This is a genomic window from Novosphingobium aeonii, from assembly GCF_052279045.1.
Lineage (GTDB): Bacteria > Pseudomonadota > Alphaproteobacteria > Sphingomonadales > Sphingomonadaceae > Novosphingobium.
Genome location: NZ_CP176833.1, coordinates 1,625,474 through 1,683,144 on the forward strand (window position 1 = coordinate 1,625,474; position 57,671 = coordinate 1,683,144).

The 57,671-nt window shown below is 61.6% G+C and carries 49 protein-coding genes and 1 pseudogene (2 of these 50 running past the window's edge); 24 read left to right on the plus strand and 26 right to left on the minus strand.

Annotated elements, in window-relative coordinates; genetic code table 11:
- Together ACLIMP_RS22530 and ACLIMP_RS22535 are read right to left on the minus strand one after the other, a co-directional pair.
- A protein-coding gene (locus ACLIMP_RS22530) for an IS91 family transposase (RefSeq protein ID WP_185999475.1) crosses the window boundary here: on the minus strand, positions 1-508 show its start. The gene continues 686 nt to the left of window position 1, outside the view; the window shows 508 of its 1,194 coding nt (coding positions 1-508); it begins with the start codon at positions 506-508; the stop codon falls past the left edge of the window.
- Between the two features lie 4 nt (positions 509-512).
- Positions 513-1,418, minus strand: coding sequence for a tyrosine-type recombinase/integrase (locus tag ACLIMP_RS22535; protein WP_221937281.1), 906 nt, complete (start codon positions 1,416-1,418; stop codon positions 513-515).
- A gap of 536 nt (positions 1,419-1,954) precedes the next feature.
- Here ACLIMP_RS22535 and ACLIMP_RS22540 point away from each other — a divergent pair.
- Both ACLIMP_RS22540 and ACLIMP_RS22545 read left to right on the plus strand, forming a co-directional pair.
- Positions 1,955-8,041 (plus strand): HTH domain-containing protein, encoded by a 6,087-nt coding sequence (locus ACLIMP_RS22540; RefSeq protein ID WP_443478400.1) that lies wholly within the window; start codon positions 1,955-1,957, stop codon positions 8,039-8,041.
- A 417-nt stretch (positions 8,042-8,458) separates the two neighbouring features.
- Positions 8,459-8,887: a YobI family P-loop NTPase gene (locus ACLIMP_RS22545; protein WP_443478401.1), complete on the plus strand. Its 429-nt coding sequence runs from the start codon at positions 8,459-8,461 to the stop codon at positions 8,885-8,887.
- Between the two features lie 2 nt (positions 8,888-8,889).
- Here ACLIMP_RS22545 and ACLIMP_RS22550 read toward each other — a convergent pair.
- The 5 genes from ACLIMP_RS22550 to trbF all read right to left on the minus strand — a co-directional run bounded on the left by ACLIMP_RS22550 (position 8,890) and on the right by trbF (position 13,604).
- Positions 8,890-10,253, minus strand: a protein-coding gene (locus ACLIMP_RS22550) for an IS3 family transposase (protein ID WP_159832335.1) whose coding sequence is annotated in 2 segments (ribosomal slippage) — positions 8,890-9,903 and positions 9,906-10,253 — 1,362 coding nt in all. Because the reading frame shifts where the segments join, the coding sequence is not laid out codon by codon here.
- Between the two features lie 390 nt (positions 10,254-10,643).
- On the minus strand, positions 10,644-10,859 hold the full coding sequence (locus tag ACLIMP_RS22555) for a DUF2274 domain-containing protein (protein ID WP_185998974.1): 216 nt from the start codon (positions 10,857-10,859) through the stop codon (positions 10,644-10,646).
- On the minus strand, positions 10,856-12,130 hold the full coding sequence (locus ACLIMP_RS22560) for a TraB/TrbI/VirB10 family type IV secretion system protein (protein WP_185998975.1): 1,275 nt from the start codon (positions 12,128-12,130) through the stop codon (positions 10,856-10,858). The genes ACLIMP_RS22555 and ACLIMP_RS22560 overlap by 4 nt, the downstream gene beginning before the upstream one ends.
- Positions 12,127-12,945, minus strand: coding sequence for a P-type conjugative transfer protein TrbG (gene trbG / locus ACLIMP_RS22565; protein WP_185998976.1), 819 nt, complete (start codon positions 12,943-12,945; stop codon positions 12,127-12,129). The genes ACLIMP_RS22560 and trbG overlap by 4 nt, the downstream gene beginning before the upstream one ends.
- A complete protein-coding gene (gene trbF / locus ACLIMP_RS22570; protein WP_443478402.1) occupies positions 12,942-13,604 on the minus strand; it encodes a conjugal transfer protein TrbF in 663 nt (220 codons plus the stop codon). The genes trbG and trbF overlap by 4 nt, the downstream gene beginning before the upstream one ends.
- A gap of 86 nt (positions 13,605-13,690) precedes the next feature.
- Between trbF and ACLIMP_RS22575 the strand changes: the two genes are divergently transcribed.
- Positions 13,691-14,859 (plus strand): IS3 family transposase gene (locus tag ACLIMP_RS22575; RefSeq protein ID WP_443478072.1). Its coding sequence is split into 2 segments (ribosomal slippage): positions 13,691-13,952 and positions 13,952-14,859, totalling 1,170 coding nucleotides; the frame shifts between segments, so codons are not numbered across the junction.
- A 106-nt stretch (positions 14,860-14,965) separates the two neighbouring features.
- Here ACLIMP_RS22575 and ACLIMP_RS22580 read toward each other — a convergent pair.
- Entirely contained in the window at positions 14,966-15,133 is a 168-nt protein-coding gene (locus ACLIMP_RS22580; protein ID WP_185998990.1) for a DUF1328 domain-containing protein, read from the minus strand.
- Positions 15,134-15,508: 375 nt separating this feature from the next.
- On the opposite strand from ACLIMP_RS22580, the gene ACLIMP_RS22585 reads away from it, so the two are divergent.
- Positions 15,509-16,009 (plus strand): DUF4126 domain-containing protein, encoded by a 501-nt coding sequence (locus ACLIMP_RS22585; RefSeq protein ID WP_221937245.1) that lies wholly within the window; start codon positions 15,509-15,511, stop codon positions 16,007-16,009.
- Between the two features lie 391 nt (positions 16,010-16,400).
- Here ACLIMP_RS22585 and ACLIMP_RS22590 read toward each other — a convergent pair whose 3' ends face one another.
- Both ACLIMP_RS22590 and ACLIMP_RS22595 read right to left on the minus strand, forming a co-directional pair.
- Positions 16,401-16,697 (minus strand): plasmid stabilization protein, encoded by a 297-nt coding sequence (locus ACLIMP_RS22590; RefSeq protein WP_443478403.1) that lies wholly within the window; start codon positions 16,695-16,697, stop codon positions 16,401-16,403.
- Between the two features lie 60 nt (positions 16,698-16,757).
- On the minus strand, positions 16,758-16,952 hold the full coding sequence (locus ACLIMP_RS22595) for a hypothetical protein (protein ID WP_443478404.1): 195 nt from the start codon (positions 16,950-16,952) through the stop codon (positions 16,758-16,760).
- 757 nt (positions 16,953-17,709) lie between these two features.
- Here ACLIMP_RS22595 and xth point away from each other — a divergent pair.
- The 6 genes from xth (at position 17,710) to ACLIMP_RS22625 (ending at position 21,295) form a co-directional block, all read left to right on the plus strand.
- The gene (gene xth, locus ACLIMP_RS22600; RefSeq protein ID WP_185998992.1) at positions 17,710-18,513 is read left to right on the plus strand and encodes an exodeoxyribonuclease III; all 804 of its coding nucleotides are present in this window, start codon (positions 17,710-17,712) and stop codon (positions 18,511-18,513) included.
- Between the two features lie 9 nt (positions 18,514-18,522).
- Positions 18,523-19,206: a hypothetical protein gene (locus ACLIMP_RS22605; RefSeq protein WP_443478405.1), complete on the plus strand. Its 684-nt coding sequence runs from the start codon at positions 18,523-18,525 to the stop codon at positions 19,204-19,206.
- Positions 19,170-19,679: a hemerythrin domain-containing protein gene (locus ACLIMP_RS22610; RefSeq protein ID WP_443478406.1), complete on the plus strand. Its 510-nt coding sequence runs from the start codon at positions 19,170-19,172 to the stop codon at positions 19,677-19,679. Before ACLIMP_RS22605 ends, ACLIMP_RS22610 begins: the two co-directional genes overlap by 37 nt.
- Before the next feature lie 71 nt (positions 19,680-19,750).
- Positions 19,751-19,924, plus strand: a complete 174-nt coding sequence (locus ACLIMP_RS22615; protein ID WP_185998994.1) for a hypothetical protein — start codon at positions 19,751-19,753, stop codon at positions 19,922-19,924.
- Positions 19,925-20,094: 170 nt separating this feature from the next.
- A complete protein-coding gene (locus tag ACLIMP_RS22620) occupies positions 20,095-21,039 on the plus strand; it encodes a TIGR03557 family F420-dependent LLM class oxidoreductase (RefSeq protein WP_185998995.1) in 945 nt (314 codons plus the stop codon).
- A gap of 58 nt (positions 21,040-21,097) precedes the next feature.
- Positions 21,098-21,295 carry a hypothetical protein gene (locus ACLIMP_RS22625; RefSeq protein ID WP_185998996.1) on the plus strand — a complete coding sequence of 66 codons (198 nt, stop codon included), beginning with the start codon at positions 21,098-21,100 and terminating at the stop codon, positions 21,293-21,295.
- A gap of 152 nt (positions 21,296-21,447) precedes the next feature.
- Here ACLIMP_RS22625 and ACLIMP_RS22630 read toward each other — a convergent pair whose 3' ends face one another.
- The 4 genes from ACLIMP_RS22630 to ACLIMP_RS22645 form a co-directional block, all read right to left on the minus strand.
- Positions 21,448-21,711 (minus strand): hypothetical protein, encoded by a 264-nt coding sequence (locus tag ACLIMP_RS22630; protein ID WP_185998997.1) that lies wholly within the window; start codon positions 21,709-21,711, stop codon positions 21,448-21,450.
- Between the two features lies 1 nt (position 21,712).
- Positions 21,713-21,955, minus strand: a complete 243-nt coding sequence (locus ACLIMP_RS22635; RefSeq protein ID WP_221937246.1) for a DUF421 domain-containing protein — start codon at positions 21,953-21,955, stop codon at positions 21,713-21,715.
- 93 nt (positions 21,956-22,048) lie between these two features.
- Positions 22,049-22,660 carry a general stress protein gene (locus ACLIMP_RS22640; RefSeq protein ID WP_185998998.1) on the minus strand — a complete coding sequence of 204 codons (612 nt, stop codon included), beginning with the start codon at positions 22,658-22,660 and terminating at the stop codon, positions 22,049-22,051.
- Between the two features lie 24 nt (positions 22,661-22,684).
- A complete protein-coding gene (locus tag ACLIMP_RS22645; protein ID WP_185998999.1) occupies positions 22,685-22,978 on the minus strand; it encodes a hypothetical protein in 294 nt (97 codons plus the stop codon).
- 301 nt (positions 22,979-23,279) lie between these two features.
- On the opposite strand from ACLIMP_RS22645, the gene ACLIMP_RS22650 reads away from it, so the two are divergent.
- Positions 23,280-24,447, plus strand: a protein-coding gene (locus tag ACLIMP_RS22650; RefSeq protein WP_185999001.1) for an IS3 family transposase whose coding sequence is annotated in 2 segments (ribosomal slippage) — positions 23,280-23,533 and positions 23,532-24,447 — 1,170 coding nt in all. Because the reading frame shifts where the segments join, the coding sequence is not laid out codon by codon here.
- A gap of 98 nt (positions 24,448-24,545) precedes the next feature.
- Here ACLIMP_RS22650 and ACLIMP_RS22655 read toward each other — a convergent pair.
- The 5 genes and pseudogenes from ACLIMP_RS22655 to ACLIMP_RS22675 form a co-directional block, all read right to left on the minus strand.
- Positions 24,546-27,856, minus strand: a pseudogene (locus ACLIMP_RS22655) (error-prone DNA polymerase).
- Between the two features lie 28 nt (positions 27,857-27,884).
- Positions 27,885-28,970 carry a DNA polymerase IV gene (gene dinB, locus ACLIMP_RS22660; protein ID WP_185999003.1) on the minus strand — a complete coding sequence of 362 codons (1,086 nt, stop codon included), beginning with the start codon at positions 28,968-28,970 and terminating at the stop codon, positions 27,885-27,887.
- A gap of 278 nt (positions 28,971-29,248) precedes the next feature.
- Complete coding sequence (locus ACLIMP_RS22665) at positions 29,249-29,842, minus strand: hypothetical protein (protein WP_185999004.1); 594 nt, start codon at positions 29,840-29,842, stop codon at positions 29,249-29,251.
- Between the two features lie 167 nt (positions 29,843-30,009).
- Positions 30,010-31,545, minus strand: coding sequence for a Y-family DNA polymerase (locus ACLIMP_RS22670; RefSeq protein WP_443478407.1), 1,536 nt, complete (start codon positions 31,543-31,545; stop codon positions 30,010-30,012).
- Positions 31,460-32,221, minus strand: a complete 762-nt coding sequence (locus tag ACLIMP_RS22675; RefSeq protein WP_185999006.1) for an ImuA family protein — start codon at positions 32,219-32,221, stop codon at positions 31,460-31,462. The genes ACLIMP_RS22670 and ACLIMP_RS22675 overlap by 86 nt, the downstream gene beginning before the upstream one ends.
- Before the next feature lie 339 nt (positions 32,222-32,560).
- Here ACLIMP_RS22675 and ACLIMP_RS22680 point away from each other — a divergent pair, with 339 nt between their 5' ends.
- From ACLIMP_RS22680 to ACLIMP_RS22690, 3 genes are all read left to right on the plus strand, one after another.
- Positions 32,561-33,214 carry an SOS response-associated peptidase gene (locus ACLIMP_RS22680; protein WP_443478918.1) on the plus strand — a complete coding sequence of 218 codons (654 nt, stop codon included), beginning with the start codon at positions 32,561-32,563 and terminating at the stop codon, positions 33,212-33,214.
- Positions 33,118-34,229 (plus strand): IS3 family transposase gene (locus ACLIMP_RS22685; protein ID WP_443478919.1). Its coding sequence is split into 2 segments (ribosomal slippage): positions 33,118-33,319 and positions 33,319-34,229, totalling 1,113 coding nucleotides; the frame shifts between segments, so codons are not numbered across the junction. Before ACLIMP_RS22680 ends, ACLIMP_RS22685 begins: the two co-directional genes overlap by 97 nt.
- 42 nt (positions 34,230-34,271) lie before the next feature.
- On the plus strand, positions 34,272-35,048 hold the full coding sequence (locus tag ACLIMP_RS22690; protein ID WP_443478920.1) for a carboxylesterase family protein: 777 nt from the start codon (positions 34,272-34,274) through the stop codon (positions 35,046-35,048).
- A 52-nt stretch (positions 35,049-35,100) separates the two neighbouring features.
- Here ACLIMP_RS22690 and ACLIMP_RS22695 read toward each other — a convergent pair whose 3' ends face one another.
- The 4 genes from ACLIMP_RS22695 to ACLIMP_RS22710 form a co-directional block, all read right to left on the minus strand.
- Positions 35,101-36,309 (minus strand): alpha-amylase family glycosyl hydrolase, encoded by a 1,209-nt coding sequence (locus ACLIMP_RS22695; RefSeq protein WP_443478408.1) that lies wholly within the window; start codon positions 36,307-36,309, stop codon positions 35,101-35,103.
- 5 nt (positions 36,310-36,314) lie between these two features.
- A complete protein-coding gene (gene glgX, locus ACLIMP_RS22700; RefSeq protein ID WP_443478409.1) occupies positions 36,315-38,426 on the minus strand; it encodes a glycogen debranching protein GlgX in 2,112 nt (703 codons plus the stop codon).
- 4 nt (positions 38,427-38,430) lie between these two features.
- Positions 38,431-39,627 carry a sugar phosphate nucleotidyltransferase gene (locus ACLIMP_RS22705; RefSeq protein ID WP_443478410.1) on the minus strand — a complete coding sequence of 399 codons (1,197 nt, stop codon included), beginning with the start codon at positions 39,625-39,627 and terminating at the stop codon, positions 38,431-38,433.
- Positions 39,628-40,031: 404 nt separating this feature from the next.
- Positions 40,032-41,185, minus strand: a protein-coding gene (locus ACLIMP_RS22710) for an IS3 family transposase (protein ID WP_443478411.1) whose coding sequence is annotated in 2 segments (ribosomal slippage) — positions 40,032-40,927 and positions 40,927-41,185 — 1,155 coding nt in all. Because the reading frame shifts where the segments join, the coding sequence is not laid out codon by codon here.
- Positions 41,186-41,860: 675 nt separating this feature from the next.
- Between ACLIMP_RS22710 and ACLIMP_RS22715 the strand changes: the two genes are divergently transcribed.
- The 4 genes from ACLIMP_RS22715 (at position 41,861) to ACLIMP_RS22730 (ending at position 45,477) form a co-directional block, all read left to right on the plus strand.
- On the plus strand, positions 41,861-42,139 hold the full coding sequence (locus tag ACLIMP_RS22715) for a hypothetical protein (RefSeq protein WP_185999016.1): 279 nt from the start codon (positions 41,861-41,863) through the stop codon (positions 42,137-42,139).
- 61 nt (positions 42,140-42,200) lie between these two features.
- Positions 42,201-43,139 carry an iron-containing redox enzyme family protein gene (locus ACLIMP_RS22720; protein ID WP_443478412.1) on the plus strand — a complete coding sequence of 313 codons (939 nt, stop codon included), beginning with the start codon at positions 42,201-42,203 and terminating at the stop codon, positions 43,137-43,139.
- Positions 43,136-43,555 (plus strand): hypothetical protein, encoded by a 420-nt coding sequence (locus ACLIMP_RS22725; RefSeq protein WP_443478413.1) that lies wholly within the window; start codon positions 43,136-43,138, stop codon positions 43,553-43,555. The genes ACLIMP_RS22720 and ACLIMP_RS22725 overlap by 4 nt, the downstream gene beginning before the upstream one ends.
- Positions 43,540-45,477, plus strand: a complete 1,938-nt coding sequence (locus tag ACLIMP_RS22730) for a hypothetical protein (RefSeq protein WP_443478414.1) — start codon at positions 43,540-43,542, stop codon at positions 45,475-45,477. The genes ACLIMP_RS22725 and ACLIMP_RS22730 overlap by 16 nt, the downstream gene beginning before the upstream one ends.
- A gap of 712 nt (positions 45,478-46,189) precedes the next feature.
- Here ACLIMP_RS22730 and ACLIMP_RS22735 read toward each other — a convergent pair.
- The 3 genes from ACLIMP_RS22735 to katE all read right to left on the minus strand — a co-directional run bounded on the left by ACLIMP_RS22735 (position 46,190) and on the right by katE (position 49,678).
- Positions 46,190-46,819, minus strand: a complete 630-nt coding sequence (locus ACLIMP_RS22735) for an alpha-ketoglutarate-dependent dioxygenase AlkB (protein WP_185999018.1) — start codon at positions 46,817-46,819, stop codon at positions 46,190-46,192.
- Positions 46,816-47,079, minus strand: a complete 264-nt coding sequence (locus ACLIMP_RS22740; RefSeq protein ID WP_185999019.1) for a DksA/TraR family C4-type zinc finger protein — start codon at positions 47,077-47,079, stop codon at positions 46,816-46,818. The genes ACLIMP_RS22735 and ACLIMP_RS22740 overlap by 4 nt, the downstream gene beginning before the upstream one ends.
- A gap of 361 nt (positions 47,080-47,440) precedes the next feature.
- Positions 47,441-49,678 carry a catalase gene (katE, locus tag ACLIMP_RS22745; RefSeq protein WP_185999020.1) on the minus strand — a complete coding sequence of 746 codons (2,238 nt, stop codon included), beginning with the start codon at positions 49,676-49,678 and terminating at the stop codon, positions 47,441-47,443.
- A gap of 239 nt (positions 49,679-49,917) precedes the next feature.
- Between katE and ACLIMP_RS22750 the strand changes: the two genes are divergently transcribed.
- The 6 genes from ACLIMP_RS22750 to ACLIMP_RS22775 all read left to right on the plus strand — a co-directional run.
- On the plus strand, positions 49,918-50,658 hold the full coding sequence (locus tag ACLIMP_RS22750) for a Crp/Fnr family transcriptional regulator (RefSeq protein WP_185999021.1): 741 nt from the start codon (positions 49,918-49,920) through the stop codon (positions 50,656-50,658).
- Positions 50,659-51,289: 631 nt separating this feature from the next.
- Entirely contained in the window at positions 51,290-51,523 is a 234-nt protein-coding gene (locus tag ACLIMP_RS22755; protein WP_185999022.1) for a hypothetical protein, read from the plus strand.
- Between the two features lie 284 nt (positions 51,524-51,807).
- On the plus strand, positions 51,808-52,947 hold the full coding sequence (locus ACLIMP_RS22760; RefSeq protein WP_185999023.1) for a glycoside hydrolase family 130 protein: 1,140 nt from the start codon (positions 51,808-51,810) through the stop codon (positions 52,945-52,947).
- 191 nt (positions 52,948-53,138) lie between these two features.
- On the plus strand, positions 53,139-53,735 hold the full coding sequence (locus ACLIMP_RS22765; protein ID WP_443478415.1) for a PRC-barrel domain-containing protein: 597 nt from the start codon (positions 53,139-53,141) through the stop codon (positions 53,733-53,735).
- Positions 53,732-56,851 (plus strand): DEAD/DEAH box helicase, encoded by a 3,120-nt coding sequence (locus ACLIMP_RS22770; protein WP_186000028.1) that lies wholly within the window; start codon positions 53,732-53,734, stop codon positions 56,849-56,851. Before ACLIMP_RS22765 ends, ACLIMP_RS22770 begins: the two co-directional genes overlap by 4 nt.
- Before the next feature lie 12 nt (positions 56,852-56,863).
- Positions 56,864-57,671, plus strand: the 5' portion of a protein-coding gene (locus ACLIMP_RS22775) for an NAD(P)/FAD-dependent oxidoreductase (RefSeq protein WP_185999024.1). It continues 119 nt past the right edge of the window; 808 of the gene's 927 nt are visible here — the first part of the coding sequence; its start codon is at positions 56,864-56,866; its stop codon lies off the right edge, out of view.

The window sequence follows — 57,671 nt, forward strand, 5'->3', positions numbered from 1 at the left end:
TGCCGCCACCGGGCACGATCATGTGCACGTGCGGGTGGTGGGTCAGCGCCGATCCCCAAGTATGCAGCACGGCAGTGATGCCGACCCGTGCGCCGAGGTGTTTAGCATCGGCGGCGATGGTCAGCAGCGTGTCCGCAGCCGCGCGGAACAGCAGGTCATAGATCACCGCCTTGTTCTGCCACGCGATGGCGGCGATCTCGGCGGGTACAGTGAACACGACATGGAAGTAGCCGACCGGCAACAGATCGGCTTCGCGCGCCGCCAGCCAGGTGCGCGCCGCGGCGCCCTGGCACTTGGGACAATGCCGGTTGCGGCACGAGTTGTAGGCGACCCGCCAGTGCCCGCAGTCGTCGCAGGCCTCGATGTGACCGCCCAGCGCGGCGGTGCGACAGTTCTCGATGGCCGTCATGACCTTGAGCTGGCCGAGACTGAGATGCCCGGCATGGGCTGCGCGATACGCGGACCCGGCACAACGGAAGATATCGGCGACCTCGAGCGAGATGCGCACCGGCTTAACCGGGAGGTGCTCTACCTTCCATCAAGGCCACAATCTGGTCGAGCGGGCTGGCCACCGCCCGCATGGTCTTGCTCGAAACCTTGGTATAGATGGCGGTGGTGTCGATGTTTGTGTGGCCTAGCAGCACCTGGATGACGCGGATATCCACACCTTGCTCAAGCAGGTGAGTGGCAAACGAGTGGCGCAATGTGTGCGGGCTCACTCGCTTGTGGATCCCGGCGAACTCCGCCGCCTCATGCACGGCGCGGTTCAACTGGCGCGCCGAGATCGGATCCGTGCAATTGCGACCCGGGAACAGCCATCCATGGGGCAACATCACTCCGCGGCGCTTGCCTTCGCGCCACCATTGCCGGAGCAGATCCAGCAGATGCGGTGAGAGCATGGCGTTACGGTCCTTGCGTCCCTTGCCCTGTTCGACACGGATGATCATGCGCTCGCTGTCGACGTCTCCAACCTTGAGGTGGGTGACTTCGGACACGCGCAAACCTGCGCCGTAAGCCACGCTGAAGGCGGCCTTGTACTTGATGCCTGGGGCTGCCTCGATCAGTCGTGCGGCCTCCTCGACGCTCAGGACATCTCGAAGCTTGGGTTCACACCGTATGACGGAAAGACCCAGCGCAATCTCCGGCCGCTTGAGCGTCATGGTGAAGAGGAAGCGCAGAGCCGATACTGCGGCGTTGATGGTCGCCGGTCCAACGGCGCGCCGATGCTGGTCGAGTTGAAATCGCCGGAGGTCTTCTGCGTTGGCGGTGTCGGGAGGGCGGCCCAGAAACGCGGCGAAGGATCGTACGTGGCGAATGTAGTCCTGCTGCGTATGCACCCCGAGTCCTCGAAGCTTCATATCCTGTAGCATCCGCTGGCGCAGCGAACCGGTGGGGGCCGACATAATCGTAGTGTCCATGGTGAGTTCCTTTGCGTTGAAGGAACCTCACAATCTCATGGCGACTCCGCCCCAACCAACGTCTGGCAATTACGGCGCGACCTCACCCCAAACACCCCTCCCGCGGAGCGGGTTCGTCCTTGTCCCAGGCCCCGCCCATCACAGCCGACCCTTATGAGACGCTCAAAGCCAGAATTCGGCGGCCTGAGTGCAGACCGTCCGGTTTTCCGGCAGCTCGCGACCAATAAACGTCTTTCCGACGCGGTGGTGGGAGTATCAGCTTACCGCGCATCGGCCGTCCGGTGGAGGATATGGACCCCGAGTATCGGGAAAAACTCGTCGACTTTGGCTACAGGGGTTATTGCCGCCCTCTATCGCCTCGATGGCGATCTCCACCAAGGATCAGTCCGCTTCTCGGTACGCAATCCTGTGTCGCGGACCTGCCGGTCCTGGGCGGCGGTTGATTGTCCGTGGGTCATGGCTTGAAGCAAGGAATACCTGTGCAAAGCTAGTCGGAAATGCTTGCATCATTGGTCACGGGATTGCCATCTGATTGCATGGCACAGGCGCCTCGCACCCCACGACTTTCCACGAGCCCGGACAGCGATCACGCATTCTATGAAATCGGTTCGCGGCGTTTTGAGCACTTGGCCCGAGCGTTGCATGAAGCGCAGCCCGGTATCTTCGGAGCAAACCTCTACGCGCCAGATGGACAAGAACAGTTCGGTATAGATCATGTCGCTTTTCATCGAAGCGAAAGCGGTATGCATCTCGAGGTCGGGCAGGCGAAGGCGGAGCGACGGTTCGGAGCTGACGCCATTCGAAAGGCTGCCGACAAGTTTCTGGGCAACTGGGATACTCGGTGGCGTGACAAGAACGTTCGCCGCTTCATTCTCTTCGTAGGCTGCGCGATCAAGAGCGGCAAGGCGAGCGACGAGATCATTGCCCAGACCGGCCGCTTTGCCGCGCTGGGCGTAGAGTTCGTGGTGTGGGACTCCTCGGCAATCTATGATCGATTGCCCGGCGCCCCCGCTGCAGTGCGGACCTATCTTGGGCAGGATTGGTACGAGAAGATCTTTGGCAAGCCGGCCGGCCCTCTCAGCGAGCTTGTGCGAGATCTTGAAACGGGCTGGGACCTCAGCGTTTTGCGTGTGCAGGCGATGGTCACGCGACTTAACCAGGCCGAGACCGCAGAGATCGCGGAGCTGAAGCGCCGGGCAGGCAGAGGGGAAGGCGCGCGGGTCGTCTCCGAGCTCGAGAGTGCGTTGAAATCGGAAACCGCATCAGTGCTTGCGGCTCCGGTCAAGGCGGCCAAGCTGCGGCTGCTCGCCGCGCTGACCATGGGACCTGGGAATTATGTCCGGATCCGCCGGCTCCTCGATGAGGCCGACGAGCTCGATGGCGACTCTGCCCGCCTGCGCGCCATTCTCCTCATGGAAGCTGTGGGCAGCGCTGAAGTGCTCGAACACATTGCCGACGATGCGCCTGCTGAGCTTGCTGAAGTGCGCGCTGTAGCACTACTGCGCGAAGGTCGCGCCCATGAAGCGTTCAGCGCTATGGCCCGGTTCGTCGATGATGCTGAGCCGCGCGCCGAGACACTCCGGCTGGGGGCGCTTGCAAGTCTGGTTCTGGGAGAGTGTGCCGGCGCAGTGGCCCTGGCCGAACGCGCAGTGCAGCGGGATCCCGATTCGCGGGCATGCCAGCAGACATTGGCGACCTGCGTCTTTCACCGAGCCCTCTCGCCGATGGTGAGGCCGGAGATCGGCGAATGGCCGCAACCGATCGACCAGCCTCTCGTGATGGCATCGGATGGGGCCCGTGAAGACCTCGAGTACGCAGAGCGCTTGTTCCGGTCGCTGATGGCCTCCCCGGATCTCGAACATCACGAGATGATGGTGATGTGGCATTTTGGAGTGCTTGCTTGCATGCCATGGCGGCACGCGGACACGCTCGCCCGACTTGAGGAACTTCAGAGTACCGACGCACTGCCTATCCCGATTATCGCATGGGCAATATCGCGTGCGTTGCCGTTTGATCGGGTGGCAGCTGCCGTCAAGTGTGACAGCAAGCTGGCGGCTGATCCCGGCGATTTCGAGACGTTGCTGATCCGCGTCGCGCTCGCCAATGCCGATGGAAAGCCGAAGCAGGCTCGAGACCTGCTTGAAAGCCACCGGGAGGCCCTACTGACAGCGGGCCATGAGGGCCTTCACTCCTATTGGTCCGCAGCTCTCGATCTCGAGATGCGCAAATCTCCTGCCGACGCCGCGCTCGCGGCCCATCCCTGGCTGCGACTGCGTCGTGCAGTGAACATCAGTTCCAAAAAACCGCGCATCAGGGCGATCGCCACAGTCCTGAAAGGCGAGCTTGCCGCAGATGGCGACGCACGAGTTATACTCGCAGCCACGCAGCTGTTGCTGGATGCAGGATCGCCTAAAAGTGCTGTCAGGGCCGCATCGTTCCTGATTGAGCGGGTCGCCACCGCCGAGGCCATCACTGCCGCTGCAACAGCCTACTACCGTTGCGCCCGTTCGAAGGAGGTGCTGGCGGCCCTCACCTGTCGTGATGCATTTCCAGCCGGAGAGCTTCCTGTCGAACTCGAGCGGCTCCGAGCCGAATGCCTTGCTGCCACCGGATCACTGCTGAGCGCGCGGGACGCGAGCCTTGCGGTAGCGCGCATTACCGGGCAGCCGAGCGATCTGTGGCGGTCTATCGAACTCCAGCTGGCCATCGGGGCGGCACCCAAGGCCCTGGCTATCTACGAAGAGCATGCAGCGAGCCTGGCCGATCCCTCGCCGGGCCATATCACGCTTGCAAGGGCCGTCCTACAATCTCATCCCGAGATCGCACGCCGGATTACCAGGCAGATCGCGGCGGGAGCCCCGGACGACTTTGTGACAGCTGCGTTCGAGCTGGCGAACAAATTGCGGATGGGCGCCGAGCAGAGGGCGCTCATGCCCCGTATCCAGGCGTTGGCAGATGCCGGAAAAGGCGGCGTCGAGTTCGTGACGCTCGATGACGTTGTCAGAATGGCGAGGGAACGCCGCGAGCAAGGTGAACGGGCATTCGAGCTCTACGCGAATGGCCACAGCCCGGTCTATTTTCTCTCCGGGCTGCAGCCAGCGTTCCTGTCGAACCTCTATCTCGAGCCTCTCATCAAGGTGCCGGCGATCGGAGCTGCAAGAATGCCCCTCTACGCCCGCTACGGGCGGCGCCTTGAGGAGGATCTCTGGCCGGCCGAACGGGGCGATGTGCGGCTGATCATTGACGTCACGGCCTTGCTGACTGCCCATGGTCTGGGGATTCTCGACACGGTCGAGCGTGCTTTCCGCCCCATTCGTATCGCCCCCGAAGCGATTCCTGCGTTGCTGCAGGTTCGTTCGGATGTCGAGGTTGCTCAACCAGAGAGGGTGGAGGCAGCGCGCCGGGTGATGCAACGGTGCCGCGCAGGGGCGATCGGCACCGTCTCGCAGCCGGACGGGGCCCCAATCCAGGCCCCGGTCGAGGTTGGTGCCATGAAGGTCGTCTGGAAAGGGGAGGACGTCCTTGGCCCTGATCACCTTTCTCTGGCCCGGCTCATCGAGACCCTTGAGCAGACCCTTGATGCGACAGTCATCCAGGATGCCTGCGGCGAGCTTGGCGAGCTTGCTACCGGTCCCGGTGTCGGCATGCACCCGGCCGCCGGCAGCACGCTCGTGCTTGAAGCGGGGCTTGCGGTCTCGCTTGAGATGGCCGGGCTGATGTCGCCCCTGATCGCTCAGTTTGGCATTTGCCTCGATCCTCTCGAAGCGGACCGGCTCGCAAGCGAGATACTGAGCGCCGATGCATGCCAGCGACAGGTCGATTCATTGTCCCGCCTGCTTCAGCGTCTCCATGACGGGCTGGAAGATGGCCATTACCAGACTGTGGGGTATGGCGCCGAGACCGGCCTCGATCCGCTCCGCCGGGCTTTCATGCAATGCCTCAAGGCTCTTCAAGAGGATGGCGGGATTGCCTGGGTCGATGATCGTTACACCTCGTCGATCGACAACGCCCAATTCCAGATCGCGACGACCATCGAGGTTCTCGACGCGCTGGTACGGCATGACCGGCTGACCGATCGAGAATGCGACGCTTTGCGCCAGCGTCTTCGCGCCGCCGGATGGCTGTTCATGCCGCAGCGGGGCGACGAGATCGTACGCCATCTACGTGCAGCCACGCGCAAGGGCGAAGTGACCGAGACACCGGACCTGGAATTGTTACGACGTGCCATCGGTGAACTGTTCATCCACCGGCGCCGCTTGCAGTGGCCGGATCCGGCGGCTGTAGCCAAGGGCATACGCGGCGAGGTTCCCTTACTTCTCGATACCGGCCATGCCGTGACGCAGGCGCTGGCCGCTATCTGGCGCGACAATGAATGGTCGCTGGACGACGCCGAGGCGGCATCGGAATGGATCATAGACGTTCTGGAAATCGGCCTGTTCCCGATGCAGGGTCTGGCGGCCGGTGATCCGCGAAGCGACGAGTTGCTCGGCGTTCATCTTGGCAGCCTTGTTCTTGTCGCGCTGCAGTTCTTCAGCGGCAAGGATACCTCACGCCAGGCGGCCTATCTCGACTGGTTCTGGCGGCACTACCTCGGCAATTTTCTTCGTATCCGTCCGGAGATCCGGCCATCGCTTGAAGCGATGATTGCAAAGCACCTTGAGGATGATGGTGAAAGCGGGCCTGAGAAGAAGCTTTGGCGAGGGTATCTGGCCCAGGTCCTCAATGCCGTTCCCCTCCCACTTCGTGCGTCGCTGCTCGCGCGGGAGGATGTGCGCCAGGCATTCGAACTTCCCGGCCATGGACAGATTTCTGTCGGTGGCGAGGACTATGATGAGGTCGAGTTCTTCCGGGCGGTCATCGACGCATCAATGCAGACACCTGTTCGTCTCGTTTCCATCACTGGAAATGACACGCAGGTCGACCTCGTCGCGGTGGACGGCGGCGAACTTGTTCGTTTCAAGGTCGGCAGCAGGCAAATGCGTGTCGATGACTGGCCGAGGCGGGTGTCGAGCGATGATCCGGATGTTCGCAAGGCGGCGATCGAGGAGCGTGATGTCGTACTCGACCTCTCTGCTTCCGAACGCGCCGATCTGAATGCAGGAATCGGTGAAATTCCCGACAGGATTGCACGTGTTCGCGCAGTCCTGTCGCGCACTCATGAGACCGCCCAGCACGACTACAGCGATCTCGAGCAGAAGGTGAACGAGCGCGAAGCGGTAGGTCTGTGGGATTTCACGCCGCGCGATGTTCACAAGATCGTCCGACACCTCCGCCTCGAGACCAGCATTGAGGAAGCGACCGAACGACTTCTGGGCGAGCGCGGTTTGGGCCTGGCGATACGTCGTATCAGCGCCTTGCCGATCATCGCGCCTCAAGCGCTGCATGAGCTGGCCGGTGCCCTTGACCCAGCCGGGCTAGCGGCGCTCCTCGACGCAGCGCAGATCGAGACGGCAACGCCCTGGGCACAGCTGTTCACGGCCGAGCTGCTTTTGTCCGCGACATCGGATAAAATTCTCACCGATCGGGCTCGTAAGTTGATAGAGCAAGCCTTGGGACCGCAAAGCGCGTCGCTATGGCAACTTTATATCGCCTTTGCCCAGTTCACCGCCAGTGAAGGCCCGAGCGACCCAAAATGGAATAGCCTCACCGCGTCCCAGCAATTGGCGGCCTGTTGGTCCCATTCCAGTTCGCTGATCGAAATCCTCGTCGCCGGCGGCGTGATCGTCCCCTCGCTGATGGAAGTTCTGCAGTCCGCCAGACTTGTTTCACCGCGAAGCCTCGTGGCACAGATACACAAATTTCAGCACGATGTGGCAGATCCGCAGCGCATGACACCCGACAGGCTACGTATTCATAGTGCAGCGCCCGCGCTGCTTCGGCTACGTTCGCTTGCCAGACATCGGGAGTGGGCCGAGGCGATGTTGCGCGCGCTGATGCTCGAGCCTTCGGAGGACGGGCTGCCTCAACCCCGACTGGAAATCTCCCGCGGCGCGCTTGCCCCGGACGATGCGCTGAACAGTTTCTTCACAGCGCCGCTGGGTGAAGCGCTCAAGGAGCTGCATCCAGGCATAGCCGGGCTGTTCCGCGATTATCTGCCAGATATGTTGAACGAATTGCTCGGATCGCAATCCGGCACCGATGAGCGCTGCGCAGCATGGCGTCTGTTACGGATCGCTGGCGGGGACGCCCCCCTTCCAGAAGCCTTGTCGCAGAAGTGCCGTGAGGCGGCAATCGATCAGGATGGCCGTGTTGGGGTCGTTGGGCGCCAGGACGATGACCTTCGGGGCAGTCGTTTTGCATTGTTGGAATTTTCTGCGCTCGCAGCCGTTAACGGCTGGACGGAAATGGCCGAATGGATCGATGCAGAAGCCCAACGCCTTGGTCCCCGAGAGGATGAGGACGAGGTCATGGTGATGTTCGAAGTGGCGGTGTGGAGGGCGCGGCTCGCGGCGTCGCCCGCTGAGCGGACACGCGCCTTTGCAGGAAGCCTGCTGGACTTGGGCACACGTCCGCGCCTTGCAAGACAGGCTGAACTTGCTTGCCGGCATTTTGCCCGCAATCTTTCTGGCACGGAGACCGAGCCATTCGTGGACACCCTGGGCGCGCTCTACTTTCGCCGATGACAGAAAACGTCCGCCAGCAGGACCTTTGCCTCCTGTCAAACGGCGCGGGGAAGTTGGCCGGGGGCGACACGTAAAACTGTGTCCCCTTTTCATGCTTAAATCGCAATGGAATCAAGCGGCGGAGTGTAAAATTGTCGGTCAATTGGCCTTCCAGCACACGTGCTGCAAGGTCACTCAACGGATACGGCCTCAAGGCGCTCGATGAGACCTGCCCTACGCTCGGCGGGAAGCTTGGCAAGGTTCTGCTGCCTCCACCTTACGGCGGGCAGATCGGCGGCTCCGGGCAGACCAAGCAGATCCCAATCCGGCTCACAGAGGCGTTGAACAAGAATGACTACGGCCGGTAATGCATCTTTGGTCACGGGAGAAGTCGTGGTAGCCAAAGCCCGGGTAGCTAAGTCACGGAGTTCTTGATACTTGTTCGACTACCGAACGAAACTGGCTGGCTGGCTGGCGACGGCTGCGAAATACGTCGCTCGCAAGCCCGAGGAGACCGACGAAGGCGTCCTGCTCAACGACCTTGCCCCGAATGAGGACGCCGATCCAACGGGCGTGTACTCGGCAGCGCTGAAAAGCGCGACCAGTAGTGATCGTGTGATGAACATCGCGCTCACAGGGCCTTACGGATCGGGCAAGAGCAGCATCATCAGGACCTTCCTGAAAGGATATGGGCGCCCTTCTCTCCAGATATCCCTAGCCGCGTTTCTGCCCGAAGCGCAGCCGGTCGGCGACGGTGACAGTGGCAAGGAAAAGGCAACCCAGCCCACTGATCCTTGTCCGTCGTCGAGACATTTGGCACAGATCGGGGCGTGGATTAGCGGAGAGCGAGCCTCGTCTGGGGGTTGATGTTAGGCGGCGAGCTTGCGGTGAAGCAAGCGGCGATATTCGATGGTTTTTTGCTTGATGGTTTCGCGACGCTTGATGATAGCGGGAGCCCTGCCGAAGTAGGCGTCAGCGGGCGTCACGTTGTTCAGGCTCTCGTGGTAGCGCTGGTGATTGTAGTGCTCCACGAACGCTTCGATCTGGGCTTCGAGGTCGCCGGGCAGGAAGTAATGTTCCAACAGGATGCGATTCTTCAAGGTCTGGTGCCAGCGCTCGATCTTGCCCTGCGTTTGCGGATGCAACGGGGCGCCACGGACGTGACTCATCTGCTGGGCCTCGATGTACTCGGCGAGTTCGCCCGCGATGTAACTGGGGCCGTTGTCGGATAGTAGCCGGGGCTTGTGCAGGACCGTGGCGCTGTCGCAGCCCGATGCCTTGAGGGCCAAGTCCAGCGTGTCAGTGACGTCCTCGGCGCGCATGTTGGTGCACAGTTTCCAGGCAATGATGTAGCGCGAGTAGTCGTCGAGCACGGTCGACAGGTACATCCAGCCCCACCCGATGATCTTGAAGTAGGTGAAGTCGGTTTGCCACATCTCATTCGGCCGGGTGGTCTTCGTGTGGAACTGGTCAGCGGCCTTGATCACGGTATAGGCTGGACTGGTGATCAGGTCATGGGCCTTCAACAGGCGGTAAACCGTGGCTTCCGACACGAAATAGCGCTTCTCGTCGGTGAAGCGCACCGCCAGTTCGCGAGGGGAAAGCTCGGTCGCCTCGAGCGCCATCTCGACGATCTGCGCGCGGATATCCTCGGTGATGCGGTTCCACACCCGGCTCGGCGCCGAGGGGCGATCCTCCAGGGCTTCAGGACCGCCCTCAAGGAAGCGGTCATACCAGCGGTAGAACGTCCGGCGAGGAATACCCAGCTTGTCCAGAGTGTGCTTGGCCGGCAGGTGCGACTGCTCGACGATCCTGATAATCTCCAGCTTTTCTGCGGCGGGGTACCTCATTCGTCGTCGCCCCCATCCGCGATCATGCTTTTTTTGAGCAGGCGGTTTTCCAACGTCAGGTCAGCAACGCATTCCTTCAGGGCACGGGCTTCACGGCGCAGATCCTGCACCTCGCCCGTGGTCGCAGAACGGGCGGTATCGCCCGCGAGCCGGCGTTTGCCGGCCTCCATGAACTCTTTCGACCAGGTGTAGTAGAGGCTCTGGGCGATGCCTTCACGCCGACACAGCTCGGCGATGCTGTCCTCGCCGCGCAATCCGTCGAGCACGATGCGGATCTTGTCCTCGGCCGAGAAATGCCGCCGCGTCTGTCGGCGAATGTCTTTCACCACGGCTTCGGCAGAGGCCTTTGCTGGCGATTTTCGCAAGGAGGGTTTGGGCTTCATCTTCGTTCCTTCGTCACTACGACGAAGCCCAAACCCTCCTTAAATCTCAACCCCTAATCTGTGCCATGGGCGCTGACGCCGGACAAGCACAGGAACGGCAGCTTTCTCGGATGGGCCGCTCCAAAGCTGACTGTCGCGAATGTCCAACTTAGCAGTTATCAGCATGGTGCGGCGCACGTGGTATCCGCCTTGACGTGATAAGATCACGTAGGCTTGAAGCGATGACAACGGTCGATCGACCGACCTTAGCCACTTCCAGATCGCCACAGGAAATCATTTGGTAGATTCGTGTTCGGCTCAGTCCGGTCAACCTTACGGCGTCGGAAATTCGCACGCTGATCGGCTCCATCCCACCGGAAGGCGCGCGGACATCAAATTCATGATCCATTGTCACTTCCCCTTCCGCTGCTGCTGAAATCCACGATCTCCTTCCAGAAATGCGCTCAGGATCGCAGGGACCAATTCCGGTACCGGCACCTCAATTCCATAGGTGACTGCATAGGCAGCCGCGTAGTCCTGCAAGCTCAGATGGAGGTCCGGTGTAACTGTTATCGCTAGCTTCACCGGCGTCTTGTCCGGAAGCTTCCCCAGCTTGATCGTGCTCATCGTCCGCTCTCTCCTTTCCAGGGCGCCAGCACCAAATCCTGCCGTACCACAAGGCGCACCGCCGCGCCCGGCCGGATGTCGATAGTGGGCTGGATATCAAGATTGCGCTGGGTGATCTGATCCCCGGCACGCGACACACTGGTCTGCGCGGACTCCCGGATCGCCTGCACCAGATCGCTCTCGCCAGTAATCGAGAGCTCGGTGCCTACGCCCAGAAGCGTTGCAATCGCGACGCCCTTGAGCAGCCGTCCAGTATGGTAGTTCACCCGGTCCGAGAGGCCCGAGTAGCCAGATGGATCAGCCGCCGGCATGTTATCGAGCCGAACCGACCTGCCATCGGGCATTACCAGGCGCTGCCAGATGACCAGTGCCCGGCTCTGCCCATAGGCCACGACGCTGTCGTACTTGCCAATCAGCCTTGCACCCTGTGGAATGAGCAAGGTCTGACCGGATGCGCTGTCGAAAACGTTCTGCGTGACCTGCGCAATCACCATCCCTGGCACATCGGAATTCACGCCCGTGACGAGGCTGGCCGCAATGACGCTGCCGGCCATCAGTATATAGGGCGAGGCAGGCGTTGCCAGACCGTGCGGATTGACATCGCCGCGCTCGTCGAGCTTCTCGGCGAACTGCGTTTTGCGGTCGGCGGTCGCCGAACTCGATGCATCGGCAGCCGCACTCTGTCCCGAACCAATCGAAGGTTCAGGCGCAGTCGCAGCGGCGACGGCCGGTGTGCCCGTTTCCGTACGTGCGCCCTGAATTAGCAGCGACGACTGCCTCGCTGCCTTGAGCTCAGCAGCCTGTCGTTGCCGTGCTTCGTCAACGTGAGAGGTGGCGGGCGCCGCCATACCAGCGCCCGCCAATTGGCGCTGCTGCGCCTTCAGGATCGGTCGTCCAAGATCTCCGGGCAGCGGCGGGCCTAGCTTCGGCACATCCCCATAGCTCTTGGGGAGCCCGGCCAGCGCATCGTCTGAAGGCTTCCGATCCGGCTGGGACATCATGCTGTCTACCGCGACGTGCCCCATGATCCTCGGCTTCAGCGCAATCCACGCCACGCCGACAATGGCGATCGCAGCCAGAACACTCCCGCCGATAATCACTTCCTTGCGGAAGCGGGTAACACGCGGCGTGCGGGCGCGTATTGCCAGCGTCTCGGGATCAAGCTTCGGCGCCGACGTCGGTGCCTCCCCCGGCTCGGCCTGCACCTCCTGCGAGATCGCTACGGGGCGCGGAACCTGTACGGCATCGCCTGCTTCCAGCTCCTCGCTCATCGCCGCACCCTCCCCTCGCCGCCTCGGGCGATGCGGACGACCTGCTGCTTCTTCGTCCCAAGCCGAAGCTCCGCGACGGCAAAGATGCGATCCACCACATAGAAGCGGCCCTTCATGCGGTAGTTGACCAGTTCTGCCGCCCCATCGGCGCCGATCAAGAAGAGCGGTGGAGCTTCATCGACACCAATCGATGCCGGAAACTCAATGAACGCCTGCCTCCCGTCATCGAAAGCCCGCACCGGCCTCCAGGTCGGCGTATCGCCGGTAATCACGTAGCCGAAGTAGAGCTGCTCGACGCCCATCCCTGCTGCGACCGGCTTCGCCGCCTCGGCTGCGGCTTGCGCGGTTTTCACCGCGACGAGTTCATCGAGCGGATAATTCCAAGACAGTGCGGACATGCCCGCGCTTGGCCGGCTCGTCAGCAGCAGATGATAGGTACGCCGATCGGTAGTGATGACGAGATTGGTCGCGAGCCCTGCGCTAAACGGTTTCACCAGCACGTGCGTCCGCTTGTCCTCTCCGCTCCCGCTCGAGGTATCACCGATCACCCAGCGCGCGGTGTCGCCGGCGGCTACGGCAATCAGTCCCTCGCCCGCCTGCAACGCGATATCGGTGATCATCCCGGGCTGGGTATAGGCGTGGTACACCGTGCCATCCGACCAGAGGTAGACCTGGCGGGCATTGACCCAGGCATTCGGAGACGGCTCAACGCTGGATCGGCTCATGCCGCTGGGGGGCAGCTTCGCACGCGCCGGCAAGTCCGCTGGATGGGCGCCCACGACAAAAGCAACCGCGGCCAGTAGCGAAGTCTTCATGGCAGAACCTCCTTGGCTTGTTCGGGATCGAGGAGTGCGGGCGCCTCTGACGCGGCCTGGTTGGCCGCTGGACTTGCTGGTAGAACTGCAGCGGCCGGTGCGGACGTTTCGAGTTCGCGGCTCCAGTCGATGGCGTCGACATAGATGCCCAGTGGGTTCTTGCGCAGCGTCTCACTATCGCGCGGCGCCTGCTGAACGATGGTCAGTATCGCGGTCCAGTGGCTGGTGCCGGCCGCGCTGCCGCGCTCGAACGCGTTCTCGATCCATTTGACCTGGAAGCTCTTGTCCGAGGCCCGAACCACGCTGGTCACCTGGACCGAGACCGTCCGCTCCCCAAGCCCCGTCAGCGCACCTGAGCCTCTCGCGTATTCGCTGAGAAAACGGCTGCCGCGCTGGGTCGAGAAGTCGTAGGCCTCGAGCCAGCCATCGCGCATGACGACAGGGTCGAGCGAGTGCCCGCGGATATGCCCGATGAACTTGGATAGAGCCCAGGCAATCTGCGGATCGGTCGGCTGATAACCGGCCTCGGCTTCACTGACCGCGCGGGGCTCGCCAAGCCTGTCGACCGCAACGACATAGGGCACCACCCGGCTCTGCAGCGACTGCCAGATGAGTCCAGCCGCCATGGCGCAGGACAGGCCGAGGCAACCGAAGGCCATGATCCGCCAGTTCCGGGCCTGGATGATCTGCCCCCTTCTGAGTGGCCCAAAATCTGTTTTAGATTTGGCCACGAAGGAGGACTTGAATGGCGAGGAAGCACAAGCCGGAAGAGATCATCGGCAAGCTGCGTGAAGCGGAGATCGTGCTGGCGCAGGGCGGAACGGTGGCGGATGCGTGTCGCCGGATCGGCGTCACCGAGCAGAGCTACTACCGCTGGCGCAAGGAGTATGGCGGCCTGAAGATGGACCAGGCTCGGCGCATGAAAGAGCTTGAGAAGGAAAACGCTCGGTTGCGGCGGGCGGTGTCAGATCTGACGCTGGACAAGTTGATCCTACAGGAGGCCTCGCGGGGAAACTTCTGAGCCCCGCGCGCCGCAGGCGCTGTATCGATCATATCCGGGGCATGATGCCGGTGTCCGAGCGGCGGGTCTGCCGCGTGCTCGGGCAACATCGATCGACGCAGCGCAAAACGCCGCGTGGGGCGGATGACGAAGCAGCCCTGACCGAGGATATCATCGCGCTTGCCCGGCAGTATGGCCGCTATGGCTATCGCCGGGTGACGGCCTTGCTGCGCGATGCCGGTTGGCATGTGAACCGCAAACGGGTGGAGCGCATCTGGCGCCGTGAAGGGCTCAAGGTGCCGCAGAAGCAACCGAAGCGTGGAAGGCTCTGGCTCAACGACGGATCATGTATCCGCCTGCGACCGGAATATCCGGGCCATGTGTGGTCTTACGACTTCGTCGAGGGACGCACACATGATGGCCGCAAGTTCCGCATCCTGTCGATCATCGACGAGGCCAGCCGCGAGTGCCTCGCCTTACCCATCGCGCGACGGCTGCGCAGCGAGGACGTGCTGGCGACTCTCGCCGAGTTGTTCGTCACACGGGGGCCGCCGGCGCACATACGGTCAGACAATGGCCCTGAATTTATCGCCAATGCCGTGCAGCAATGGCTGGCGAAGATCGGCGTGAAAACGCTCTACATTACACCCGGCAGCCCATGGGAAAATGGCTACTGTGAGTCCTTCAACGGCTCGATGCGTGATGAGCTCTTGAACGGGGAGATCTTCTACACCTTGGCCGAGGCGAAGATCCTGATCGAGGCCTGGCGGCGGCACTACAACACCGTCAGGCCTCATAGTTCGCTGGGGTATCGACCGCCGGCCCCGGAGACGGCGACGGCGCCATGGCTGCCCTCCGGTTCCGCTACGCTGCACCTACGGCCAGCCATGGCGCCGGAGGCAATCTTACACTAACAAACAACCCGGACCACTCGGTGGGGGCCGGTCACGCCGCAGAATTCGAAAGTTCAAGCTATGGCGTGCGGTTCAACGCTTGCGCGTCGGCTCCGTCCTATGCGCTTTACGGCATCCTTCGGCCTCGACCGAAAAAGAAGCCAAGGACCAGGATCACGACTGCAACAAGCAGGAAGACCTTGGCAAGGCTGGCGGAAAGACCTGCTACACCGCCAAATCCCAGAAGCGCTGCAATGAGTGCAACAACGGCAAAAATGATGGCCCAGCGAAACATGAGGCCTCTCCCTAGATAAAAACGCTGCATCGACCTTTTCGAGCAGCCCTGTTCTAAAACATGCGACCTTTCCCGATGTTCCGCGATAAGCTGGAACGGCCGGCTACGAGGCACTTGAACCTGTAGGCTTTCTGGCTTCGTTGGGCGCCATACCAAACCCGTCATGCTCGGCGCGCAACTCTCACAAGGCAGTCGGTGCCGACTCTGCGGCCGATCTACGCTTCTGATTATTTGATTGTCCTGAGGAACGAAGCATAGGAAGCCTAACAGCCTGGCGCAGCGATCCAACACATTGACACGGCAACCGCGCATGACGGGATCAAATCTTCGGCAGCGCGCATTTCATGCATTCACGACTCAGCATGAAAGCCGATCATGATCCGTTCAATCCTCATCGGTCTTGTGGCCGGACAGCGTGGAATATCGCCGCTAGCCTCGATCGCTCTTGCAACGCGCCGCGGTGCTATTCCGTCGGCCCTTCCCCTGCAGGCGCTTCTAAAAAATCCTATTGTTGCAGCAGGAGCAGCGGCCTTGGCTGCTGCAGAGATGGCCGGCGACAAGATGAAATCAGCGCCGGATCGCATCGTGCCGATAGGATTGGCCGTGCGTTCAGTGACTTCCGCATATGCCGGGGCTGCGCTTGCCCCCCGCGGAAGCCGCACGGCAGGTGCGATCGTAGCGTCGGCGACCGCACTGGTGTCTTCGTACATTGGCTGGCGCCTGCGGTGCGCGGCAATGCGGCGCTATGGCCAGACGTCCACCGGATTTGTCGAAGATGCCATGGTCCTTGGTTCCGGCATTCTCGTGGCGAACCCCGATCTGATCGCGGGATCGGAGACCGGCGGCTTCCAGACTCCACGGGTTCGAAATGCCTGAACCTAACCTTTGCGATTAATGCCAGAGGATCATCCGAGATTTATTTCAGGAGAGGAATAATGAGCCCAGACAACGAAAGAATAGAGGTTCCAAAAGAGGATGTCCGTGCTGGAACTACCCCCGGTGTCGTCCGGTATGTGCTACTTATCAGCTTGATCCTGGTAGTCGCTTCATTGTCAGTAATCTGGATCGTACGCGCCGTTCAAGCGCCCAAGGATACAGGCGGTGTCAGCGATACCCGCCAAGCGATAGAACAGGGTTACGCGGCGCCGCAAGATCAACCCGGGATGCAAAGCCCAGCGCCGCCGGCACGCTGAACCGATCTGCGATTTTGCCCGAGAGCCAGACGGTTTCGTCGCTTTGAGACGGCGATCGAAACCCTTATATCGTATCAGCCTCCGGACCGCTTGCGTCGCGTCTCCCAACCTTTCTTGGCTGCCGCGGATCGATCGGCATGGCTCTGCGATTTTCCGCCAATGCGACCTCCCTTCTTGGACGCCGCGTGGTTTTCCGTCTTTCCCCGGCCCGATCCGGATTTTTTACCGCCGCCGGACTCCTTATTGACCGTTGCCCAAGCCCGTCGTTCGGCCTCTTTATGGCCGACACCACGGTCTTCGTAGCCTTCTTCGATATGTTCGGCTTTGCGCTTTTGCTTATCCGTGTAGCTGGATTTGTCACCTCGCGGCACAGTCTCTCTCCTTTCACAAACCTTCTTATACGACCTCGAGTTGGCGGCCGCGATTTCGCCTCAAGCGGCTTCGTCAGCAGCTTCGACACACCGAACTGCCAAAACGGCAAAGCGTCGGGCCTGTACCCGCAGCTGAGCGCCCAGGTGGAACCGGATCAGGATGTTGCCTTCCACCAAACCCGGCCGAATTCCCTTCTCACCGCCATCATCTTTTTCGGCCGACTTCCCGAATATTTCCCGGCGGAGCCGATCCATCCTTGGCTCTACGCGCGTTCTCGTCCTTTTTGTTCGGTGCCGTCGCTGGTGCCGGCGGATCACCCTCGACGGCCGGAGTTCGGATCATCTCGTTCTCGACCTCATGGTTCTTGGGCCACGATCGGCTTTCGCTCATGATGCATCTCCTTCAAAGCGTGACGCTCGGCACCTGCATGTTTGTCCTAAACAAGGGTCGGCCGTTTATCGTTCCTCGCCGAAACAGCTCTGCATTCTCCGGTGACACAATTGCTGTGTCCTGCGGAACGGGAAATGCTTCGCGTCAGTTGTAGCGATACGAGGGTAAGCGAGGAGACCGTCATGGCAGATACAAAAAGCACCTATCCTCCGATCCGCGACACGTCTGGTCATGACCATGAACGCGCCGCGCCCGGCCAGGATACCCAAGGTACCGGCGGCGTCGGAGCCCGGCCGACCGATAACCACGGCGGCAGAGCGGCGAAGGATATTCCACTCAACACCCGAACCGGTGTTCAAGCGGGAAGCCCCCGCGGCAAACCCAGCCAATAGGGATAGTTTTCAGGAAATCGGTGGGCGACGGCCGCGCGAGAGTCGCTGCCTCCGGAAAAATGGCCGGAACGCCGGCATACGCAGGTGGTTGCGCCAATCAGCCGGACGGAAATGAGAACAATCGGCAAGGTCTCGGTTTCTCGACCGTCGATGCTATCGGCTTATTGGACCCAGCATTGTCAATAATATCGGTCGGATTTTCCGCCGCAGATCAGGAGAGGCCAGTCCTGTGAAAATCGCGACCTACAACGTCAATGGCATCAACGGACGGCTTCCGGTGCTTTTGCGCTGGCTTGAACTCGCCGAACCGGACATCGTTTGCCTGCAGGAATTGAAGGCGCCGCAGGACAAGTTTCCCGAGGCCGCGATTGGGGCAGCGGGCTACCAAGCCATCTGGCATGGACAGAGCCGTTGGAACGGAGTGGCAATCCTCAGCAAAGTCGGCGAAATCCACGAGACCCGCCGCGGGCTTCCTGGCGATCCTGAGGATACGCAGAGCCGCTACATCGAAGCGGCGATCAACGGCATGCTCATTGCTGGGCTATACCTCCCCAATGGCAATCCGAGGCCGAGCGCCAAGTTTGAATTCAAACTGAAATGGTTTGAGCGATTACGGGATCGTCTTGCCGAACTTGTCGCGCTGGAAGCTCCGGTGATCGTTGCGGGCGACTTCAACGTCATGCCAACGGATCGCGACGTCCATGCGCCCGAGCGCTGGCGCGACGATGCGCTTTTCGCGCCGGAGGTGAAGGCGGCTTACGCCGGCCTTCTCCAGCAAGGATGGACCGATGCGTTGCGGCATCTCCATCCGCACGAGACCGTTTACACGTTCTGGAAATACTGGCGCGGCGCCTTCGAGCGCGATGCCGGCCTCAGGATCGATCACGTCCTTCTCAACCCGGTGGCATCCAGGCTCCTGGTGGCTGCCGAGGTCGACCGGCGCGCCCGCGGCTGGGAAAAGACTAGCGATCATGCGCCTGTCTGGGTCGAGCTTAGCAATGAACCGGTTCGCAAGTCTCGGCGCAAAGCATAGGAGCATGGTATGATCCCGGAGAAATTCCTGCTCGATGCAAATGACTGGGTGCCCAACAATCAACGCCTGCCGGTGCTCATTTATCGAAACGTAGAAAGCGGCGAGGCGGAGCAGATTGCCGAAGCCTTCGAGAAACGCTTCGCAGAGCATGGCTGGCCGCCAAAATGGCGCGATACGATATTCGATTATCATCACTATCACTCTACCGCTCATGAGGCATTGGGCGTCTCGCGCGGCCGCGCCTCGCTGATGCTGGGTGGGAGCGGCGCCCTGATCGTGAGCGTCAAAGCGGGCGATGCACTCGTGCTACCGGTCGGCACCGGCCATTGCCTCATTGAGGCCAGCGAAGATTTCCTCGTGGTGGGCGCCTACCCCCGAGGGGCAGGTTTGGGACATTTGCCAGGATTCGCCATCCAAGGAGGCATTCGAGCGTATCCAGACCATGACGGCAGCCAAGCAAGATCCCGTTTCTGGGCGATGATCGCGAAGCGGCGCGAACAGGATTCGTCCGGCTTCACGCTTCGACCTCCACTCGTCCCAAAAAGCAAAAGCTCCGTGGCCTTTCGTATTCGGACAGCAGTTGAGGAAGGAATATTCGGGGAACGAACCCGTCAACGGCGCACTTACTATGGCAAGCCCCGAAAACGGAGGATTCCATGGCAGAAGAGTTCACCGACGCAATCGCGCTGTTGAAGTCCGACCACCGGAAGGTCGAAGACCTGTTCCAAAAGTTCGGAGCCGCGCGCACGTCTTCCCAGAAGAAATCGCTTGCGCACGAGATTTGTGTCGAGCTCAAGATCCATACGGCCATCGAAGAAGAGATCTTTTACCCGAGCTTTCGAGGAAAAATCGAGGACGACACACTCGACGAAGCCTATGTCGAACACGACGGCGCCAAGATTCTAATCAACGACATCGAGGCAGCCTCGCCGGAGGACAATTTCTTCGCAGCAAAGGTCAAAGTGCTGTCCGAAGAAATAAAGCATCACGTCCACGAGGAGGAAATGCCCTCTGAGGGGATGTTCGCGCAGTGCCGTAAGGCAGACGTAGATCTCGTCGAGCTGCGCGACCGGATGCTGGCTCGCAAGAAAGAACTGGTTGCCGCAGCGAGTGGCGGTAGGCTGCCCGCAGCAAAGCCGACAGCGGTCAATCTTATCGCTGCCTAAGAAGGCGGGCGGCCAGCCGATCGTCGGTCCGGACAGACGCGAGGATTATCTCTTAAAGGCATCGCAAATCGATGAGCACTTCAGACAAACCAAGCGTCCGAAGACTGGGCCGTGCCGGCATCTTTGTCGTCGTGGTTATTCTCGGGGTTATCGTGCTGGTATTCGCCGGACGAAATGTTTGGCATGCTGAAAAGCTGGATCAAGAGCAGGAAACCGGGGTCAAAGAGCAGAGCGGCCTCAATTAATCCCAGTAGGCTTCCGGCATTGCCCATGTCTGAGGCGAGAGTGAGCGGCGTACTGGAAGCTACCTCGCCGGATGGCCGCCGCGCGGCTGGTTGTCCATCTGTTGGATGAGAGCCTGCGAACCCATCCCGCGGCCCGGGTGCTCGAAACGCGAACGATGAGGAGAGATAAGATGGCGCGCTTCGGCTACAAGCTAATGAGCGAAGAACACGGACCGAAGGGCTTGATCGAGAATGCCATAGCGGCCGAACGCGCGGGCTTCGACTTTGTCTCGATCTCCGACCATTACCATCCATGGCTCTTCGCTCAGGGTCATTCCTCCTTCGCCTGGAGCGTGCTTGGAGCAATCGCACACGCAACCTCGAAGATCGACATAACGACAGGCTTGACCTGCCCGATCATCCGCTATCACCCGGCAATCATCGCGCAAGCCGCCGCGACGATTGCGGTCATGAGCGACAACCGCTTCTCACTGGCAGTCGGTGCCGGCGAACGGCTCAACGAGCATGTGACGGGAAATCTGTGGCCCTCCATCCCGGAGCGCCATGCCATGCTGGAAGAGGCCATCGATATTTTTCGGCTGCTGTGGTCAGATGGGGCTCACAGCTTTCAGGGCGCATTTTTCACGCTGGATCATGCCCAGATCTTCGACCTTCCGAGCGAGCCGATCCCTGTTATCCTGGGAGTGAGCGGCCCGGCGTCGCTCGAACTGGCAAGATCCAAGGCGGACGGCATCATGACAACCGATCCTAAGGCGGCAATTGCCAATAGCTCTCCCGAGGGTCCGAGATACGTCGAAGTCGCTCTCGCTTATGCGCACAGTGAGGAAGAGGGCCGCAAGATTGCACACGAGCGCTTTCGCTTTTCGGCGTTCGACTGGTCGGTCAACAGCGAGATCCCGACGGTGGAGGGCTTCGAAGCAGCGACGAAATTCGTGCGCCCCGACGACCTTGCCGACAAGATCACTGCCGGCCCCGACGCCGACAAGCATCTTGAAACTATAAGCAAGGCCATCGATGCTGGCTTCGATCACATCGTGCTGACCGGAATTGGGCCGGACCAGGCTGGCTTCCAGCGCTTTTTCGAGGAAAGTCTGCGTCCCCGGCTGGGTGGATAAGCGGTTCCGCACCAGCGGCGATTGCAGCGTAAGCAGCGGCGGAGGTTGCAGTTAGAGGATGAACGACATGACGGATAAAAAGGAAAAAGAACTCGCGCAGGGGCTCGGCTCAATCGTCAAGGGCTACGCCAAGAGACTCGCAGGAGAAATCGCTCCGCGCCCCGACCTTGTGGTGGAAGGCGAAAAGGAACAGACCGAGGGCCTGCGCCATATCCGCGAGGCGAAACAGAAAACACAGGAGCGGAAGGCGGATTGAAATTAGGAGGCCAGGACGCAATGTCCATTTCCTCCTCGATATGTCACCCACCGGGCCCGGGGAAATGCTGCAAATGCGCGGCGCTCTTGATCATCGAGGCCTACCGGCAACTTGGCGCTTTGGCCTTAGGTGCCAAGTAACTTGGCGGATGATCAGGCTCCGGTTCGTGCGCCAACGATGAGGTATCGCCATACGCCAACCGCGTTGATTGCGAGCAGGACCAGGTTCTGCCAGCCAATGCCCTCGCTGTCCGGATTTAGGAAGCCCCAGGCGATAAGGGCAAGTGAACTGGAGACAAAGATGACCATTGCCCGCCCGGTCCACAGCCTGCCCAGATTGAGCGATACAAGCAGCGATGCGACTACGGCAGCGCCCGCGCCGTAGTATTGAAGCGCATCTCTCAACCAATCGGGCATCTCAAGCCTTTCCACGCGGAACGAGGCTGATCTTGCCGCCGCGCTCTGATGTGGCGAGTCCCACGTTTTCGACATGCGCGACCTGTTCCATCCGCGGGCCTCCCATCAGATCGGCTGTGCTGACGCCATGGCGTTTCATGACTTCGGCGTCGAACGGCCTTTGACAAAGCTCGCCAATTCCACGGGTTCCCCTAAGAGCCTCCCTTTCAAGGCGCAGGGGATGCACCGCCTCAGCCTTGAGCACGGCGCACATCGCCCCCCCAAGCGGCGTGACAGCTCGCCCCTTGAGGAGCGAACTGTCACAGGCGGTATCAAATTCTCCGCTTGGGTGAGTCAATCAATAGCGAGGCGAGAGCCCGTATCGCACCCTCTCCTGTTCGACCTCCTCAGGCGTGTAAGCTGGCGCATTCTCGTCGAATCGAGTCCAACCATTGTCCCGGTAGCTGGCTCCGCGCGCAGCGATATCGACGGAACCGACAGTATCGACTGCAGCATTGGCGCGATCGACTTCGGCATCGTCAACCTTTGCACTGAGCAGCACTCCGCCCCGGCGCACGCCTTCGGAATAGACCTGCGCCTCCTCGTCGGTGTGTCCGGCGTGCGTGAGTGCACCGACGATTCCTCCAGCTGCTGCGCCGCCGACTGCGCCAACGCCTGCACCGACCGCAGCAGCGGCCAGCCATCCGGCAGCAACGATCGGACCGAGGCCAGGAATGGCCAACATCCCCAATCCAGCAAGAACGCCGCCAGCACCACCCAGCACGGCGCCGGCGGAGGTGCCTGCAGCGACTGCGCCGCCCTCGCTCACACCCTCACGGATATGTTCTCCATGAGCATTGTTGGCGATAACGCTGATGTCGTCGCGGGGCACGCCAATGCTTTCAAGCTCGCGAATTGCCTCTGCGGCATCCGCATAATTGTCAAAGAGACGAGTGATTGTCTTTGTCATGATCTTTCTCCGCGCTGGGGGGGGTCAGTGGACGGTGACATTGCCCTTGTAATCGAGTGCAACCGTCACGGGCTTGCCGTGCCGCATGGCCTTCCCCTGCCAGACGCCATTCTCGTTTTGTGTAAGCGTGCCGATGTTCGTGTAGCCGGCCTTGGCAATCCGGCCTCGTGCCTGATCCTCTGTGAAGGAGTTGTGCCCCTTCGCAGCGTTTCGCGTGGTGGCTACAGTGGGGTCCTTAACCGCCGGGTTGTGCGACTGCGCGTAGGCAGCAGAAGACCCCAGCGCGGCAGCAAGTGCCGCGCCAATTACAATTTTCATGATGTTTCTCCTCTCTGCTGACCTAACGAATCCGCGCGTTGTTGGTTGCCCGGAGAGGTCGCTGCGGAGAAACGTTTGCCGTTTCATCGGTTTTTCCTGCAGAGGTTCAGACCATTGGCAAGGACCGACTATGAATCAGTTATTTACAAGGATCGCAACGGCGATCGCGGGCGCGGCCGGGAAGCCGATCACGTTTGCCTTGGCCTTGTTGCTGATAGTCGTTTGGGGGGTCTCCGGCTGATCTGCCCCCTTCTGAGTGGCCCAAAATCTGTTTTAGATTTGGCCACGAAGGAGGACTTGAATGGCGAGGAAGCACAAGCCGGAAGAGATCATCGGCAAGCTGCGTGAAGCGGAGATCGTGCTGGCGCAGGGCGGAACGGTGGCGGATGCGTGTCGCCGGATCGGCGTCACCGAGCAGAGCTACTACCGCTGGCGCAAGGAGTATGGCGGCCTGAAGATGGACCAGGCTCGGCGCATGAAAGAGCTTGAGAAGGAAAACGCCCGGTTGCGGCGGGCGGTGTCAGATCTGACGCTGGACAAGTTGATCCTACGGAGGCCTCGCGGGGAAACTTCTGAGCCCCGCGCGCCGCAGGCGCTGTATCGATCATATCCGGGGCATGATGCCGGTGTCCGAGCGGCGGGTCTGCCGCGTGCTCGGTCAACATCGATCGACGCAGCGCAAAACGCCGCGTGGGGCGGATGACGAAGCAGCCCTGACCGAGGATATCATCGCGCTTGCCCGGCAGTATGGCCGCTATGGCTATCGCCGGGTGACGGCCTTGCTGCGCGATGCCGGTTGGCATGTGAACCGCAAACGGGTGGAGCGCATCTGGCGCCGTGAAGGGCTCAAGGTGCCGCAGAAGCAACCGAAGCGTGGAAGGCTCTGGCTGAACGACGGATCATGTATCCGCCTGCGGCCGGAATATCCGGGCCATGTGTGGTCTTACGACTTCGTCGAGGGACGCACACATGATGGCCGCAAGTTCCGCATCCTGTCGATCATCGACGAGGCCAGCCGCGAGTGCCTCGCCTTACCCATCGCGCGACGGCTGCGCAGCGAGGACGTGCTGGCGGCTCTCGCCGAGTTGTTCGTCACACGGGGGCCGCCGGCGCACATACGGTCAGACAATGGCCCTGAATTTATCGCCAATGCCGTGCAGCAATGGCTGGCGAAGATCGGCGTGAAGACGCTCTACATTACACCCGGCAGCCCATGGGAAAATGGCTACTGTGAGTCCTTCAACGGCTCGATGCGTGATGAGCTCTTGAACGGGGAGATCTTCTACACCTTGGCCGAGGCGAAGATCCTGATCGAGGCCTGGCGGCGGCACTACAACACCGTCAGGCCTCATAGTTCGCTGGGGTATCGACCGCCGGCCCCGGAGACGGCGACGGCGCCATGGCTGCCCTCCGGTTCCGCTACGCTGCACCTACGGCCAGCCATGGCGCCGGAGGCAATCTTACACTAACAAACAACCCGGACCACTCGGTGGGGGCCGGTCAGTCTCTCCTGTGCCGTTCCGGCAGGAGAAAGACGCGCGACTATGCCGAATGGTTGGCTACGAGATCAGCGGAAATCCCGCGATTTTTGCAGAGGGTTCGGCATAACCTCGGGCTCGGCATAAATCCCTTTATGCCGAACTCGGCATAAAGGATCCAGAATGTTGCGGGCGGCAGGATGCTTCTCGACCGGATCGCGCGGATCGGGCCCGCCGCCATTCTTCGCCCCATCGCCGCGCCCGAGAGGCAGCGGGAACGCGTCGTGAGTGCCGCCGCGCTCGCGCCCCACGGCAGATAGCAGCGGTGTCAGATCGACCAGCGTCTTAGCGATGACGTGGATCACGTCTCCCTCTCGCTGAACCACGCCCTCGACGCCCAGCATCCTCGCACCCATGACGATCCGGCGGTTCTCCTCGAACATGCGCGGCCAGACGATGAGGTTGGCGATGCCCGTCTCGTCCTCGATAGTGATGAAGAGCACGCCCTTGGCAGAGCCTGGCCGCTGGCGCACCAGTACGAGACCTGCAAGCGAGATACGGCGCCCATCGCGAATGCTCTCGAGCGAGCGGCAGGGCGCGATCTTCCTGGCGTCGAGGTCCTCTCGGAGAAACGCCACTGGATGGCGCCTGAGCGTCAGGCCAACGTGGCCGTAGTCCTCGACCACCTCCCTGCCCTCGGTCATCGCACGCAGCAGAACCGGCTGCTCGACGATCTCATGGATGAAACCGTCGCCGCGCGCCTCCGCGGCAGCGAAGAGCGGCAATTGCTCATCGCGCAGCGCCTTGATCGCCCACAGCGCTTCGCGCCTAGCGAGCCGAAGCGATGGGCGAAAGGCATCAGCCTCGGCGAGTTTGCCGAGAGCGGCCGCTGGAACATCGGCCCGGCGCCACAGCTCTTCGACGCTGATGTAAGGCTGATCCGCTCGCGCGGCGACAATCCTTGCCACATCTGCCTCTGCGAGCCCACGCACCATCCGCATGCCGAGGCGCATGGCGAAGCGATCGTCCTCGCCGCTGCTCGCGGTGGGTTCGAGCGTGCAATCCCAACGCGAGGCATTGATGCAGACCGGCCGCACTTCGACCCCGTGCGCCTTGGCATCCGCCACGATCTGCGCCGGAGCATAGAAGCCCATAGGCTGGGCATTGAGCAGGCTGGCGCAGAAGACATCGGGATGCCAGCACTTGAGCCAACAGGATGCATAGGCAATCAGCGCGAAGCTCGCGGCATGGCTCTCGGGAAAGCCATAGCTGCCGAAGCCCTCAAGCTGGCCAAAGGTCTTCTCGGCGAACTCGGCGGTGTAGCCGCGCTCGGTCATGCCGGTGACGAGCTTCTCCTTGAATTTCGAGACGCCGCCGGTGAACTTGAATGTCGCCATGGCGCGCCGCAGCTGGTCAGCCTCGGTCGGGGTAAAGCCCGCGCACTCGATCGCGACCCGCATGGCCTGCTCCTGGAACAGCGGGACGCCCAAAGTCTTGCCGAGGACCTTTTCGAGTTCGGGCTTGGGGTAATGGATCGGTTCCTTGCCGGCACGCCGGCGCAGATAGGGATGGACCATGTCGCCCTGGATCGGCCCGGGCCGGACGATCGCGACCTCGATGACGAGATCGTAGAACGTGCGCGGCTTGATGTGCGGCAGCATCGCCATCTGCGCGCGGCTTTCGATCTGGAAGGCGCCGAGCGTATCGGCTGCGCGGATCATGGCGTGCGTGGGTCCTCGGGCGGGATGGTGCTGAGATCCATCTCGATGCCCTTGTGCTGGCTGAGGAAATTGAACCCACGCTTCATGGCGGTCAGCATGCCGAGGGCCAGGCAATCGACCTTCATGAACTTCAGGATGTCGATATCGTCCTTGTCCCATTCGATGACCTGACGGTCCGGCATGGCCGCCGGCTCAATCGGAACCAGTTCGTCGAGCCGGTCATGGGTAAGCACGAAGCCGCCCGGATGCTGCGACAGGTGCCGGGGCGTCCCGATCAGCTCGCGCGCAAGGTCGATGGCAAGCCGCAGCCGCCGATCACCGAGATTGAGGTTCAATTCCTTGACGTGGCGGTCCTCGACGCCGTCTTCGCTCCAGCCCCACATCTGACCGGACAGCGACTTGATGAGGTCTTCGGAGAGGCCGAGCGCCTTCCCGACATCGCGGATGGCGCCCTTGGCGCGGTAGCGGATGACCGTGGAGCAAAGCGCTGCGTGATTACGCCCATAAGTCTCGAAAACCCACTGCATGACGATTTCGCGCCGCTCGTGCTCGAAGTCGACGTCGATGTCGGGCGGCTCCTTGCGCTCCTGGCTGATGAAGCGCTCGAATAGCAGATCGGAGCGCGCAGGATCGATCGAGGTAATGCCAAGCACATAGCAGACCGCGCTGTTGGCCGCCGAACCTCTGCCCTGGCACAGGATTTCACGGCTGCGCGCGAAGCGGACGATCGAATTGACCGTCAGGAAGTACGGGGCATAACCAAGCTCGCCGATGAGCGAGAGTTCGTGCCGTAGCAGCCGCGCCACCTCGTCCGGGAGGCCTTCGGGATAGCGCTCTGCGGCCGCTTCCCAGGTCAGCTTTTCGAGGACTTGCTGCGAGGTCAGGCCGGGGATCGCGGTTTCCTCGGGGTATTGGTAGCGCAGTTCGCCCAGCGAGAAGCGGCAGCGCTCGGCGATCTCGATGGTGCGCGCCAGTGCCGCTTCATAGCGGCCATGGAGCCGGTACATCTCGGCAGGCGGCATGAGGAAACGGTCGGCATTGGTTTCGCGCCGCGCGCCGAGTTCGTCGATCGTGCAGCGATGGCGAATGCAGGTCATAACCTCCTGCAGTACGCGGCGATGGGGATGATGGTAGAGGACATCGTCGGTGACGACGGTCGCCACTTGGTGCCGTGCGGCCAGGTTGGACAGGGCGTGAAGCCGCATCTGGTCGCCGGGCCGGCGATGCAGCGTCAGGGCGAGATAGCACCGGCCCGAGAAGATCCGTTCGAAGCGGCCAATGACACCCTCGGCGTCCTGAACTTCGCCCGGCAGCAGGATCGCCAGCAGCCCTTCGGCATGGTCCGCCACATCGTCCCAGCCGATCAGGCACTTGCCCTTCCCGCCCCGCTGCTTGCCCCGGCTGAGGAGGCGGCAAAGGCGGGCATAGCCAGCCCGGCCCATGGGATAGACGAGGAGTGAGTGCCCTTCGGTGAGGTCGAGCCGGCAACCGACGATGAGGCGGACGCCCGTCGATCGCGCGGCATCGTAGGCGCGCACGATCCCGGCGAGGCTGTTGCGGTCGGTGATGGCGAGCGCCTCAAGCCCGTGCGCCGCTGCCGTGGCAAACAGTTCCTCGCAACTCGAAGCCCCGCGCAGGAACGAGAAATGCGAGGCGCATTGGAGTTCGGCATAGCGCATGGCTGTTTAGCCCTTCAGCAAGGCTTTCTCAGGCGAGCCCATCCGCAAACAGGGGCAGCGCGGCGCCCGCTTCCTGTTGCTCGAAGCCCGATACCGTCACGCCGACAAGGCGTACGCCCTTTTCGGTCGGCAGCACCTGGCGAACGAGTGCGAGGCTTGCTTCGCGCAGCTGCGCATGACTGCGCACGGTCGCCGGAAAAGTCTTGCTGCGCGTGATCTGCTGGAAGTCGGCGTATTTGACCTTCACGGTCACCGTCCGACCGAAGGACTGCGCCCGTTCGCACCAGGTCCAGACATCGTCGGCCTGGCCCAGCACGCCGGCCTCGATCTCCGTATCTGCGACCAGATCACGCTCGAACGTCGTCTCGCTGCCTGACGACTTGCGTTCCCGATCCGGATTGACCGGTCGCTCATCGATGCCGCGCGCAATCTGGTAGTACCATTCGGCCGAGCTACCGAAATGCTCTTGCAGGAAGGCGAGCGTCTTGGCGCGCAGATCGGCGCCGGTCTCAATGCCAAGCGCCTCCATCTTGCGCGCGGTGACGGGGCCCACGCCGTAGAAGCGCTTCACCGGCAGGCTCTCTACCCAGGCGCCGCCCATATCGGGCGTTACGGCGAACTGGCCGTTGGGTTTCTTCTGATCGGAGGCAAGTTTGGCGAGGAACTTGTTGTAGGAAATGCCGGCAGACGCCGTGAGGCCCGTTTCCTCCAGGATCCGCGCACGGATTTCCTTGGCGGTCAGCCAGGCGGTGGCAATCGCCTGACGATTGGGGGTCACATCGAGATAGGCCTCGTCGAGCGAGAGCGGCTGAATGAGATCGGTGTAATCGGCGAAGATCGCATGGATCTGCCGCGAGACCTCCTTATACACATTGAAGCGCGGCGGCACGAAGATGAGGTCAGGGCAGCGCCTCTTCGCCGTGACTGAAGGCAGAGCCGAGCGCACACCGAAGACACGAGCCTCATAGCTTGCCGCCGCTACCACACCGCGTGCGGCCGGATAGCCGACAGCCACCGGCTTGCCCCTCAGCGCCGGATCGTCGCGTTGCTCGACCGACGCAAAGAAGGCGTCCATGTCGACGTGGATGATCTTTCTGGGCGGAGACTCGGCCATTCCTCGCTGTTAGCACGAATGGAACATTTAGGGAACATTCCCGATATTCGCGCCGTGCCGCACCCAAGCACTGCGTCTTATGCCGATTTTATAAAACGCAATCAGATTGGGCAACACTGGTTGCACTCCTTGCATTTGATCGGAAGATCGTTCGCCCACATATGGCGGGGGCCTTTCAGGCATCCTCTCCCAAAGACTTTCCAAGCCGGCCCTCGTGGCCGGCTTTTTTTCGTCCTGTACGCTTTGCTGCCCCAATATTCTGCCCGCAAACAGCCGGATCAGGCAGCCTCGGATTGCTTTCGTTTTGGAATGCCGACAACGCCGTTTACGAGCCACGCGGCCAGTCGCCAGAACACTTCGAGTCCGGCTATAACGGCTAAAGCGGCACCGAGCGTATCCAGAATCCGCTCCCGCCAGATAACATATGCCTGCTTCTCTGCGATCACGGCAGCCTGTCGATCGACGTCGGAGGTTGGATCGAAACCGGCTGCCATTCCTTGGGCATACCGCGTGGCCTCGTCCTTGGGCCAGCCGGTCCACCCGCTCCCCTCCTCGCTGACCGGGATCAGCATTTCGCCTTGATCGGACACACGCGCTTTCAGACAGAGCCGCCCAAGAATGGGGACGCCGCCGGCAATTCGGTGAATGTCATCAAATTCATTTGTTCCGGGATGCTTACTGCTAAGTGAGGCGGGGTCGGCCTCGCAGTTCAAATGGTCGTCGATTTGCCAAGGGCTGTTCGGGCCATCGATCGCGAAGCCGACAACCACGTCGGGCTGGAAGTTGACGAGAACCGTCGCTGCAACACCCGCCGCGCCAAATTGCAGCAAACGTACGACACGAGAACCCCACTTGTACCACCTAGCTTGCATGTTTCCCCCGAAAAACGCCTGATCCGCCGCGCCCGATTGTCGTACGCGGTACAACATACGACCTAAAACAAAACGAAAAACTGCTGTTATCTCAATGCAATCCCCCCATCGAGGATGGCTTACTGCAGGCCATTAGTCGCTTGATATCGGCATTTCCCCCGCGTTTCTCAGGCAAAGATTCCATGCAGGAACCAGTCCTGCCTGCCGGTGGCGGCATCCATCCCGTCGCCCTGCCGGAAGACCCAGTAGCGTGCGCCTGTCTCGTCCTCGACGAGGAAATAGTCGCGCACGCTTAGCCATTCCGCTTCGCTCAAATGCCATTCGCCATAAATGCGCTCGGGCCCGTCGGCTCGCTTCACACGCCGACGCACGCCGCGCCACACAAAATGAACCGGCGGATGGTCGGGTAGAAGCGCCATTGTCTCGATCGCCTCGGGTCTTGCAAACAAGCGCACCGGACGCGGCCAGCGCTCAGGCCAGCGCAGCAACGTCGGATCCGCCATCGGCGCAATGCGCATCACCGAACGCTCGGGAATATGGCTCTCGCGCGCGGCGACACGGAACAACCGCTCCTCGCCAACCCGATTGCCGAGGATATCGACGAGCGCGGATACGTCGGGAACGGGTTTGTCGCCGAGACTCGACATGGTCCGCAGGCCCAGCGGCTCGATCACCGGCGCAGCCAGGACCATGCGCTCGATGCCATAGCCGGGATCGACGGTTTCAATCCTATCGCACAGCAGCCGGGCTAGCTGCTTCTTCTCGCGGCTCGCCTTGGCAAGGCCGGCGCGGATGGCCTGGACGGCATTGTCGACGCGGTGAAAGCGAAGATCGAGCCGGCGCGCGCCTAACCCCGCCTCCTCCAGCACCTGGCAGAGCGCCTCGACCAGTTTGCGGGTGTAACGCGCGATCGTCTCCGGGGCCCCGATCGGTTCAGCAAAGCGGCGCTCGACCTCGATCTGTTTCGGCGCCTCGACCGGCTCGAAAGGTTCGGACAGCCTCCCATAAATCTGGTCGAGCCGCCGGCCGGGATCGGAACCGAACCGCAAGGCGAGCGAGGCACGCGGCATTGCCTCCAGTTCGGCGATTGCCTCAATGCCCAGCGCGGCGAGGATTTCGATGGCCTTGGCCTCCAGGCGAAGGGCCGCAAGCGGCAGGCGCGCAACTGCTTCGACAAGGTCTGCGGGATCGACGACGGCAAGTCCTTCGGGGCGCAACATCTCGCCCCCGAACCGGACAAGTGCATGCGCAGCCCCGTAGGTCGGCGCGCAGACGGCGCGCGCGGCGGTCTCCACTTCCGCGAGCCGGCGCAGCATGTCGGCAAGCAGTCCCTCGGTCCGGCCGTAGCTATGGGTTGCCCCGGTCACGTCGAGCATCAACCCATCAGGCGCATCGAGCGCAATGAGCGGCGAGTATTTGCGCAGCGACCAGACCGCGAGGCGCTCCAGCGCCTCTTCATCGGCTGGAGGGTCGGCATCCATGAGCAGCAAATCGGACACCAGCGCCTGCGCCTGGGTCACCGCCATGCCTACGTGCAGGCCAAGCGCGCGCGCAGGCATGCTTGCTGCTGTCAGCACGCGGCGCCGCCCTTCCATGCCTGCCAAGACCAGCGGCGCGTCAGGCGGCGGTGCTTGCCGCCCAAGCCTGCGCCGCAGCCGGTCGATCGGCCAGGTCGGCAGGAAGAGCGAGACGACCTGTCTCATCACAGGATTCCAGAAGAAAATCGGCGCTCTCGCCAGCCCGGCACCGGATGAGCTCGACGAACCAGCGCGACCGCCCGACGCCGGGCACCGGCAAGATTTCCGACGGGACCGCCGTCACTCGCCAGCGCGTCGCCGCCGCCGTCGGCTGCCCGAAATCGGCCGCATCCTCGTGCCTCCGCCAACGGCGCAGCGCGATCCCGATCGCGCCGCTGGTTTCCGCGGCCAGCAGCAGGCGGCGAGATACCGGCATCGAGAGCCGTGACACCTCGGCAACCACACCGCCGAGCCCACCATGGCGCAGCCCCTCCTCGAAGCAGGCGAGCACCGAAGTCTCATCCTGCGCTTCAAGATAGATGACACGATCAGGATCGAGCCCAGCCTGGGCGATGGCCGGCGCGAAGAGATCGGCCTTGGTCATGCACCAGAGAATCTTGCCTTCGGCGCGCGCCATGATCCCGGCGGCGAACAAGGCTGCAGCCGCGCCGTCGGTCACGCCCTGGGCGCCGCCGGCCACTTCATGGAGCGAACCCAGCGCAAGCCCTCCGCCGGGTAGCTTGGCATCGATCGCGTCGAGTCCAAACGGCAGGACATCGCGCGCGCGCCTGTCTCCACCCTCGATCTCGGCGATCCGGGCGCGCAAGGCGTCAATGCGAGATGGCGACCCTCGCTCCGTCATGAAGGGCCTCCTTGTGGCTCTGCGATGGAATTTGTGTTCTTCTTTTGTTCCATTCAGACTAAGAGTCAACGCCGCGCCTGGAACGTGGCAATCTGCGGGCACGAAAGCGCCCGAAATTCAGGCGATAAGGAGGAAAGATTTTACGCCGCGCAGATGCCTGACGCTTCCAGTTCCGGGCAGAGCCACATGCACTGGGACTTTGAGATGAGCGAATCGGAATGCACGAAGCACCGGCAGCGAACGCTCACTCTTTGCCGAGCTTCCCCGCAGGCGTAGGATTGGTTTTGAAAGGATGCTCCCATCTGCAACCTCTATCGCCTGACGACCCCGGCCAGCGCGATCGCCGCGCTTTTCGACACCGAGCCGTCGAGCGGGGCCAATTATCTCGAGGTGGTGGCACCGACAGGCCCCGGCTTGGTAATTTCCCAAAGCCAAGTCCGGGCGATGGCCTGGGGCTTCCCGCGTACCGATCCAAGCAAAGTGACCGGCGAGATGCTGAAGCCTCACCCCATCTACAATGCGCGTGCAGACAAGATCGGTTCGAAGTTCTGGCGCGGGAGCTTTGCGCGGCGTCGCTGCCTCGTTCCAATAACCGCCTGGGCCGAACCGGAAGGTAAAAAAGGAAAGATGACCCGGACCTGGTTCTCGCTACCCGGCGAGGAGATTTTCGCAGTCGCCGGCATCTGGCGGCGTAGCGACGAATGGGGACACGTTTTCTCGATGATGACGGTTCCCGCGCACGAGGCCATGCTGGATCTCAACGACCGCATGCCAGTTGATCTGCCCCCTTCTGAGTGGCCCAAAATCTGTTTTAGATTTGGCCACGAAGGAGGACTTGAATGGCGAGGAAGCACAAGCCGGAAGAGATCATCGGCAAGCTGCGTGAAGCGGAGATCGTGCTGGCGCAGGGCGGAACGGTGGCGGATGCGTGTCGCCGGATCGGCGTCACCGAGCAGAGCTACTACCGCTGGCGCAAGGAGTATGGCGGCCTGAAGATGGACCAGGCTCGGCGCATGAAAGAGCTTGAGAAGGAAAACGCTCGGTTGCGGCGGGCGGTGTCAGATCTGACGCTGGACAAGTTGATCCTACAGGAGGCCTCGCGGGGAAACTTCTGAGCCCCGCGCGCCGCAGGCGCTGTATCGATCATATCCGGGGCATGATGCCGGTGTCCGAGCGGCGGGTCTGCCGCGTGCTCGGGCAACATCGATCGACGCAGCGCAAAACGCCGCGTGGGGCGGATGACGAAGCAGCCCTGACCGAGGATATCATCGCGCTTGCCCGGCAGTATGGCCGCTATGGCTATCGCCGGGTGACGGCCTTGCTGCGCGATGCCGGTTGGCATGTGAACCGCAAACGGGTGGAGCGCATCTGGCGCCGTGAAGGGCTCAAGGTGCCGCAGAAGCAACCGAAGCGTGGAAGGCTCTGGCTCAACGACGGATCATGTATCCGCCTGCGACCGGAATATCCGGGCCATGTGTGGTCTTACGACTTCGTCGAGGGACGCACACATGATGGCCGCAAGTTCCGCATCCTGTCGATCATCGACGAGGCCAGCCGCGAGTGCCTCGCCTTACCCATCGCGCGACGGCTGCGCAGCGAGGACGTGCTGGCGACTCTCGCCGAGTTGTTCGTCACACGGGGGCCGCCGGCGCACATACGGTCAGACAATGGCCCTGAATTTATCGCCAATGCCGTGCAGCAATGGCTGGCGAAGATCGGCGTGAAAACGCTCTACATTACACCCGGCAGCCCATGGGAAAATGGCTACTGTGAGTCCTTCAACGGCTCGATGCGTGATGAGCTCTTGAACGGGGAGATCTTCTACACCTTGGCCGAGGCGAAGATCCTGATCGAGGCCTGGCGGCGGCACTACAACACCGTCAGGCCTCATAGTTCGCTGGGGTATCGACCGCCGGCCCCGGAGACGGCGACGGCGCCATGGCTGCCCTCCGGTTCCGCTACGCTGCACCTACGGCCAGCCATGGCGCCGGAGGCAATCTTACACTAACAAACAACCCGGACCACTCGGTGGGGGCCGGTCACGGCGAGGATTACCGTCGTGGGCGAGAGCGCGGGAGGATCCTCCGCGCAGAACCTACCCGTATCGCCAGAGACGAAGGGGCTTCTCGCCGGTGCGGTGATAATGTCTGGTGGCGACGGCAGATCACTCCTCGAACCCGATGCCTCTGCAGCTGAAAAGGCGGCAGTGGCTTTCGGCGAAGCTAAAGGCATCGCCGCGAATGACGCCAGTGCCCTGGCAAAGTTGCGCGCACTGCCCGCCGAACAAGTTGTGGACGGACTCAATCTTATGCATAGGGGCCCCACCTACGCGGGACCTTTCGCAGATGGGCGCATCGCAGTAAACCCGATAGCCGCATTCGAATCCGGGCGATTCAATCACGTGCCTGTGATGGTTGGTGCGACGAGCGCGGATATAGGCGGGCCAACCGGACCGATGATCGCGGGCGCACGGCGGGTGGCCACTACCCTCACTCGCGCGGGGGTGCCTGTTTATGCTTACCGATTTTCGTATGTGGCAGAATCGCTTAATCGGTTCGGCGCGGGTCACGCCAGCGATATACCATTCTTCCTAGATACTCAGGCAATTAAATACCGGGAAAACACGACGCCTAGCGACAACGGCATGGGCACAACCATCAGTTCCTATCTGGTTAATTTCGTGAAGACAGGCGATCCGAATGGTGCCGCCTTGAAGCGTTGGTACCGATACAATCCGGACAAAGACGAAATCATGAATTTCACGACTAGCGGAAGCGCAAGTTTTGAACAAGATCTCCAACCCAATTCGAACCCTCCAAGACGATAGCTGGTGGAAGTCAGTGCCATACTTGGCCCAATAAAATTAGATCGCAGGGGAGTTATGGAGCCTCAATGATGATCTCCTGAAGCTCCCCAATTATTATCCTGCAAATTTTGTTAACATCGCTCACCTTGGTCGGCGGAGCGTCTGCAGAAGGTTCCCCACGCAATGTATCCGTGGCCGGGCGGGGCTGCCCCTGCTCCACGTAACCGTCGCACAGGGCGGTTTCGATGTCGGCCAGGGGGTCGGCGGCGAACGGGGCGTAATAGCTTTCTTCCTCACCCGTCAGCAGGCAATGGACGGCGTGGTGCCAATCGTCGTTCCATGTGGCATCGAAGGGGGCGCCCTTGCCGAAATAACGCGTCAGATTACGCTCGTCCTCGGTAATGAGGTGGATCGGACGGCCCCAATCAACTGCCCGAACGCGCTGGCCCAGTTCGTCCAGGAAATGGACCGGCGAACGATCCTCTATTGCATGCACCGCATCCAGCCGTAGCCCGTCGAGCCGATAGTCGGCCAGCCAGTACAGCGCATTCTCGATGAAGAAATCCCGCACGGCTGCCGTCTCGTAAGCGATGCCCTGACCCCACGGCGAGCGGCGATCGGGATGGAAGAAGGATGGGCACCAAGCCGCCAGATAGTTGCCGGAAGGGCCAAGATGATTGTGGACCACATCCAGCAAAACCCCCATTCCCAAGCCGTGCGCGGCGTCGACAAAGCGACGCAAATCGTCAGGCGAGCCATAGGCGCTATGAGTGGCATAAGGCAAAACGCCATCGTATCCCCAGCCATACCGGCCGTCGAACTGGGCAACTGGCATCAGTTCAATCAGCGTGACGCCCAAATCGCGCAGGCGGCAAAGCCACGCTGTGGCGGCCGCGAAAGTACCGTCCCCCGTGAATGTGCCAAGATGCATTTCGTAGATAACCGCTTGGGTCCACGGCAGCCCCGCCCATTGGTTACGCCATGCAAAGCCCTCGGGATCGACCAATAGAGAGGGGCCGTGGACATCTCCCTGCTGCGTGCGTGCGGCGGGATCGGGATAAGCGAAGCCATCGACGACGAAACGATAGCTGTCACCCGCCTGGGCGTCGGTTTCGACGCTCCACCAGCCCTCGCCCTGCCGCTCGAGATCGTTGCTGCCGGTTGGTAGCTCGACCGCGACCGCCTTCGCGTCCGGCGCCCAGAGACGAAAGCGCCAACGGCCGTCGACCAGCGGTGAAGCACCCCAGGACTTTGTTGTGCGGACCGATGTCTTGACCGGCATCCGCCTCACGCCGGTGCGAAGACGCTGACGCTGGCGGCGGGGATGATCGCCGTACCGTTCTCCACCGCCTCGGCTTCGAAGGCCTCGTTGCGGGAGCTATCCACCACGCGGTGCCAGTTCGCGATGCCGTTGTGGCCCGGCAGCGTAAAGGTCACCTCGTCACCGGCGTTGAGCACGATGAACAGCGGCCGCTCGCCCTCGACAAAGGCCTCCTGCGCGGAATAAGTCAGGAAGAGGCCCAGCACGCGCAGTTCGGTCTGGGCCCATAATTCGGCGTCCATCTCCCGCCCGTCGGGCTGGTGCCAGGCAATTTCGACCCGGCCATCCTCGACGGGGTCACCATTCAGGAAGTTGTCCTGCGAGAGCACCGGGTGGTCGCGCCGAAAGCCCACCATGCGGGCGCTGAACGCCAGCAACGCGTCGTCCTTGTCCGCCCAATCCACCCAGGCGATCTCATTGTCCTGGCAGTAGACGTTGTTGTTGCCGTGCTGGCTGTTGCCGAATTCGTCGCCGGCAAGGATCATCGGCACGCCCTGGCTGAGCAGCAGCGTCGCCAGCATGGCGCGGCGGCGGCGGGCCCGGGCCTCGTTGATGCCGGCGTCTTCGGTCGGCCCTTCCACGCCCATGTCATGGGAGAGGTTGTTGTCGTGCCCGTCCGCGCCGCCCTCTCCGTTCGCATCATTGCGGCGTTCGTTGTAGGAGACGGTGTCGAGCAGCGTGAAACCGTCGTGGGCCGCAAGGAAGTTGACCGAAGAGGTCGCACCCCGATCGGAGTGGTTGAACTGTTCGGGCGATCCGATCAGATGATTGGCAAGGTCTCCCACCAGTGCCGGATCGCCGCGCCAGAAACCGCGCGCGGTATCGCGGAACTTGTCGTTCCATTCGCGGAAGGGATAGGGAAAGCCGCCGACTTGATAGCCGCCACTGCCCACGTCCCACGGCTCGGCGATCAGCTTTATACCGGAGAGGATCGGATCCTGCCGGATCGCATCGAAGAAGCCGCCTTCGCGGTCGAAGCCCATCGCTTCACGGCCGAGAGTGGAAGCAAGGTCGAAGCGAAACCCGTCCACATGCATCACTTGCACCCAGTAGCGCAGAGAATCGAGCACCATGCGCATGACCATCGGATGCGCCACGCTAAGGGTATTACCCGTGCCGGTCTGGTCGAAGCTGTAGCGGGGGTTTTCGGGCGAAAGGACGTAGTAACTGGCGTTATCCAGCCCCCGAAAGCTGAGCGTCGGCCCGCGCTCGGACCCTTCGGCGGTGTGATTGTAGACTACGTCCATGATCACTTCGATGCCGGCTTGGTGGAACCGCTTCACCATGTCCTTGAACTGGCGGATCGCCCCGGAGCCTCCGTGTCCTCCCCTGCGACCGGGCCCCAGATAACGCGGCTCCGGCGCGAAGTAGCCCAGCGTCTGATACCCCCAGTAGTTCGATAGCCCCTTGTCCAGCAGCATGCGGTCATCGAGGAAGAATTGGCAGGGCAACAGTTCGATCGCCGAAACGCCCAGCTTGCGCAGGTGATCCAGGATCGGTTCGCTGACCATGCCCGCATACGTGCCGCGCAGTTCCTCCGGCACATCGGGGTGGAGCATGGTGAGCCCGCGAACGTGCGCCTCGTAAACCAGCGTTTCACCCCAGGGCCGACGGATGGAGTTGTCTCCCTCCCAATCGAACGCCGGGTCCTGCACCACGCCCTTGATCATGAAGGGCGCGGAATCGCGAACGTCGAACGTCAGATCGTCGCCGCCCGAAAGATCATAGCCCCACAGAGCGTCGTCCCATTGCAGGCTGCCGGCAATTTCGCGCGCATAAGGATCGAGCAGAAGCTTGTTGGCATTGAAGCGATGGCCGCGATTGGGCTCGTAGGCTCCATGGGCGCGATAGCCGTAAAGCTGGCCGGGTAACGCGCCGGGCACATAGCCGGAGAAGATCGAGCCTTCGCGGCTCGGCATTTCCAGCCGGGCGACTTCCTCTTCGCCGTCCTCGGAAAACAGGCACAGTTCCATGGCCTCGGCATTTTCAGAGAAGATCGCGAAGTGCGTGCCCTCCCCCGTGAACTCCGCACCCAGTTCGTGATATTGCCGGTCCGGCTTGGAGAAAGCGAACGTCATCGCGTCAGGCCGCCGGGATGACGGGGATGATTGCAGGAGCCGGGATTTCTCCGATGCCCCTGATCGACGGCCTTTCCGGAAGGATCCTGCGCTTGTGCCGCAGGACAGCGAGATGCCGCAGTGCCCTTGCAGAAACCAGACGGATGCCACCGGGGGAAACGATGCACCAGTCGCCGAACTCGGCTATGGTCTCATCAAGGTTGAAGCCATCGGGAACTAGCGCATCGGCTGTCACGATCGCGTTGGACATGGATACCCACCGCCCGATGCGCGCGCCCGGCAGAACCGCGACGTTTCGCAGGAGTGAGCCTCCGCCCGCCCCGATTGGACGATCATCCGCTCGACCGGCCACGGGCCATGCGGGATCGAGGACCAGCCCGCCTGCCGCCAGCCTCATCTGCACCGCGTGGTAGGCATCGAGGGTGCCCAGATCCTGCCATAGCGGTTCCTCCCCGCCCCTTCCGGGCAAGGCGTAGGCAAAGGCGGTTCCCGCCGCGACCAGGTGGGGGACGATGTGCTTTCCGAAATCCAGATCGGGCACTGTCGTCACCATCGCCTGCAACAGTGCGCGCAGCACGTCCCACTTGAACACGTAGATGCCCATCGACGCCAGCGCATGGCCCGGCCGATCCCTGACTGCGGGCGCGATCCGGGGTTTCTCGACGAAGGCAGTGATGCGGTCGGATGTGTTGACGGCCAAAATGCCGAACTCGCTCGCCTGCGATACCGGTACATGAACGACACCGACCGTTACCGATGCGGCCTGATCGACATGCCGCTGCACCAAAGGCCGATAGTCCATCTGGTAGAGGTGATCGCCGGCCAGCACCACCACGTGTTCGGGCGGCTCGCGGTCGATCCGATCCATCACGCTGGCCACCGCGTGGGCCGTTCCGGCGAATGGCCCGTGGTCCGATCCATCGAGCACCGTGAACGTGCATGAGGCATGGTTGGACTGCCACGATCGCTCCAGATGATCGTGCAGCGTGGCAGGCGCATGCTGGGTCAGCACCATCGCCTTCCGCAATCCGGAATTGACGACATTTGCCAGAGTGAAATCGATCAGCCGGAGATTGGGGCCAATCGGAATTGCCGGCTTCGCTTCGCAGTCCGTCAGATCGTGGAGACGGCTTCCTTTGCCGCCGGCCAGAACGATGGAAAGTACTCCACTGGGCGACGGAACGACTTTCGTGAATTCCATGTATCCCCTCGGTCGGATCTTGGGTTCTGCGGCACAATTCGCCAACCGAGCGAGGGGTTCCGTCCTGTTAACTTATATCAAGACGATTTTTTTGCCGGAGGCAGCTTCGATCTCGCCATCGCTATCTCAGCCGAAAGAACACGGCAGCACCCGGTTACCCACCAGAACAATCTCCGATCCTCACCCACTAGCGAGGCTTGCGACCGACGTCACCGCCACCGCCGTGAATACCTGGATGGCGACGCTCGGAAATCATGTCGCTGCGCTCGTTCGGATCATTGCTTGGAGGTTCGCCTCCTTCCTGCGATGAAGAGCCTTCACAGTCGCCCTGCTTTTCGGGCGATGACTCGATCGCTGGAGCTTTGCGGGACTTTCCCTGGATCTGCCCCCCGGCGGTCCCTCGATCATAACGAGAGCCTTGCGGTTGAATATTCCGGCGCGCTCGCCTGCACAAGCGCGTTGGGCGTAATGCTATCGTCCTGCACGAACGTCCGACGCGCTTGTGCAGGCGTTCGATTTCCTAACGATGAGTGGGGCCTAACATGGTTATAGTCGTAGCGCCAGATGCTCAGCTTCCGACGGGCATCGGCCAGGCTGTCGAACAGTTCCTCGTTGAGCAGCTCATCGCGCAATGAGCCGTTGAAGCTTTCGATGAAGCCGTTCTGCTGGGGTTTTCCGGGGTCGATGTAATGCCACTCGACCTTGTTCTTGCTGGCCCACTGCAGGATCGCCCGGCTCGTAAATTCAGTGCCGTTGTCACTGACAATGCAAGCCGGTTTCCCGTGTAGGCGAACCAGAGCATCCAGTTCGCGCGCCACTCGAGCTCCCGAGATGCTGGTGTCCGCGACCAAGCACAGGTTCTCCCGGCAGCAATCATCGTTGATCGCCAAAATCCTGAACTTGCGCGACGCGCCAAACGTATCGGCGACAAAGTCCATCGACCAGCGGTCACCGGGGCGAAGTGCCCCGGGCACTGGCGTACGACTGCCCCGGGCACGCTTGCGGCCACGCCGTCGGCGCACGGACAAACCTTCCTCTCGATATAGTCGGTAGAGCTTCTTGTGGTTCATGCTCATGCCCTTGCGCTCCAGCATGACGCCGATCCGACGATAGCCGAACCGACGGCGCTGCCCTGCGATTTCTCGCATGGCTTCGCGGATGGCTCCGTGGTCCGGCGGGCGTTCGCGCCTGACCGTCTTGGGGGCGACGCCAATCAGCACGCAGGCCCGACGCTGCGAGACTTGGTCGTCCCGCATCACACCGAGCGCCACGTCGCGCCGCTGGCCCGGCGTCGTCAGCCTTTTCCCAGCAGGTCTTTCAGGATCGCGTTGTCTAGCATGCTGTCGGCCAGGAGCCGCTTCAGCTTGCCGTTCTCGTCCTCCAATTGCCGCAACCGATGGGCGGCTGATACCTCCATGCCGCCGTACTTCGCCTTCAGCTTGTAGAAGGTCGCCGTGCTCAGCCCGTGCTTCCGGCAAACCTCCACCGTTGGAAGTCCAGCCTCCTGCTCCTTGATCATCCCGATAATCTGCGCATCGGTGAAACGGCTTTTCCTCATGCGTCTGCTCCTTCTCGTGGGCAGACTCTACATCAGAATGAGGGACCTTTCGGGGGGCAGGTCACCCCCTTTAGACCCCGGACTTCGAGTTCACTTGTTTTCTGCGCGTCCACTCCTTCTACGACTTCGCTGTTTTGAGTTTCGACATTCGCACCATCGCCCGACGAGATGGCTGGCCCGATGGATGTTTGACCGTTCATGAGCGTTCTCCTTTGCGGAGGAAAGGCCAGCACTGCGACAAAGTTCCCCAGCCACCAGCGCATCGCCTGGTACGCCATCGTGCTACGCTTCGATCTGCTGCGCAGACCCGGTGCTTCGGCGCGAAGAACCCGTCGATGTCGACCCGATTTTCCGTCCTTGTAAGTATTTCGGCTTTGGCAAGCTAAAGCAGTGCCATCGGCCAGTTAGCTAGGACCCCTTCCACTCCAGATCACTTTCAGACAGCTTGCAAATCGGCCGACTGGGTTCCCTATCTTAAGTACGTTCTGAATGCGTGGCGTTATGAAGCACCGCGTCAAATTCAGCTGCCGGCCGAACGGTTGCTTAACTCAGATCAAGCCTATTTTGTCTCACCCTCGGGAGCCAAATCGGATTCCACCGCATTGTCTTTGCATGGCACGAGATACAATAGGGACGCCGGTGGCACTAGTACTTGCTGGCTCGCATGAGATGGCAATGGACAGCATCCGCGATCTTGACCACCGCGGCTTCGCCGTGCGGTATTTTGATGCCGCATGGGACGCCCTTGCTCTTTTTGGTGAGGAGATGCCGAACGTCGCGTACATAGGTTTGATACCTTGGAGTTCCCAGCTGGAGCTCCTGTTCGCCGACCTCGACCGCTACGGCGTGCCGGTTGAGCCGCTACCGCGATCAGGCACTGTTTCGGATCTGAATACGACCTCTTCGCCCTTTAATTGCCAAATGCCTACCGACACACAGCGCTTCGAGCGCTGATTTTAACCGGCAGGCTCCCCCTCCTCCTCCATTGGCGGGACGCCTTGATTGGGAGATCGACATGCTTGAGTTGAAATTTGCAGATTGCGCTTCTGAAGTGCAGGATCGGGCGCGAGATGGCTTTTATCTGACAGACGAATTTCAGCGGAGGCTAGCCCGCTGGAACAGGGAACGCCTCCTTCCTCAGTTTCCGGCGGACGACTGGACCTCTGAGCTCGCCCGAAATGCCCGGATGCAGAAACTCGAGGGAGAATTCCTTGAGCAATTACGCGCGGATGTGCGGGAAGACGCAGCACAGGCACCTGAGGAACCGGCCGCCTTCGTCGACTGGTTTGAAAGCTTGATCGATCTCGGTCCGGGTCAGAATGACCCTCTCTTTCCCTGGTTGGCCGAAGTAGCTTCTCGCGAGCAAATCCGCTGGTTTTTCGAGCAGGAAGCCGCCGGCGAAGCGGGATTCGATGATTTGGTAGCCCTCACGCAGATCAAGCTTCCAGATCAGGCGAAACTCGAACTTGCGCGCAATTACTGGGACGAGATGGGTCGAGGAAATCCCAAGGGCATGCACGGTCCGATGTTGCACATCGTCGCCGATGCACTCTCAGTTAAACCCAGGATCGAAACCACAGTGGCCGAAAGCCTTGCCCTTGCAAACGCCATGACGGGCATGGCGACCTCCCGTCGGTATGCGTGGCATTCGGTCGGAGCGCTGGGCGTGATTGAACTTACTGCGCCCGGCCGCTCAGCGCTCGTGGCAAAAGGCCTGAGACGGATTGGCCTGAGCGGGAAAGAACGCCGCTACTTCGATCTCCATGCTGTCCTTGACGTAAAGCACAGCGAGGATTGGAACCGCGAGGCGCTCAGACCTCTGGTCGAAGAAGATCCCCGCCGAGCTACTGCCATTGCCGAAGGCGCTTTGATGCGGCTGAGATGTGGAGCAAGCTGCTTCGAACGCTACCGCGCCGAACTCTGGAGGGATCAAACCCTCAAAAAGGCATCTTGAATTCTCAGCATTCGGAGATCGACCAGTCGCCGGTGATGGTTGTTGATAGGGCCTGCGAAGCGGCTCCCTACCGAGATCGCCGCGATAGCCTCAAACGTGCCGGAGCCAGCGCCATGACAAACACGCAAGGGGATGTTGAACAACTGGAAGCGGTGAGCCCTTGGGTGCTCGCCCTGCGGGCTGAACTGGCGAACGGCTCCTTGATCTCCCGAGGCAGCTTCGGATTTGGAAAACTGACCTGCAATGTGGCCCAGGGGAAGGATACGCTCTGGGCTATCTTGCGCTGTCCGGAACACGGCGGACTTGCAATCAGGCTCGCGTATGCGCCCGGCGGGATCGACCGGGTCAAGCAGCTGCGTCGCCGCCCCGGCGAAAACTGCGCTTTTCGGTCCACAGCGCCATGGGACGGCACGTAGTTGCGCTCAAGACCGATGGGCTCGATCTGCAGCGATTGCGCGTCACCACGGAGCTGACGCCAGCAGCGCCTCTTCTCCTGCCATTTATGCCGCGGGATCTCTATCCGCTTGATGCGCAGGATGACCCGGCGGGCACGGCAGGCAGGGTCGAGGCCGCCCAGCGCGGTCTAAACACCGGTCTTCTTTACTTTCACGTCGACACCCCGGCGCTGGGCAGCGTGCTTTATTTTCAGAACCTCACTGCGATGAATGCCTACTACCGCGCGACGGAAACTAAGCCCGATGGCGCGGTGGGCGGGGAATGGCCAGAGCTTGGCTATCTGCCGCCGACGCCGCCGCAGAGTGGGACACCCCCAACCAAGCCGTTATCGGCTGGCGTGACAGTGACAATTTCCGACGCGGTTCTAATATTTCGAGACCAAACGCCGCCCGACGAGCGCGATTCCGCCCGCAGGTTCTTGCAGATGTTGGGCGCGGCATACACCGCGCTTGAGTTGCCGCCTGTGGAGCACCGCGATTGGGTTGGACGTGCAGAGCAGACGCTGTCCGACCTGGCGTCTTCACCTAAGGCGACGACTCGCCACTATGGCCATCGCTACGCTCATCCCTACACCGGAGCCGAATATCCCGACAGCATGGTTCAAATGGCACTCATCGCGCCGATGCACGACTTCGCGCTCTGGCGCGGCGGCACAATTAGGCTCCAGAGCGAGTTCGAGGCTGGACTCGAGAAGTTCTATGACAAGCACTTGAACGCGCTGAGGCGTTATTTGCCCAATGTCGGCAAGGACAAAGACACAGATGCCGTCGACAGCTGGTATCTCTACCACCCGCTCATGAATCTCGGCCGGCTTGCCATTGCAGGTAATGGGAAGGCCCGGGACCTTTTCGAGCGCTCCATCGATTTCGGGATCCAGGCAGCCCGCCACTTTGATTACAAGTGGCCCATCCAATACAAGATCACCGATTTTTCGGTCATTACGAAATTTGCTGGTGCGGATCAACGCGGTCAGACCGATGTGGGCGGCATGTATGCCTGGGTTATGCTGCAGGGGTACGAGCTCACACGTGAGGAGCGGTTTTTGCAGGAGGCTCGTGCCGCGATCGATGCCGCCGAGGGAATGCGGTTCAATCTCAACTATCAGGCCAACCTCACCGCGTGGGGAGCTTCGGCGTGCCTGCGCCTGTGGCGGATCACAAATATCGAAAGGTACCGGCTTCAGAGCTATGTCTATCTTGCAAGCTTCTTTCACAACAGTGCGATCTGGGAATCGGAGATCGAGCGAGCCGGGCGGTATCACAATTTCCTCGGTGTAACTTGCCTGCAGGATGCGCCTTACATGGCGATATACGAGTGTTTCGACAGCTTTGCAGCGTTCGACTGTTATCTACGCGACAGCGGCCCGGAGCTCGAGCCTGCCGCCCGGATGCTGATCAGCGAGTACTGCCGATATGCGTTGGACCGCGCATGGTTCTATTACCCAGACGCCCTTCCCGAGGAAGCCGTCGCCAAGGAAAGCCGCAACGGCCAGATCGATCGCGCCCTCTCGTTTCCTCTTGAGGATTTGTATGTCGACGGCCAGCCTGCAGGGCAAGTGGGCCAGGAGATATACGGTGCTGGCGCGGCCATGGTGTTCGCATCGCGCTCCTTTCACAATGTCGAAAATGCGCCTTTCCGTTTGTTTTGCGACCATTTCATCATGGCGCACGAACGCACCGCCGAGCAGGCACTGAGTATCCGCCTGGACGGAGGAGAAACGTGCACGGCGATGCTGTGCATCATAAAAATTGGTCGCTCCAAACTTCCGAAAATCAGAGTGGAGACTGCCGGAGGGGACGTTGTACGGCCCCACAGGCGCACCGGGGAGCGGTTCGAATTTCGCGTGCCGGCCAGCGGGCGGTTGATTGTAAGCTGGACGTAACGCCGGGCCGCGCAGGGACTAACCTGGCGCGGGCGAATCAATCGACATTAGCGGAAGGCTGCAATTGCCAAGTTGTCCGGGCGGACAGATGGGGTTTCTCCGTATCATAACTTAGAGATGCCGGGCACGGTATCTTCTGCAATGGACAAGCTACGTTTGCGGGTTTGTCGGCGGATGCGCCGCGCAACTGCCTCGCCGCGGCAGTCCCAGGCGCTTGACCTCGCTGTCAAAGACGACTGTCCGAAAAGGCCGGCCCAAGGTGGAACGCGGCGTGCCTCGGTGAGTTCAAACATGGCACAGTGAATGCACGTCATCGTCGCTCCGGAGTGCCGTCAATGAACAACGTGAACATCTTTAGCTCGGGCCACCAGATCGCAATCACGTCCCTTTCCAGCGAGCCCCAGTGAATTCGTTCAACTGAAAGACGGTTGGTACAAAGTCGACACGGTCGGCCATTCATGGACGAACACGGGTCTCGTCATTCTCGTCGACGTCGTAATAAGTCACACGACAGCAGGTCACAGCGCTGAAGGCGCGGAAACACCCTTCCCTGACTCTCTCCCAACCTTCGCTCCGGATTTTCCGCGGTAATCTCACCCAGGCGCGAGCTTCCATGGCAAAAGCCGGTGTCGCGCGCGTTCCAGCCCTCGATTCGGCTCGTCGACAGGCTTGCAGACGCTTGCCTGAGTCGTCTCGCCAAGCGATTGAGAAATTAGGCCGCGCCGATCGGGGGCGGACCGACCAAGGTACGGAAAGTGATCGACCAGCGGGCGCTGTCCAGCTCGGCAATACTATGCTCCCATTGATGCCTAACCTCATCGGTCAGCAGATAGAGACCGCGCCGCGGCGCTTCATGAGTAAAACGTTCGAACTTCCCGTCTCCGATTTTGCGTCGGAACCGCAGCGGAGCATTCCTGCCCAGAGAAATGCCGGCGACATGCTCGAACATAGACCGATCCTTATGCCAGCCGATGACCGCGCCTGGATCGTAACGGATGATAAGCGCTTGTTCGAAACGTTCCGGCGGCAAGCCCGCATGATCGGCAACGCGCGTCCTCATGGGAAGGAGCCAGGCCGGGAGGGGCGGGCCCCGTTCTGCATAACCGCGATCGAAATCGTAAGTCCATCCAAACGAGCGGGTAAGCCGTTTGCCCAACCATCCTTGAAAGCGAAAGGGTTGGAGCTGTGAAGCGTCGATCCGCGCAATAAGATCGTTTTCCTCAGCGGGTGAAATGACGTCTCGCCAACTATGGAAACCCTCAGGTGCAGCGCGCGCAGCAGCGGGAGCGGGGCCAAAAAGGTCCCACTGAGCTACGTTCGCACCGCCTGTTCGATCGCTCACCTGAGTTGGCTATCCTTACTCCCCCGCCGATTGATCGCCGAGACAACCGGGCGGTGTTCCCGTTTCGATTGACACGTAACGCATGTACGCACACCGGGAACCGCGCGCCGTCTGCCTTCCGGGATCATCTCGCCGCAGACCTCGCAGTCAGGCAAACCCTCGCCGCGCGGCATGGATGCGCGAGCAGCAGCCACCGCGTCGTTGAGACTGTCCTCGATCTGATCCTGTACGGCGCTATCGGGCGCCCAGCCATTCGCCATATCGTACTCCTCCTTACGGAAGGTAGGGACGTAGGAGAGGGATTTCACCCCTGATGTGTCCAACCGTCACGAAACAGGGGCTCGGCCTTTTGAGCCCCATCCAGTTCCCACCACCCCGCTCCTGGGCGGTGAAAGGGACGTTTCGGTTCCGCAGGCAATCTGTGCGTCAATGTCGAACGCGAAAGGCAAGCATCAAGACCGACGCTGTCGGCGGTCACATGATCGGCGGGAACAACCTGCCACCATTCACCATCGACCGGTTGAGAGACCGCGTCAAACGCGTATTCATCTGCGCGAATTGCAATCTCGGCTCCCGAGCATGGGGCCGCCATGCTCGGGTTTCGTCGCGGCGACTAGCGGACTATCGGGCGGCGGGCCGTGCATCCAGATCGACCTCCAGTTCGCGAGGCCAATGGCGCAGAGCGCGGCAGCTTTCGATGAACGCTTGTGCGTCGGCGGCCTCATCGAGCGGCAGGCATCCTTCATCGAGGTCATCTACACTGATGCCGGCCCTCGCAAGGAGCACTTCGGCCTCGGTGGTGAACCCGATGAACTTGCAGTGCGCGAATGCATCGGCGACGAAATCCTTGGCTGGCGCATCGAGCGAGAGCATCGCCGCCCCCTCCTGCGGTATCACGATCGCGACGGCGTCGAACAGGACCGAAGGACCGCCGTCGATCTTGTGTCTTGCGGCAACCGTGGTCCCGTCCGACAAGGTGACCCCAGCGATCTTGGGCGCTACCACCTCGTATACCGCACCTTCGCTCTCCACCGCCTTCAGCAGCGCTGCAAGGATCTTGGCGTCGGCCCCGTCGGTCAGCAGAATGCCGAGTTTGCGACCCTTGAAGCTGTCGGGCCGATTTTTCACGATACTGAGCCTATCGGACGGCGCAAGGTCGGCAATTGGCTCCCGTGCAGCGACCGCCGGGGCGGGCATCACAAGGCCGAGCCCATCCGCGACCTGGGCCGCTAGACCGGCATCGATATTCAAGAGGTGCGACACGGTCCGCGAACGGATGTCCGGCCGCTCCACCTTTGAAAGCTCGAAGACCAGGGCGTCCCCGATATGCTTCTGCTCGATGGGAGTCTGGCTGACGTAGAACTGCCTGGCCTGACTATAGTGATCTGCAAAGCTTTCCGACCGAACTCGTTGTTTGGGTCCTTCGGCCACTTCGGCAAAGCTTGTGAAACCCTTGGCCGGGTCTTCTCGCGGACCGCCCTCTGTAGCGCCCCAGCTATTCGGCTCGTAGTTCGCGCGCCCCTTCGGGTTGCGCATTGCCATGTGACCGTCCTGCTGGAAATGTGCCATCGGACACTTCGGCGCGTTGATCGGTATATGGGTGAAGTTGGGGCCGCCGAGTCGCTTGATCTGCGTATCGAGATACGAGAAATTGCGACCCTGGAGCAGCGGATCGTTGGAAAAGTCGATGCCCGGTGGGACGTTTTGGGTGCAGAAGGCGACTTGCTCGGTCTCGGCGAAGAAGTTGTCGACGACGCGGTCGAGTACCAAGCGCCCGATGATGCGGACCGGCACCAATTCCTCGGGGATCAACTTGGTTGCGTCGAGAACGTCGAAGTCGAAGCTTTCGGCAAACGCATCGTCGAAAAGCTGAACTCCAAGCTCCCATTCGGGAAGATTGCCGGAATTGATGGCATCCCACAGGTCACGGCGATGGAAGTCCGGATCGGCGCCGTTGATTTTCACCGCCTCGTTCCACATGACCGACTGCAGGCCCTGTTTCGGTTTCCAATGGAACTTCACGAATGTCGATTTGCCGTCGGAATTGACCAAGCGGAAGGTGTGAACCCCGAAACCCTCCATGGTCCGGAACGAGCGCGGGATCGCGCGGTCCGACATGGTCCACATGATCATGTGGAAGCTCTCGGGCGTGAGACTTACAAAGTCCCAGAAATTATCATGGGCTGTCTGTGCTTGGGGAAAGTTGCGGTCGGGCTCCGGCTTGGCAGCATGGATCAGGTCGGGGAACTTGATCGCATCCTGAATGAAGAAGACAGGGATGTTGTTACCGACGAGATCCCAGTTTCCTTCCTGGGTGTAGAGCTTAACCGCAAAGCCCCGGACGTCGCGGGCAAGATCGAACGAGCCCTTCGAGCCCGCGACAGTCGAGAAGCGCACAAAGGCAGGCGTCCGCTCACCGACCCGCTGGAAGACGTCCGCACGGCTGACGTCCGAAAGGCTTTCGGTGAGTTCGAAGAATCCGTGTGCCCCGTAACCGCGAGCGTGAACGACACGTTCGGGTATCCGCTCGTGATCGAAATGGAATATCTTTCCGCGGAAGTGGGCATCCTCCAACAGAGTTGGCCCCCGCGCCCCCTGCTTCAGGCTATTCTGGTCGTCAGCGACCGGAATTCCCTGCTCGGTGGTGAGCGTCTCGACGTCCCCACCGGCAACCTGATGGGTATCTCCCCCCTCTGCCTGAGCTTCGGCAAACGACGGCGAGACCGAGATGTCGCTGGGGAACCGAGCAGCCTTCTGCGGGGATTCGCCGGCAATGTCGGCGGGCGCGAGATCGAGCGGCGAAATCGTCGGCGCCGGCTTGGCAGTGCGTGTAGAAGCGTTCGAGGGCGTCTTGGCCATGGGGCAATCCTCGTCATGGAAAAAAGCTGCGCCGCGAGCTCGGACGACCTTGATCGGCCGGCACTGCACCGCAGCGATAGTTTTGCTCTAATCTCTCACCGCCCCGCCCGGTTGCGGATCGCTTCACTAAACTAACCTGTATCAACACGAATGCGCGGCAGGGCCGGAAACAAGACGCTACGCCTATAGTTTCAGCTCTGTCACATTCGTTTGACCTTTATGGACACTGTAACCATTCCATGTTCAGCGAACGATTTCTCAGGAACAAGATTAACGTTCACATCTCCGCCGCCGAGCGGGCGAGATTGGAAGCCGGCATCGTCGAAGTGCGTGCGATTGAGCCACGCAGTGTGCTGGTACGTGCGGGAACTATGCTCGATCACAGCACGCTTCTGATCGAGGGCATCATGTCGCGCTACATCGATGACCGGAATGGGTTGAGGCAACTCGTCGCGATCCATCTACCCGGCGATTTCGTTGATCTTCATGCCTATCCGCTCAAGTTCCTCGACCACGATGTTGCGACCATGACGGCAGCTACAGTGGCAATCGTTCCACATGCAAATCTCGGCACCTTGATTGGTGAGAACCCGGAACTCGGCCGTAAGCTCTGGTACGCAACGCTGATCGATGCGGCGATCCACCGCGCGTGGCTGTTCCGTCTTGGACGGCTCGATGCGATGGGGCGCGTTGCCCACTTCCTGTGTGAGACGAATACACGCCTGGAAGCAGTGGGGCTCAGCGATGGTCACCGGTTCGCGCTTTCCCTTACCCAGGTCGACCTTGCAGAAATTTGCGGCCTGACACCTATCCATGTGAACAGGATCCTGCGCCAGCTGCGGGAGGAGCGCCTGTGCGTCTTTCGCTCTTCGCTCGTGGAAATCCTGGATCCGACGCGGTTGGCCGCCCGGGGTCAATTCGATCCGGCCTATCTCTACACCGAGGCGAATCCGTCCTCCAGCGCAGGGTTAAATCGATGAACACACCAACAGGCGCAATTCCGCCCTATTCCGATCCCGGTATCGCTAGTGCGGAAGACGGCCTCGTCATTCTCGATGGACCAAATGGCGTGGCCGTGACGATGACGCCGGAAGCCGCGGCGCGGACGGGACATAGTCTGGTGGCCGCAGCCCGCGATGCCGAGAGGCAGACAAAGGACCGCGGAGATAGCATTAGCGCGCACCGGCCGCCTGATGGCTGATCTGACGCTCGCATCGCACCGCCCTGGTCTGGAAACCCGGTCAGGGACAGCGTCCGCTTCGCCGTCCAACGGCGTCGAGGTCCGTCGAAGATCGAGGTCAGTCGAAAAGCGCACGCTTCCCAAAAAGGAAAAAGACCATTGCAACCGTGTGCCGCTGCCACAGATCGGGACAGAGCGTTGCTGACACGCGGTAACAGCTCATCTCGGCCGGGTCCTAGAGGATGTCTGGATCGTTATACCGTTAACGCTCGGCCTGTGCCGGGTCTCGAAATTTCTCAAGACCAGTGCGGCATGGCCAAAGTCGCCGGCCTTGCCTCCCGACTGGCGTCGTGACGCCCCCCTGAACTTGCAGGACGCCGGCCCCATTGAATTCAAGCCGAAGCCAACTGCTTCCCACGTGGAGAATCGCAATGCGTGCACTGCTGAGATTAGGAATCCTCGCCGGACTTGGCTACTTCGCCTACTCCAAGTTCGCAGCATCACGGCGGCTGGACGACGATGACCGTGGCCCCGTGGGCTCGTCGGGCATTGTTCGCAATGCAGGTCCGGAGGAGCAATCGGGCATCCGTAACGACGATTGGGACACGGTGGACGAACAGATCGACGGGAGTTTCCCTGCCAGTGATCCTCCGGGCAGCTACTGAGGGTCCCGCGGATTTCCCAGTTGAAGCTCGCGGATATCGGGGGGAGCGATCTCACGCGGTGTGTGCGACCCCAAAGGGGCTTGGCCGTATCGCACTGCCCAGTACGCCGCGTCGTTCGACCGGCGGACAGGGCACGGTCTCGATGCTAAAGCATGACGGATGCCGCGCTTCAGTGCGCGAACCGACACCAATCGCATGGCCGATTGCCGCGAGACAGAGTCCGGATCCATGCTTTCGGTGTCATACACCAATACGCCGCGGCCGACTTGGCGGGGGTAAGAGCAATGAAATATGATGTCGACGCACTGGTGGTTCTTCCGGACGACATTGATCGGGCTCGTTCACCGCTCGCAAACCACATCGAAGCAGAAACGTTCGTGCTGGGTGCTTTTAATCCTGGGCTGACCAGATTGCCCAATGGCAATTTGCTGCTGATGGTGCGCGTTGCGGAAGCACTGCGCGATCCGATCGCTGATGGCCACCTGCATACGATTCGCTGGGAGGCTTCGAGCGGCGGCCGTTTTGTCACCGACGCTTGGCCCTTGGAGCTCGTCGACACGTCGGATCCCCGCGCAGTCCGCCTTCGTGGCGGCGGCTGGAATGTCATGGTACTGACTTCGCTCTCGTGGCTACTGCCAGTCGAGCTCACGCCGGACGGGATGACCCCTTTAGCGTTTCACTACGATAAGGCAATTGCTCCAATCAACAGCTTGCAATGCTATGGCGTTGAGGATCCGCGGATCAGCTACGTGGAAGGTCAATGGTTCATGACAACCTGCTCGGTCGGTCCCGAGCGGCAGTGCACGACGCTCTATTCCTCGAGCGACGGGCTGGATTGGACATTCGCTGACATCCTCCTCGACCATCAAAACAAAGACATGCTGCTGTTCGAAGGTCTGATCAACAATCAGTACTGGGCACAGACCCGTCCCCTTGGCGATGCTTACTTTGCGTACCCGCCAGGCAGTGAATGGCGCGCCGGACCATCGATAAATCTCGCTCACTCGCCGGACGGACGGTTTTGGAAGCCATTCTCAAAGCCGGGAATTCGGCCACACGCCGCTACCCTGGCAACCGCGAGAATGGGTGGGGGCAGCCCTCCCCTGCTAACAACCGGCATCGAGGATGGTGGATGGTTGTCCCTTTGGCACGGTGTTGAACCAAAAGAACTGGTAGGAATTTATCGGACCTATTGGTCAATACTGGCACGCGACGATCCGAGCATTACCGTTCGTTCGAGCCACAAACCTCTCATAGAACCTAACCCGGAACTCACCAAGCCGATAGAGCATCAAATGTATTTGCGAGATGTGGTCTTCACCACCGGGATTGTAGACGCTGGCAGCTACTACGTCGTTGCCTCTGGAGAAGCGGATCTCGCATGCCGCATCACCCATATACCAAAGGCAGCCTTCTCGCCATAATCACGCCAGCTATTTGGTGCAAGACGAAGCGCTTTTCGTCTGAAGCTTAAGCGATACGCCAAGTCGTTCGGAGCCGGCTTCGTTGACACTGGATGGCGCAGGACAGGCGCGCGACCGAAATCTACCCCGGCTCCGGCACCAAAAGCGGCGCTTCGCGTTCCTCGATTCTCACCCCAGCCAAGGAGTTGCCTATGGAAGACGTCGCCGGTTGGATCGCGCCTGCCGCCACGATGATCGCCGCCATGATGACCGCTGCCAATCTCGGCGCTCGGGTCACGGGCTGGGGCTTCGTCGTCTTCATGATCGGCTCGATCGCCTGGTCGGTGGTGGGGCTGGCGTCCGGGCAGAACAATCTCCTCGCCACCAACGTTTTCCTGATCTTCGTCAATCTGATCGGCGCGTGGCGCTGGCTGGGCAAGCAGCGTTCCTATGACGATGGCGGTAAGTCGGCAACCGAGGCCAGCCGGCGCTCTGGTTACCCGACCCTTTTCACCGCTACGGGTATCGCCGGCATGCCTGTAGCGTCGGCCGACGGCGAGACGATCGGCAAAGCGGTCGAAGCGCTCGTCACATGCGAGAGCGGCAACGTGAGCTACGTCGTGATCGCCTCGAGCGGTGTCGGTGGGATCGGCGAAGAACTGCGCGCGGTGGATCGGGCGCAGATCGATTTCGCCTGCGATCGGATGAAGCTACGTCGTCCGCGCGCCTGGTTCGAAAGCCTGCCGCCGCTTGCCGATGGAGACTGGCCCGCCGCACGGGCCGAGATGGCTGCGAGTCTTGCCCGATGACCGCTTCTCGCGGTCTGGGAGAAACCGCCCTGACGCTTGCTTGGGGCCTGCGCGCCGGCGATCTCCTTTACCTGGCAGACGACGACCGTGAGGCCGAGATGGTCGCTGCCGCTCTAGCAGCATTGGTTCCCAACGCCCGCGTCGTCTTCGTTCCATCGAGTGATACTCTGCCCGGCGACCGCGCGCCTGCCTCCCCGGCAAATATCGGTCGGCGGGTCGCGGCCCTGCGAGATCTGCGCCGGCTGGTCCTTGACGAAGAGCGACCGCACCTCGCAGCGATTATGAGCGGCGAGGCCGCGGCCAGGCTTTATGCGAAGCCCGCCGCATTCGACCCGGCCCCACCGACGCTGCGGACCGGTGATCCGATCCACATCGAGGGTTTCACTGCCCAGATGGAGGGGCTCGGATATTTCACTGACGACCGGGTGGACGAGCCTGGAGAAGTCGCGGTGCGCGGCGATGTCATCGACATCTTCCCTGCCGACGCTGGCCTTCCCGCGCGGATCGATGTCGCAGACGGGCGCATCGCCGGGATCCGCCGCTACGACCCTGCAACGCAGCTTAGCGAAGAGCCATGCGAGTACCTGGAAATCGGCCGAGCCGCCGAACCGGTCTCGAAGGAAAAGGTCTCGATCCTCGCCCATTTGGTGCCCGGCCATGTTTATTTGTCGCCCAAGGCGGACAAGCGCCGGCAGCGCTTCGTCCGCCTTGCCGACCAAGCGGCCAGCGCGGGCGGCGGAGCGATCGACGCCGTTTCCGAGGACCTTTGGACTAACGACCTTGCCGCATGGGTGCAGAGCGAACTGGAAGCGGAAGTTTCGCCAACACCGCGCTTTGCCGAGCAGAAATCCCCTCTCACCGCGTTGCGGCGCTTCGCATCGCCGTTGCTCGCTGCCAGGCAGCGCATGCTGCTGGTCGGAAGCGAACGTGACGTTCGGTTCCTGAGAGCAAAGCTCGCCAAGATCCTTAACGTCGAGGTGGAAACGCTCGAAGCGCTCGAAGACTTGGCGGGGCTTCCCGCCGGCGGGGTCGCAGCGCTTGTCGCGCCGATCGACCGGGGCGCTGCCTCGAATGATGTGGTGATGATCGCCGCGGCTGATCTTCTCGGCAGCCGCGCCCTGTTGGATAATGTCGAACAGAGGCAAGCTGGATTGCAGCTTGCAAGCGGCGACATCCGCTCGGGTGATCTCGTGGTCCATCAGGATCATGGAGTCGGCCGGGTGGTGGGCCTTGAACATGCGCCCGGCGAAGCCGGGGTCGATCTCATCGTGCTGGAATATGGCGGGGGCCACCGCCGTTTGGTGCCGGTGCACGAGGCCGGCCGGCTATGGCGCTACGGCGGCGACGGAGAGGCGGTGAAGCTTGACAGGCTCGACGGCTCGAGCTGGGAAAAACGGCGCGGGTCGATCGACGAAGCCATCGCCGAAAGCGCGCGCGAACTGCTCCTCCTTGCAGAGCAGCGTCGCCGGCTCGAAGCGCCGGTGATCGAACCCGACTCCGCCAGCTACGAACAACTCGTCGCGACCTTTCCATTCAACGAGACCGCGGATCAGGCACGGGCAATCCAGGCCGCGCGGGACGATCTTGCTTCGGGCCGGCCAATGGACCGCCTCGTCATCGGCGATGTCGGCTATGGCAAGACCGAGGTCGCACTGCGCGCTGCGGCACTCGCCGCCCTGGCGGGCTTCCAGGTCATTCTGGCAGCGCCGACAACCGTACTGGTACGCCAGCACCTGCAGGCATTCGCGCGCCGCTTCGAAGGCACGGGTGTGAAAATTGCCGGTCTGTCCCGGCTGTCGAGCGCGGCGGAGAGAAAAGCGGCCAAAGCCGGCCTCGCCGATGGCTCTATTGGAATCGTCGTTGGCACGGCCGCGGTCATGGCGAAGGACGTCCGCTATGCGCGGCTCGGACTCGTCATCATCGACGAGGAACAGCGCTTTGGAGCGGCCGATAAGGCCCGGTTGCGAGGCCGCGCGGAAGTACACCTTCTGGCAATGAGCGCGACGCCGATACCGCGCACGCTCCACCGCGCGATGATCGGTCTGCAGCAGATTTCGGTTATCGCCACCCCGCCAGCGCGGCGTCAGCCGATCCGCACGATCCTTGCCACTCCCGAGGATGCCATGATTCGAACAGCGCTCCTGCGCGAACGCTCACGGGGCGGACAAAGCTTCGTTGTCACGCCTCGGATTGAGGACCTCGGGTCCCTCGCCGCACGCTTGGCCCGCATCGTGCCCGACCTCACCGTCATCGAAGCGCACGGCAAGATGGCGGCCGGCGCCATCGACGAGGCAATGGTCCGCTTTGGCGACGGCGAAGGCGATGTTCTGTTGGCGACCAATATCATAGAAGCGGGCCTCGACGTCCCGCGCGCCAATACCATGCTCATCTGGCGCGCCGACCGCTTCGGCCTCGCCCAGCTTCACCAACTGCGCGGACGGGTGGGGCGCGGCAATCGCAGGGGGCAGGTCATCATGCTGACCGAAGGCGGCGAGATCGCCGAGCGGACGATGAAGCGGCTGCGTACGCTGACCGCTCACGACCGGCTTGGTGCAGGCTTCGAGATTAGCGCGGCAGACCTCGACCAGCGCGGCGCCGGCGACCCGCTCGCCGATACCCAGGCGGGTCACATGAAACTCGTCGGCGTCGACCTCTATCAACACCTGTTCGAAGCCGCGCTACGGCAGGCCCTCGGGCAGGATCCGGGTTTTTGGGCGCCCGACCTCAATCTGGGAGATCCCGGAGGCCTGCCGGCCCAATGGATACCCGACCCCGATATCCGGCTCGGTCTTTACGTGCGTCTCGCGCGTCTTACGGATGAGGGCGAACTCAACGCATTCGAAGCAGAACTTGCCGACCGGTTCGGCCGGCTTCCGGCGCATGCCGAGCGGCTGCTCGCAGCAGCGCGGATCGGCATCCTCGCCCGCACGGCAGGAATAGAGCGCGTAGATGCCGGACCCGCAGCCATCGCTCTCACCCCGCGCGGCGGCGAACTGCACCTGCCGGATGGCACTGATCTCACCGAGAAGGATGGACGCTGGTTGCTGAGAGAACAGACCGACGAAGCCACCCGACTGGCGCGGGTAGCTGACCTTCTCGAGACTCTGGTGCCTTAAGGAGGTTGATGCATGTCGGACGCCCGGAGCGCCCCTTCCGATTGCCTGATTGTCGGCGCGGGCCCGGCCGGCCTTACCGCAGCGATCTATCTAGCGCGCTTCCGTTTACGCGTGGAAATCGTCGATGCCGGCAAGAGCCGAGCTGCCTTGATCCCGCGCACACACAATCATGCCGGCTATCCTGGCGGCATTCCTGGCCGCGAGTTGCTTTCCCTCATGCGCAAGCAGGCCTCGGAGTTCGGTGCGAGCGCCCGTGCAGGACTGGTCGAAAGGATCGAGCGAAGAGGCGAGCTTTTTATCGCCCGCATCGGCGATGAAACCCTGCATGCACGTGCTGTCCTCCTGGCGACGGGTGTCGTGAACAATTCGCCCAGGATGGCTCCAGAGATCCATGACGCCGCGCTGGCTCGCGGACTCTTGCGCTATTGCCCAATTTGCGATGGCTATGAGGTGACCGACAAGAAGATCGGCGTGATCGGCTCGCGCGCGCGCGGCCATAACGAGGCGTTGTTTCTCCGGATGTATTCGAGGGATGTGACGCTGATCGCACCCGAGGGCGGTCACACGCTTAGCAAGGAAGAATTGGTCGAGCTAAAGAAAGCTGGCATCGTCTTGCGGGACGGTCCATGCGCGCCGCTACGCATCGAAGGCGAGACGATCCTGGTTCCGGTGCCCGGCGAAACCCTCGCTTTCGACACGGTCTATCCCGCGCTGGGATCTGTTATCCGCTCAGAACTTGCCGTCATGCTCGGCGCGGAAGCGACCGAAGACGGTTGCCTCATTGTCGACGCCCACCAGCGGACCAGCCTGCCGGGCCTCT

Coding starts and splice junctions, on each gene's coding strand:
- ACLIMP_RS22535 (WP_221937281.1), bottom strand. CDS start 1,418: ATGGACACTACGATTATGTCGGCCCCCACCGGTTCGCTGCGCCAGCGG.
- ACLIMP_RS22540 (WP_443478400.1), top strand. CDS start 1,955: ATGGCACAGGCGCCTCGCACCCCACGACTTTCCACGAGCCCGGACAGC.
- ACLIMP_RS22555 (WP_185998974.1), bottom strand. CDS start 10,859: ATGAGCACGATCAAGCTGGGGAAGCTTCCGGACAAGACGCCGGTGAAG.
- ACLIMP_RS22560 (WP_185998975.1), bottom strand. CDS start 12,130: ATGAGCGAGGAGCTGGAAGCAGGCGATGCCGTACAGGTTCCGCGCCCC.
- trbG (WP_185998976.1), bottom strand. CDS start 12,945: ATGAAGACTTCGCTACTGGCCGCGGTTGCTTTTGTCGTGGGCGCCCAT.
- trbF (WP_443478402.1), bottom strand. CDS start 13,604: ATGGCCTTCGGTTGCCTCGGCCTGTCCTGCGCCATGGCGGCTGGACTC.
- ACLIMP_RS22580 (WP_185998990.1), bottom strand. CDS start 15,133: ATGTTTCGCTGGGCCATCATTTTTGCCGTTGTTGCACTCATTGCAGCG.
- ACLIMP_RS22585 (WP_221937245.1), top strand. CDS start 15,509: ATGATCCGTTCAATCCTCATCGGTCTTGTGGCCGGACAGCGTGGAATA.
- ACLIMP_RS22595 (WP_443478404.1), bottom strand. CDS start 16,952: ATGGATCGGCTCCGCCGGGAAATATTCGGGAAGTCGGCCGAAAAAGAT.
- ACLIMP_RS22605 (WP_443478405.1), top strand. CDS start 18,523: ATGATCCCGGAGAAATTCCTGCTCGATGCAAATGACTGGGTGCCCAAC.
- ACLIMP_RS22610 (WP_443478406.1), top strand. CDS start 19,170: ATGGCAGAAGAGTTCACCGACGCAATCGCGCTGTTGAAGTCCGACCAC.
- ACLIMP_RS22615 (WP_185998994.1), top strand. CDS start 19,751: ATGAGCACTTCAGACAAACCAAGCGTCCGAAGACTGGGCCGTGCCGGC.
- ACLIMP_RS22620 (WP_185998995.1), top strand. CDS start 20,095: ATGGCGCGCTTCGGCTACAAGCTAATGAGCGAAGAACACGGACCGAAG.
- ACLIMP_RS22625 (WP_185998996.1), top strand. CDS start 21,098: ATGAACGACATGACGGATAAAAAGGAAAAAGAACTCGCGCAGGGGCTC.
- ACLIMP_RS22630 (WP_185998997.1), bottom strand. CDS start 21,711: ATGCCCGATTGGTTGAGAGATGCGCTTCAATACTACGGCGCGGGCGCT.
- ACLIMP_RS22640 (WP_185998998.1), bottom strand. CDS start 22,660: ATGACAAAGACAATCACTCGTCTCTTTGACAATTATGCGGATGCCGCA.
- ACLIMP_RS22645 (WP_185998999.1), bottom strand. CDS start 22,978: ATGAAAATTGTAATTGGCGCGGCACTTGCTGCCGCGCTGGGGTCTTCT.
- dinB (WP_185999003.1), bottom strand. CDS start 28,970: ATGGCCGAGTCTCCGCCCAGAAAGATCATCCACGTCGACATGGACGCC.
- ACLIMP_RS22665 (WP_185999004.1), bottom strand. CDS start 29,842: ATGCAAGCTAGGTGGTACAAGTGGGGTTCTCGTGTCGTACGTTTGCTG.
- ACLIMP_RS22670 (WP_443478407.1), bottom strand. CDS start 31,545: ATGAGACAGGTCGTCTCGCTCTTCCTGCCGACCTGGCCGATCGACCGG.
- ACLIMP_RS22675 (WP_185999006.1), bottom strand. CDS start 32,221: ATGACGGAGCGAGGGTCGCCATCTCGCATTGACGCCTTGCGCGCCCGG.
- ACLIMP_RS22695 (WP_443478408.1), bottom strand. CDS start 36,309: ATGCCGGTCAAGACATCGGTCCGCACAACAAAGTCCTGGGGTGCTTCA.
- glgX (WP_443478409.1), bottom strand. CDS start 38,426: ATGACGTTCGCTTTCTCCAAGCCGGACCGGCAATATCACGAACTGGGT.
- ACLIMP_RS22705 (WP_443478410.1), bottom strand. CDS start 39,627: ATGGAATTCACGAAAGTCGTTCCGTCGCCCAGTGGAGTACTTTCCATC.
- ACLIMP_RS22715 (WP_185999016.1), top strand. CDS start 41,861: ATGGACAGCATCCGCGATCTTGACCACCGCGGCTTCGCCGTGCGGTAT.
- ACLIMP_RS22720 (WP_443478412.1), top strand. CDS start 42,201: ATGCTTGAGTTGAAATTTGCAGATTGCGCTTCTGAAGTGCAGGATCGG.
- ACLIMP_RS22730 (WP_443478414.1), top strand. CDS start 43,540: ATGGGACGGCACGTAGTTGCGCTCAAGACCGATGGGCTCGATCTGCAG.
- ACLIMP_RS22740 (WP_185999019.1), bottom strand. CDS start 47,079: ATGGCGAATGGCTGGGCGCCCGATAGCGCCGTACAGGATCAGATCGAG.
- katE (WP_185999020.1), bottom strand. CDS start 49,678: ATGGCCAAGACGCCCTCGAACGCTTCTACACGCACTGCCAAGCCGGCG.
- ACLIMP_RS22750 (WP_185999021.1), top strand. CDS start 49,918: ATGTTCAGCGAACGATTTCTCAGGAACAAGATTAACGTTCACATCTCC.
- ACLIMP_RS22755 (WP_185999022.1), top strand. CDS start 51,290: ATGCGTGCACTGCTGAGATTAGGAATCCTCGCCGGACTTGGCTACTTC.
- ACLIMP_RS22760 (WP_185999023.1), top strand. CDS start 51,808: ATGAAATATGATGTCGACGCACTGGTGGTTCTTCCGGACGACATTGAT.
- ACLIMP_RS22765 (WP_443478415.1), top strand. CDS start 53,139: ATGGAAGACGTCGCCGGTTGGATCGCGCCTGCCGCCACGATGATCGCC.
- ACLIMP_RS22770 (WP_186000028.1), top strand. CDS start 53,732: ATGACCGCTTCTCGCGGTCTGGGAGAAACCGCCCTGACGCTTGCTTGG.